The organism is Cohnella sp. SGD-V74 (genome assembly GCF_003001675.1).
GTDB lineage: Bacteria > Bacillota > Bacilli > Paenibacillales > Paenibacillaceae > Cohnella.
This window is the reverse complement of sequence record NZ_PVYW01000035.1, coordinates 1-47,250: the sequence shown is the minus strand read 5'-3', so window position 1 is coordinate 47,250 and position 47,250 is coordinate 1. Positions and strand designations below refer to the sequence as shown.

The following is a 47,250-nucleotide window of genomic DNA, read 5'->3' as shown; positions in this document are numbered from 1 at the left end:
CGGATCGCCGACAACATGCCCAGCGCGATTCCGACGCAACGGAGCGACCGATGCCGTTATCCGGCTGCTCGCTCTGCTGAGCATATCCATGCCTTCGTTCTGGACGGGGATTCTGTTGATTCTCGCCTTCTCCGTCCATTGGAGCTGGCTGCCGGCAACGGGTTCGGGAGGGTTGCGCGCTTTAATTCTGCCGGCGATTACGCTAGGGATCGCTGGCGCGGGATTCATCGCGCGCATGGTGCGCAACGGAATGCTTGAGGTGCTCAAGGAGCCCTACATCGCCGCTCTGCGGGCCAAAGGGCTGACGGAGAGGACCGTGCTCTACCGCCACGCCTTGCGCAATGCGCTGATTCCGGCCGTCACGCTGCTCGGCATGCTCGCGGGAGAGATGATGGCGGGGGCGGTCGTCATCGAGACCGTATTCGCCAGACAAGGAATCGGCCGCGTGCTGGCGGACGCGATTCTGGCCAAGGATATCCCCGTCGTTCAGGGGGTCGTGCTCTTCTCGGCCGTCGTCTACGTCGTCGTGAATTTGCTGGTCGATCTCTCCTACTCGCTAATCGACCCCCGAATCCGGCGAACCCAATAAACTCTAGGAGGAAAGCCATGACGAGCGCAGAGGTTATCGCGCCCAAAAAAAACCTGGAGCGGCTGCTGCTCGCCTTGTCCGGAGGGGTGCTGCTCTTCCTGATCGCTTGCTCGATCGCTCCGCAGTGGATGGCGACCGCATCTCCCACCGACATGCGGATGGATCGCGTGCTGCTGCCGCCGGGAGGCGACCATTGGTTCGGCACCGACAATCTCGGGCGGGACGTCTACAGCGTCGTCGTCCACGGCAGCCGTTATTCGCTTCTGATCGGCGTCGCCTCGGTGGTGCTCGGATGCTTCGCGGGAACGCTGCTGGGCCTGTTGGCCGGCTACTTCGGCGGAATATGGGACGCGATTATCATGCGGGTCGTCGATACGCTCATGACCATTCCCGGCATTTTGCTCGCGCTGGCGATCGCGGCGTCGCTCGGCCCCGGCATGCGCAACATCGTGCTGGCCGTCGCCATCTCCTCCGTTCCGGGGTACGCGCGGATCATGCGAGGCGGGCTGCTGTCGCTCCAGAACCGTCCGTTCGCCCTCGCCGCGCGTTCGCTCGGAGCCTCGCGGCCGCGCGTTTTCCTCCTTCACCTGCTTCCCCATTCCCTGCCTCCCGTCCTCTTGATGGCCGCGCTCGGAATCGGCTCCGCCATCCTCGCGGGCTCGGGGCTGAGCTTTCTCGGGTTGGGAGAGTGGAAGGAGGTTCCCGATTGGGGCGCCATTCTGTCCCAAGGAAGAAGCTATCTGACCGTAGCCTGGTGGATCAGCACGTTTCCCGGCATCGCCATTACGCTGTTCGTCCTGTCGATCAATCTGATCGGCGATCGGCTTCGCGATGTTTTCGATCCGGCCGGACCGCTGGAATAGAACGCGCTTCACGACCTAATTCCCGACGAACGACTAACGAAGGAGATGACAAGATGACTATCCAATTAAGCGTGCTGGATCATAGCTGGATTACATCCGGACAAGACGCCGCAGCGGCATTCGCCCGGACAATCGAGCTTGCGCAGCGGACCGAGGAGCTCGGCTATTCCCGCTTCTGGGTGTCGGAGCACCACGATACGCCCAATATCGCCGGCTCTTCGCCGGAAGTGCTGATCTCCCATCTGCTGGCCAAAACCGATCGCATCCGCGTCGGCTCCGGCGGGATCATGCTGCAGCATTACAGCCCGTACAAGGTGGCGGAGAACTTCAATGTCTTGGCTTCGCTCGCCCCCGGAAGAGTGGACTTGGGAATCGGACGCGCCCCCGGCGGACTGCCGAGGGCGACGGCGGCGCTGAGCCCCTATTCTCCCCATGCGCCTTCCGTCGACGAGAAGCTGGAGCAATTGGCCTCGCACCTTAAGGAGGCCGTTCCCGAAGATCCTTCCGTCGCCGGATTAAGGGCGATCCCGATCCCCCCTTCTCCGCCGGAGCTCTACGTGCTCGGCTCAAGCGAGAGCAGCGGACTGCTGGCCGCGAAGCTGGGACTGCCCTACGTCTTCGCGTTGATCATCAACGAAGATGTAGATGCCGCGGCTCGGGCATTCCGGCTCTATCGCTCGAACTTCCGCGAGAACGCGGCCGGACCGCGGGCTCTGCTCGCTCTCTCGGTCATCGTCGGGGAAACGGACGAGGAAGCGCAGCGGCTCGCGTCGGAGAATGCCCGGATCAAATTTATTTTCGAGAATGGGCAGACTTACACGGCATTGTCGCGACAGGAAGCGGCAAGCCTCCGATTCCAAGGCCGCTATACGACCCGATCGCAGCCGCAGCAGACGGTGTTCGGTTCGAAGGTTTCCGTTCGCCGGAAGCTGCTGGAGCTGCAACGAGACTTCGGCGTTGAAGAGTTTCTCGTTACGACCATTCTGGAGGACTTCGACGCGCGGGTTCGCTCCTACCGGCTTCTGATGGACGCGTTCCCCGAAGCTGCGGAGAGCCGGACCGCTTCCGCCAAAGCCGCTTATCCGAAAAACGTTTGATCCCGATTGAAACCTCGGATGCGGCCGCACGTATTATTTTTCTAAATGAGACTTGCCGCAACCGAATAGTCCGACTCCAAAGGGGAGTAGCTGTACAATAAAGTCGTCAATACGAGAGCCGCGGCTCTCCGGCTTTGTTGGCATTGCCTTAACGGTGCTGTTAGCGAGACCTTTGTCCAACAAGGCGAAGGTCTCTTCGCATTCTTGGGAAGAATAGACGGTAGGCTCATCTTACTTTGCGCTAGGGGGACTTCGCATGGATATCGGATTGCTGTTGGAGTATGGATGGGTGCTGCTCGTACTGATCGCTCTCGAGGGGCTGCTGGCAGCCGACAATGCGCTCGTGCTCGCCATTATGGTGAAACATTTGCCCGAGCAGCAGCGGAAAAAGGCTCTCTTCTACGGTTTGGCGGGAGCGTTCGTGTTCCGGTTCGCTTCTCTGTTCGCGATTTCGTTCCTGGTGGACGTGTGGCAGGTGCAGGCGCTCGGGGCGCTCTATCTCCTGTTCATCGCGCTGAATCACATTTTCCGCAAGGTACTCGTGAAGAAAGGCGAACAAAGCGCCGAGGAGAAAAAGGAGAAAAAGCAGTCTGGATTTTGGGCGACGGTGTTCAAGGTTGAGGTCGCGGACATCGCCTTCGCGATCGATTCGATCCTCGCAGCGGTCGCGCTGGCCGTGGCGCTGCCGGCGACGACTTTGCCGCGAATCGGGGGAATGGACGGCGGACACTTCATCGTCATTTTCCTGGGCGGCTTCATCGGGCTGTTGATCATGCGTTTCGCCGCGAATCTGTTCGTGAAGCTGCTCGAAAGCCGGCCGTCTCTTGAGATCGCCGCGTTCGTCATCGTCGGATGGGTCGGCGTAAAGCTGGCGGTCCATACGCTCGCGCATCCGTCCCTGCACGTCATTCCGCACTCGTTCGCGGAGTCGACCGGATGGAAGCTGACCTTCTACGCCGTACTGCTGATTATCGCGCTGAGCGGCTGGCTCCTGTCCGGCAGGAAGAACAAAGACAACGAATCCGTTCGGGCGGCGTGACTTGCGTGGGCCGGGCGCTGCCTCGGGCGGCGTCCGGGCCTTTCTTCATTCCGGCAGCGCATGCGCTTGAAGCGCGGCTTTCGCCGCTTCCATGTAGCCGACACAGGTGGTTATCGCGCCTCCGATCACCATCACATCGGGGTTGTACAAATGAACCGGATTAGCCGGCGTATAGCCGAAACACGTATCGGCCCGGTGAACCCGCTCAACCGTCTGCTCGTCTCCGTCCGCAAGCTGGCTGGTTAAAAAAATCCGCCCAAGGCTTCTGGCCTTAGACGGATTTCGAGACAGTTAAGCCTGTCACGCTCAGTGCTTCAAATAATGATACAACCTGACGAACAACGCAGCGGTCTCCGCGCGTGTCGCTGCAACCTGCGGAGAAAACAACTCGCTCGGCTTGCCGACAAGAATGCCTTCTTGCTGCGCCCGATACACGGCGAACCTCGCCCAGACCGGAATCGCAGAGTCGTCTCCGAATACGGTGAACGGCTTGTCCGATTCCGTCTTCCAGCCGGCGATCCTCGCCAGCACAACCAACAGCTCGGAACGCGTAATCGAAGCCTGCGGCCTGAAGGAACCGTCTGTGTATCCCCGCAACCATCCTTGTGCAGTTGCAACGGCAATCGCTTGTGTCTCCGATGCCGAGAAGTCGGATTGATCCTTATAGCGCAATATAGCCGAGGCGCTATTCTTCTCCTTCTCTTCTATCAGAGATAGGAACTGAACGAGTGCTTGCGCCAATTCTCCCCGAGTAATCGTCCCGGTCGGCGCAAACCGAGTTGTTGACAGTCCATCCAAAATATCGAGCGCAACCGCTTCGCAAATTTCTTCTTTCGCCCAACTGCTGTTAATATCCTCGAACGAACAAGCGCCAGGCTTGATCGGAGGTTCCGGCGATGGGCTTGGCGACGGCTCCGGTGACGGACTTGGCGATGGGCTCGACGTTGGACTTGGCGACGGCTCCGGAGAAGGGCTCGGCGTCGGGCTTGGTGTTGGGCTTGGCGATGGCTCAGGCTGCACGCCTATGAGAACGCCGCTGGTGTCGCCAACGCTGTTAAGCGTCAAGTCGGCCTGAACGCCATAGCCAGCCAAACTAATCAATTTCCCGTTATTGCCGTATAGAGCGCTGTCCAGCGCAATGCCGTCCGTATCGGAATCCGTAGGTTTGATCAGATACTGGAAGGTCATGGCGTCCGTCCCAACGCCGCTATAGTAAAGAGCGTACTGAGGGGAGCTTCCGATCGTGATCGGCACTCGTGGGTAAGCGGTCTGCACAGTGACCGCCTCCGAGAAATGCACGGTAAAATAGATCGTCGTTCCCGATGCATATGTGCCTGCGCTCGGCACATCGACCGAAGTAATCGTCGGCGTCGGAGCGTTCAAAATAACCAGAAAATAGCTCGTTGGAGCAGCAACTGTCGGGTCGCTCGGATTGCCTCCCAGATCGACAATGGCGCCATTGGCGCTGTCCAGAGATCCGATCTTAATTCCGTCCGTGTCCAGGTCGGAGCTTTGCACCGTATAACGGAAGATGAGCTTTCCCGTTCCGCTTCCGGACACATACTCGGCGTAGACCGCCTGTGTGACGGAACCGTTGCCCATTTCCAGCCTCAGACGGGGATGATCGACCACTTTCACCTTCTCGCTGAAATCCAGCCTGAAATCAAAGCTCTCCCCTGTCGTATAATTGCGATTGGCCGGAATCGATACACTCGTCACTTGCGGAATCGTCGCATCTACTTGCACGTCCGCAAGCGCAAGCTTATACACAGCGGTGGACAGCGGCGTACCCAAGCCATTATCGATCTGTCCGCCGTTCAGATTGATCGCACTGCCGGCAACGATGCCGTTCGCATCCTCGTCTCCGTTTTGTACCGTATACCGGAACGTCGCCTGATTGCCGGTCGCTTGCAGGAAATTCGCCTGTCGGGACGCACTGCCCACCGTAAGCGGAATAAACGGGATGCCCGTCACGACAACAGGCTCGTGATATTCAATTGTAAAATCGATAAACTCTCCCGCACGATAGACGGCTGAGGCAGGAATTTGCTGTTTGACCGGCGGCACGGGCGTGACGATAGACGGCTGAATCGCAATTCCTTCCAAAGATCGATCCATTGCTGCGGGAAGCGTACGATTAATCGGATTGCGAGCCGGGTTGTCCTGGATCGCGCCCCCATAGAACTTGATTTCGTCGCCAACTGTAATTCCGTTAGCCTCAAGTCCGGGTTCTATTGTATAGCGGAAGACAACCTTGTCATGACCGATCGTGTAAAACTCCTCCGCCCGAACCTGAGTGCCACCGATGTCAAGCGGCAAGTACGGTATACCCCCGCCTACATTGACAACGATATTTTCTGAAAAGTCTACAGTAAACAGCAGCTCGTCCCCAGGCCGATACACTCCGTCTGCCGGCACGGTAACCGATTCAATCATTGGTGCGGTTGTGTCTATGAGTACTGACGTATGCAGCACGGAAGCTCCGCCTGTCCCGAAACCGGTTCCAAGAACGGCATCTTCGCCCGAACCGTTGCGGATCGTCGCTCCGTTTAATTGAATCGGACCGACTACATCAATGCCGTCCGCATCGTTGTCTCCCGGTTGAACCGTATAAATAAAGCCGACATACTGGCCGGATCCGCCGGAATACAGCGCCTCCCGCTCCGTCCCTCCGACATCCAGCTTCAAGCTTGGCGTACCGCCGACAACTTGCACGTTCTGGTCGAACACAACTGTAAGATTAAAAAACTCCCCTTCCGTATACGGCTTCACAGGAAAAGTATTAAGTCCCGTAATTGTCGGAGAAGCGGCATAAACTTTAAGCGCTCCAAGCGGTAAGGTAATCAGCCCAAACACAAGCAGTACGGCAACAAACCTTTTCCACGCCATCTAGGCACCCCTTCCGATTTGTACAGCCTCTCTCGGATTATATCATTTTTTTCGGGACATGCCTCTATTGTTCGTGCCTTGCGCCTGCTTACGATGCGATCCCGGCGAGCGACCGCAGCCATTTACGCTCAGTTCGCCTCTAGCTTGCGAATCCACTCTCTTGCACCGTATGCGATGACCCGCTTCGCAACGGCGGGAGACGCGATCGTGCAGCAAGCGAGCAATTCCGGCAGCGCGCGCTCCCGCAGCGCGGCTTTCGCCGCTTCCATATACCCTTCGTAAGTCGGCGTTCTTCCGCCGACAACGATCACATCCGGATTGTACAAATGCACCAGATTCGTTAACGCATACCCGAAGTAAGTCCCCGCCTCGCGGACCCATCCGGCAACCCGTTCGTCTCCGGCTAAGAGCCGCTGCCGCAAAGCGGCATCGTCCAGACCCGCGCGATTCAAGATGGCGTAGCCGCTCGCCAGCGAATCCAGCAATTGCGGCTCGCCGTCCGTCGATACGATCATGTAGCCCAGCTCGCCGCCCCATCCTTTCGCCCCGCGCAGCAGCTCGCCCTTGACGACGACGCCCGCCGCGATAAAAGCGTCGACGAGAACGACGATCACCGTATCGCGATCCGAATACCGCACGGCTTCGGCCATCGCCGCCGCTTTGACGTCATTGATAAAGGCGACGGGTGCCCCGGCGACCGAGGCGAACGCTTCGGCCGTCGCGCCGGTCAGCGCCGGAACGACATGGCTCAGCTCCACTTTATCGTTGCCCGCAACAAGCCCCGGCATCCCCATGCCGATTCCGCTCGGCTTATACGGAAGCTTGCCGACGAAAGTCGCGACCGCCTGCTCAAGCTGCTCCAGCGTACACTCTCGGCCGGTCGGAGCCTCGTTCTCCAGCACCCCGTACGGAGTGTCGGCCATCAAATAGATACTGTCCCCGTCGATCTCCACGCCTACATAGCGATTCATCTTTTTTTCTCCCCGTTTCTTTATCGTTCCGCTGACCGGTAATGCGTGCCGAGCTGACCGGCGAACCGCTCAAGGCCGCGCTCAATGCTCGCCTTCATCCGTTCGTCTTCCGTGTCTATGCCGTCTTCCCACCACCAATTATGGAAGGAGAGCGGCGCGTTCTTGCGATGCTTGACCGGATCGAACCGGGCGACGATCCGATCTCCATAGACGACGGGCAGCACGTAGTAGCCGTACTGTCTCTCAGCCGCTGGCTTGTACACTTCCCAGCGATAATCGAAGTCGAATAGCTCTCGGATCAGATTCCTGTCCCACATGATGTTGTCCAATGGAGCAAGGACGCTGGTCCGTTCGTTCGGGCTGTCGTCGGACAGCGCCTCCTCCAGCAGGGGCACGTCTTCGCTGCGCACATATAGCGGATGCTGCACCCCTTTCACTTCGACGGGGACGATCTTCCCCTCTTCCGACAGCAAGGCGAAAGCATCGTTTCGCTCCCGGCTCTTCAGCCCGCGGATGCCGATCCAGGCGTCGCTCGGCCTGTTCCACAGCAGCCCGACGCTGCCGATTCGCCTCAGCACGAACCAGGCGTAATAACGCCCGTCCGTCTCGAACGGGTCGGATGCCGAGAGATGCTCTGACGGAATGAGACGCTCGATCAGATCGTAATACTTGCGGGTATGCGACTTATGATGAATGCCGAGCCGCCCGGCATGGTACATCGCTTCCAGCGCCGCACGGGACAATCTCGTCGGTCCCCATGCCCAGTCGACCTTCTCGTTGTCGTCCAGATCGCCGGAGCACAGAGGTCCCCTGCTCTCGATCTCGTTCCGGAACCGCTCCGCGACGTCTTCGTTCGCCCGGTACCAAGCCCCATGCTGCTCGCGAAGACGCGAGAAGTACGGCCAGTCCTCGACGGGCAGAATCGACATGCATTTGTCCCAGTAATCGACCAGCTTGCGATCCTGATACAGCAGCTCGGATAGCATGGCGGGCTCGAAATCCTCGACTTTGGAGCGCAGCACCAGCTCTGGATTGGGGCCGACGACGTTAAGCGGGTCGAACTGGATGCAGCCGACGCGCCTAATGTAAGCAAGTACGCCCTCTTTGCCGCGAAACCGAAACTGGCCGCTCAACCCGTGATAGAACAGCAAAAACTTTCTCGCCTGCGACTTGGTCATCGATATTGCGGTCATTTTCGCACCTCGGGGGTTATTTGTCGGCGTCTAGCGTTTGCGCAGCTTATTCCCTGCCAGTTCCCCGAACATCCGGGACAGCTCCTCCGGTTGGCCGGTTACGATATCCGCCTTGGGAATAATGAAAGCTTGCAGATTGCTTATGTAGATGTAAAAGCTCGTTTTCGACTCGTAGATGCGGTAGACGCTGTCCCACCCCGTCTCCAGCGTGGTCTTGAGATTGGGGTTGACGGTTTCACTGAACAATGTGTTGCGATCGAAGCGATAGTATACATTTTTCATGCTGGCGTACATTTTATTCGTTTTCAGATGCCGCTTGCCGGCCAGCGCCAACGTCAGCAGCATCAAGAGCGGAGTACCGGCCGCGACTGCCCACAGGGTGTATGCGGGAGCAGACTCTCCGTCCAGAAAAGCCAGCAAACCTAGAATCCCGAACAAAACAGGCGGCAAATAGGATAAATACCAGGTTCTGCGGAAGAGATGAAACCGATTGAACCTATGATACTCTTTCCCCCCGTTCTCCGTTCGCACTTCGAAAAAATCCGACAATTGTTCCACCTCGACGAATAGGATGACGACGACCGCGCTGAGCCGTCGATGATCATTCACTTATTCTACCAAATCCGACAAATCTCCTTTTTTATGTAATTTCGATAAGGTTCACGGAAACTTTGGGTATGCATCCACGCAAAAATGGGACAATTCGCATTAGCTATCTTACACTACCGAATCCGTAAAGGAGCTGCTTCGCGAATGGGGTGCAATTGCTCGTCTTCCGCTTTATCCTGCTGCCCGGAGAAGGAATATGTCCAAGATAAAGTATGCAGTCCGTGGGCCGGGGCCAACACGACGACCTTGACCGTGTACACGAACAATCTGAGTCAAAATATTGTCGGCACCGGTTTTCTGCGCTTCGATTCGGGTCCGGGCACCATTACGCTCAACATTCTCGACAGCGCGGGCGGAACGATCGCCACTTTCCCCACCATTGCCGCAGGAACCAGCATCTCTTTTACTTATCGCCGATTCGCTACGATTCAAGTCGTCACCGCCGCGACGGTCGGTCAGTATGAAGGAGAGTTCTGTATTACGACCCGATATCCCGTGAGCTGATCCATTATCATTCTCGACAAAGGTGTTGATTCGAATTGGCCTGTAACTGCGCGCCATCGGCGCTAGCCTGCTGTCCGGACCAGGAATACGTTCAGGATAAAGTGTGCAGCCCTTGGACGGGAACGGTAACGGATACGGACGAGGATCCCGTCACCATTGTCGTCTATGACAACAACATTGGCCAGAGTCTGTCCGCGACCGGCTACTTGCAGTATGCATCCGGCCCCGCGGACATTTCTCTCCAGCCCGTCGACTCGAGCGGGAACGACATCGGAGCCCCTATCGTCATCTCGCCGGGAACGACCACTTCATTCACGTTTCGCCGCTTCGCCCAGCTGCAGGTCATTCTTCCCGCATCCGACGAAGGAGCGAACGACGGTATTTACTCAGGCGAGCTCTGCATCACGGTCCGATACCCGCTGCCCTAAGTTTCGTTCTCCCAGCCTGAAGAAAGCGGTCACGCAGTATTTCCCTTCGATGACTCCCGCCTTGTTCTCTGTCGGGGCAATATGAATCGATCTGATGTTTCGGTCCGTGAATGTTCCGGTCGTTCCCGGATCGATCCGCAGGACGAACGATCCGTCGCCGGCAATGATCGCTTCAAGGCTGCCGCTGCTGGAAGCATCGTTAAATATAGACACTTGAGTCAGCTCCGCCTGTATGCCTGGGGACATCGTCCACAGTTGCTGCGGGCTTGTTTGGTTTTCCTGAACGAGAAAGTTGCCGCAGCATTCCTTCTCCGTCAGTTGAGCGGCTTTCTCGACAGGAGGACGGGGCGCGGCGGGGTCCCACAATACGGTCGAGTTGTCGGTCGAGCGCCATAGTTGAGGAAAAGGCGGAGGCAGCTTCCGCGCTCTGCGGATTTTCCCGCGGGACGGGCGCTTGCGGGAAGGGCAGCATTTTCGGCAGAGACGGCGCTTTCTCCGTATGCGGCAGCGTTGGCGTCGACTGGTCGTTTTCGAGGCTTTGGTCGGCTTCGAAGCTTTGGTCGGCTTGGCGGCTTTCGCGAGACAGAGAAGGGATCGCAGCAAAATTGCGTATAACCGCGCTTTGCCCGACTTGTATATTCTCCTCTTCAATTGCGATCGCCCTCCCTTGCTCCGAACGGTATTACACCTGCTTTCTTGTATTAGATGAAAGAGGCGGTCAATTGGTTAGCCCTTTCGGGGCGATAGGGTCAAAAGAAGGCGATTGCCCACCCTCCTTCGACATGCGGGTCAAGCAATCTGGTGGATGGACCAGAAGATGCCTTCGTTCTCGGTTCCGCCGAGAGATATGTTGATCCCCAGCGTATCGGACGCGTAGACCAGGACAACCGTGTCGCCCGCATTCAGTTCGACGTCGCCCGCCAGCGTAATCGAACCGCTGCCCAGAATAACCCTGAGGGTGAGCAGCAGCGCGATATTGACGTTCAGCACCGGGAAAATACCGGTTATCAGCTCGGTAACGACGGGGGACGTCCTGCGCACTCTGAAGGAGGGGAAGACGCCGGCGCCTAGTTGAATGGTCAGCGCGGCGAGAGTTGTATAATTGATCGTTGCTTTAACCGAATATCTTCCCGTTACCGGCACCGTAAAAACGCCGGTAGTCGCGTTAAAAGCCGGGTTTCCGTAGTAGGGGCTCGCAGTCGACCAGTTCGTCAGCGTAGCGTTGGCATTGACGGTAACGTTGTTGATTCTGGCGGAAAAGCCGTTGGTTGCGAAGTTGGGGCCGGTTGGGCCGGTGGGTCCTCTGGCTCCGGTCGCACCTGTTGGACCTGTTGGGCCTGTTGGACCTGTTGGGCCGGTTGGGCCGGTCGCGCCTGTCGGGCCGGTCGGTCCAGTCGCACCTGTTGGACCTGTTGGGCCTGTTGGACCGGTTGGGCCGGTTGGACCTGTTGGACCTGTCGCGCCGGTTGGGCCGGTCGCACCTGTTGGCCCGGTCGGACCTGTTGGGCCTGTCGGGCCCACGGGCTCCTCCGTTCCATCGCAAAATAAAGGGGCGCAGACATGGCAGTGCGTCCTCTTGGAAGATGATCCGTCAACAAACCCGACTCCGTTCGCACAATCCGAACTGCAGCCGAAGTCGTCTCCCGCCTTCCCGCAGCACGACCTCATTCCCCATCCCCCATCTCCGACAATCTGTACAGGCCTTACACACTATTCAATGATTTTCCCTTCTATTTTGCTTGCGCTCTTGCCTTCGTTTGCTTGAATGGTTTTTTCGCCGCCCCGACTAATGGACAGCGGCCATGGCCGGGCATGACGGCTTCCGAGCCGGTACTCGGCACGCACAAATTCCAGCGCATCCCCCGCCGTCATCTTTCATCCCCTTCTTTTATTTATGGTGAGAATCGTTATCAATATAATGAAGGAAAGAAAACCCGGTTCCGGACAGGAAGAGGGACGACGGAGATCCCGATGTACTGTATGGCAGCTCTCTATGGAAGAACCTTCCGGCGGTCAAAAACGGTCATGTGTTTTTCATCGATCCGAAAGGCTCTTACTACAACGACCGATCTCCCTGGATGCTCAGTTGGAGCTCATCGCGGAAAGCTTCCTCGGCAAGCAGCATTGACAGTCGCTCAAGACAGAGCGAAGCTGACGGCCGCTTCCGCGTGAATAAGCGTCGTATCGAACAAGGGGACGTCTACGTCCCCTTGCTTCAGCAGGAGCGGAATTTCCGTGCAGCCAAGAATGACTCCTTCCGCGCCCCGTTCCCGAAGCCGTTCGACGATTCGCATGAAATCCGACTTGGAATCCGGATTCAGCTCCCCTTTGCACAGCTCGTTGAAGATGACTTCGTGTACGCGAAGCCTGTCCACTTCGCCCGGCACGATCGCGTCGAGTCCTTGCTCCCGGAGACGGTCCGTGTAAAAGCCATGCTCCATCGTATACAGCGTCCCGAGCAGCCCCACTTTCCGCAATCCGTTCGTTTTCACCCGATCCGCGGTCGCGTCCACGATATTCAGCAGCGGAATGCCCACAGCTTGTTGAACCTCGCCGGCTACGACATGCATCGTATTCGTGCAGATGAGAATGGCGTCGCAGCCACCCGCTTCCAGCTTGCGGGCAGCGTCGGCGAGCAGCGCCGCGGCTTCTCCCCATGCGCCGGCCTTCTGCAAGCGCACGACCTCTTCGAAGTCGCAGGAATACAGCATGCACTTGGCCGAATGCAGCCCTCCCAAACGCCGATTCACCCCTTGGTTGATATAACGATAATAGTCGGCGGTCGATTCCCAGCTCATTCCGCCGATAAGTCCGATCGTCTTCATGCAGCGTCGCGCTCCTCTCTATGCAGACAGCATAACATGATATACTGGTATCAATAAGATCCAGATCATCACGATATCGATAGTACCAGTTGCCGTACGGCAAAAAGGAGAATGGCGCAATGCTGTGGTTTCCGGTGGATCGAACGCTTCCAACCTCTCTGACCGTGCAAGTGTACGAGCAGATGCGCATAAGGATTTTGCGCAAGGAGCTGCACGAAGGGGAGCGGCTCCCTTCCAGCCGCGAGCTTGCTTCACAGATCGGTGTGTCCCGCAACGTCGTTCTGGAAGCGTACGAGCGGCTGTTGGCGGAAGGTTATCTGGAGGTTCGGCCGCAATCCGGGACCTATGTGGCGGCAGGTTCTTTCTTGCGCTCTTCCGAGCCGGAGCGTACCGATGCGCCCGTCTCCCCGGCCCGCTCTCCGGTTGTTGGCGAGGACGGCATCGACTTCCGGGCCGCCCATCCGGCGACCGACTATTTCCCTCGCGCGGTCTGGGCAAGAATTGCGCGGGAAGTCTGCTTGGACACGCCCGAGCGGGCGTTCGGATATGCCAGCGCCGAAGGAACGCCCGAGCTGAGAGGCGTGCTGGCCCGCTATCTGCTGCAAGCGCGCGGCGTACGCTGCCATCCCGAGCAGATCGTCGTCACGTCGGGAGCGACGCAGGCGCTGCACTTGATTACCGAGCTATTATCCGAAGGCAAGCAAGCCCGAATCGCCGTCGAAGATCCCGTCACAGACGAGATGCGCACCATCTTCACGTACGCCGGCGCTTCTCTGCAGCCCATTCCGGTGGACGACAAAGGCATCTTGCCCGAGAAGCTGGACGAATTCGCAGCGCCGGACTTTATTTTCGTTATCCCCTCCCATCAGTTTCCGCTTGGCGGCACTTTGCCGATTCAGCGGCGCATCCAATTGATCGAATACGCGCGGCGCACCGGCTGCTGTATCGTCGAGGACGATTACGACAGCGAATTCACCTACGAAGGCGTGCCCGTTCACTCCGTTCAGGGACTCGATCCCGAGCGCGTCATCTATGTCGGAACGTTCAGCAAAATTTTGTCCCCCGCGCTCCGTATCGGCTACACCGTCCTGCCCGCCCGTTACGTCGAGACCTATCGCCGCTTGAAATGGTTCGCCGACCGGCACACCTCCACGCTTGAGCAACTGATTCTTGCCCGCTTCATGGAGCAGGGCTACTTCGACAGGCATATTCGCCGAATGAGGAAAATTTACCGCAAGCGCCGCGAAGCGCTCGTCACCAGCCTGCGCCGGCACCTGCCTGAGGCGCAGATATTGGGCGAATCCGCCGGCATGCACCTGGTCGTGGAGCTGCCGGATCAGCGGTTCACCGAACGGACGATGCGCCGAATACACGAGGCGGGCGTGCAAGTGTACGCGGTCGAGCATTATGCCTTGCTGAAAGGAAAGCACGAGCATCAGATCGTCATGGGCTACGGGGGGCTTACGGCGGATGCCATTCAGGAGGGCGTGGTCCGGCTGGCGAAGGCGCTCCGGGGAGCCGCGCATCAGGGCTGAGGAGGGGACCGGCACTGCTCGGCGTGTAGCTCGGGGCACTTTCTTGGCCTTCGCGCGCTCCCCCGGTGTCCATCGACGCTGTAGCACGGAGGCTCGGGGCACTTTTTGAGCCTTGAAGCCCTTCCCCGGTCCTCGTCGACGCTGTGACACAGAGACTCGGGGCACTTTTTTGGCCTTGGCGCTCTCCCTCGATGCCCATCGACGCTGTAGCACAGAGGCTCGGGGCACTTTCTTGGCCTTGGCGCTCCCCCTCCCCCCAATTCTTGCTGAGACACCATAGTCTTTCTGTTGCAATGTTCCGCCGGCCTTGATACACTGGCAATAGATTTTTTGGGGGTGGCAAAATTGACTCATTCCATGCGTTTACGGTAGTGCCAAAATGAATCGGGCAAGCTCGGCTGTTTTTTCGCGAGGACGGCGGAGGGTTATTTGTGTTTCATTTATGGCATGATCTATAAACGAAGGGATGATTTTTTTAATGTCTGCCAATTGGAAAAAAACGTTTGCTATTCTGTTCTCGGGACAGATCTTCTCTATATTGACGAGCTCCATGGTGCAATTCTCGATCATCTGGCATTTGACGGCCACGACGCAATCGGCGGTCGTGCTGACGATGGCCGGACTGGTCGGTTTTCTGCCGCAAGCGATTCTCGGGCCTTTCATCGGCGTGTGGCTGGACCGCTGGAACCGCAAAATCACGATGATCGCGGCCGACAGCTCAATCGCCTTGTTCAGTCTCATCCTTGGCTTGTACTATTATTTCGGCGATCCCAGTCTGGGATTCGTCTATTTGATTTTGCTGATCCGTTCCGTCGCTTCGGCATTCCATGCTCCCGCCTTGCAGGCGGCCATCCCGCTGCTCGCTCCCGAAGACCAGCTGACCCGGGTGGCGGGTTGGCACCAGATGGTTTTCTCGGTCTCGACGGTCGTCGGCCCCGCGCTCGGCATCGCCGTGTACTCGGCCACCTCTCTGGGCGTCGTATTGTTCCTGGATGTCGTCGGAGCGCTGATCGCCAATCTGATGCTTCTGTTCATCCCCATCCGTCAGCCGAAGCCGGCAGCTCAGGGAGCTCCTCATTTTCTTAACGAGTTCAAGCTGGGATGGCAGACTTTCGTTCAAGCACGTCCGATCGTCATCATTACTGCGGCTACCGCGGTATTCAGCATCGTATTTATGCCTCTGGCCACGCTGTTCCCGTTCATGACGCTGTCCCACTTCGGCCGCGGCGGATACAGCGCCAGCCTGATCGAAGCGGTATTCAGCGTCGGAATGATCCTCGGCGGCTTGTTGCTGGCCGTCCTGGCTTCCAAGTGGAAGGATATTACGTATATTTGCTGGAGCTTGATCGTTATCGGCCTCACCTGCCTGGCGAGCGGGGTTATCGGGCCCGGCGCGTTCTTCGTCTTCGCCGTTCTGTCGTTCCTGATGGGAGCGGCTTCTCCGTTCTTCAACGGTCCTTATATGGCGATGATTCAGAAGGCTTACGCGCCGGAAATGCTGGGACGCGTCATCTCGCTGGTAACCAGCGTCATGCTGCTCGCCTCCCCGATCGGATTGCTGCTCGCCGGACCGCTCGTCGACAGATACGGCATTCAGTCGTGGTTTTTCTGGTCGGGCGTCGTCACGGTGCTGACCGGCGTTCTGCTCATGGCCGGCTTCAAGAAACTGCAGATTGCCGATCCCGCTACCCAACCGTAAGTCCGCAAACGCTCTGCCCTAGCAAAAAGCGCCGATCGAATCTTCCGATTCGATCGGCGCTCTTTTATCCCCGTACGGATAGATCTACCCTTTCGGCCAACGGTGAGGCGCCGCATGCCGGAGCATCGCATGATAGAGCGACGCCCATTGGTCCAGTGTTAACGAAGCAACCGCCTGCTCCGGAGCTACCTTTGCGTTCTTGCACGCCGTACTTAACTGAGCCGGAGTAAAAATCCCCTTAAACGCATCCGACGCCACCCGCCTCGGTTCGCTTAAAGCGTATGCCGCAAATGCGATGAATCTCTTCCCCTCTGTAACGGATATTAACGGACAAGGTCTGCGGGCAATTCGCACGATCGCCGCATCGACACGCGGAGGCGGGGCGAAATGCGTCCGAGGCACTGCCGTTCCCATTTCAAATTCGAAAATCATTCTCCACATCAACAGACGCGGGTCCAACGTAACGGGTTGCGTGAACCTTCGTGCCGCTCCATGCTCCAAAATGAAGGCGCCTCTTTGAAAGGCTCTTCCTTCGCTGCCCAGCAGCTTTGCAAGAATGGCCGTCGTGATGGAAAACGGAAGGTTCGCCACTACGGAAAACGGCCTGGCGGGCAACCGCACTTCCCTGATGTCGCCTTGGATAACCGTGATTTGGGGATACGGCTTCGCTTTGGCGCGCAGGGTGTTGGCGAAATCCGCGTCTACTTCCACCGCCAGCACTTTGCCGGCTATTTCGGCAACCGGGAAGGTGAGAACTCCCCGGCCGGCGCCGATCTCCAGAACGGTGTCGGTCGGCTGAAGGCTCGCCGCCTCAATCAGCCGTTGGATCGTTTTCGGATTGTGCAGCAGATGCTGCCCTGTAAAATTGGGGCCCGATTTGCATTTTCTTATCGTCCGATGCTTCTTGTTATGTCTGCGCATAGACAGATTCCTCCCTAGGTTGAATGACAAAAAACCGCAGGCGTATGCCTGCGGCGGAACTACGGTACCAGGGAGGAGCTATTGCGCGCATTCGAATAAACCATATCCTCGAAACGACAAGGAAAATAGTTGGACGGATTTCAATTGCATAGACGAATAAACGCCTCTTCTTGAGCACGCAAAAAAGAGACAGACGCGCTGTCCCCACATGATCCACCTATGCAGCAGGATATCCTAAAATGGGCAGTCCGATTCCGTTTTGCTCCGCACGCAGGCAGAGCCTTTGTTCACTATTTAGTTAGTGGCACAAAGCGACAAAACGCAATCTGACAAAATTAATAACACCCATAGCAGGACAACCCTCCGTTCCTCGAATTGAAGCTATTGTAGCATAGTATTTATTCCGTTTACAATGTTTGGTCTTTGGGTTCGAGTATGTCATGGCGTCCCGTACGAAGGACAGCGGTCCGAACGCGCGGAACGCTACGTAGCCCAACGCGATTTTCTCATTGCAAAGCTTCAGAATCGGGAACAAAGCGATGGCAATCCCGACGACGGCGGCGGAATTCAGGAGCTCGAGCAGCACCCCAAGGATGACTCGATCCCGGTTGTCAGCCGCATGCGCGAGATAATCGGAAGTGCCCGCAGCGGATTCGGTCAGAGCATTTCCCGGCATGTACGCGGCCGTAGCCGCCAAAAACAATGCGCCCGCTACGGCCGCCGATTTTCTATACGTCTTCATGATTTCCCTCCCGGCAATGTGCGGACGGAGCCGCATTCGATCATCCGCATTGTAGCCGAGGACGGCTTGATCTTGTAGCTGCGAAAGTATCGACGTGGAAGAAACTCGCTGTTACGCCCCCCCCCATGTTGTCAGGTTAAGCGCCGGGAGGCCCCGAGGCCAATAAAGTGCCTTGGCAGTACATTCCTGGGGCAGTTCCTGACAACATTGCCCCCCTCCCCCGTCTTTTCCGTGCAAAAAGTCGCAACTTTCATCCATTGCCGCTTCCGAAGAGCTCGGTGTAATCTAAATTGGCGAAAAAAAAGATAATGATAATCATTATCACATGTTGTAAAGTACAGATAGAACAGGAGAATGGAACCCCATGAACCAGACTGCCGTCGCTCATATCGAAGAACGCTTTATTTCTCGCGCTGATTATTTTGCTTGCCGCTTGCAGCCCATCGGCCGCGCAATCGCCCGCCGAAGCCTGGAATTTGGACGACGCGTTAACGAGCCGATTGACGCTGGAGCATTTTCCCGACCTATGGTGCTAGAGATTATCCGATAGAGGAGTGCAATACGCTATGACGCACAGTCCTTCAGCCCCTTCTCCGACATCGCATGCGCCGCATCCCTTCGCCATCCCTTTGCGAATCGCCGGGCTGACCGAGTATGCGGAGTCTGGATGCGCAGTGCCCGTGCCGGGCCGCTCGCAGCTCCTGATCGTATGGGGAGGCAAGGGAAACGTGCATCTCTACGAGCAGCCGCACCCGGCGGCTCGCGGCTTTGCGTTGCTTGGCCGTTCCTCCTCGCAGGCCATTGGTCTCAATCCCGCCGACTCCCTCCAGGGAGTTCACATCGAATTCGCTCACTATCCGTTAGGCAGCGCAGCCGATCAAGAGTTCGACCCGGAATTTGAAAAGCTGTCGCCCTGCTCGACCGTGTGCATGAGATTGGCTGCCGAGCTGTACGCCGCATGGAAGGAGCAGCCCAGCGAGGCCGAGCCTTACCGGGCGCAGCTGCTGTTCAGCCGATTGATGTCCGAGCTTCATCAGGAGCTGGCGACGGCTCGGGACGCGTCCGACGATTGGCTGTCCCAGGCCGTGCAGTTCATCGAAGCCAATTACAACGAGGATCTGACGAGGGAGCAATTGGCGGAGCGCGCGAACGTCAGCCCCGAGCATTTCTCCCGCGCGTTCCGCAAGCATACCGGCCGAACCTTCATCGATTATTTGACGATGCTGCGGATACGCAATGCCCAAAGCCGCATTCTCGTGGAAAATACCGCAATGAACGCGCTGGCGCCTCAAGTCGGATTCAAAGAAGGTCTGTACTTGAGCCGCAAATTCAAGGATGTCGTCGGCATGTCCCCGACCGCCTTCAGGCGCAAGCCCAAGCGGATCGCTGCGCTGAATCTGAATCATACCGGCATTCTGCTGGCGCTCGGTCAAACTCCGGAGCTTGGCGTCTATACCTCCTGGCTGGAGCAAAACAAAGCGCATGCGAAACCCGGCGTCTCGCTGAACCCTTACGGGCATACTTCCTCCACCTTGTACGAGGCGGTGGCCGAAGCGAATCCGGATATGATTATCCATTACAGCACCGCTGCGGAAAACAGGAGCCTGCTTCCTCTCGCCCCTGTCATCGAGCTGCCGTTTCGCACGATGAGCTGGCGGGAACAGTTGCTGACAATCGCCGGTATGCTGGACAAATTGCAGGAAGCTCAGCAATGGCTGGCCCGTTATGACGAACAGGTCGACCGGATCAATCGGGCTTTGGACGAGAGACTGGGCCGAAGAGGCACCGCTATCGTATGGGAGATCGCAGGGGACAAAGCGTACGCGTGCAGCGGGAGCTACGGAAGAGGCGCGCACATCTTGTACGGCGACCTTGGCTTCCGCCCTCCCGAACGGGACTGGTTGTCCCATGGCTATGTAGAGACCAAGGTCGAGGAGCTATACTCGCACAAGGCCGACCATATTTTCATCACGGGAACGCCCTCCTGTCCGGAATCTCGCCCGTATCTTCAGCGCTTGTTGCGATCCTCGCAGTGGTCGGGTCTGGAGGCCGTTCGCGGCAAGCGACTCCATTGGCTGCATGATTCCATTCTCTTCTGCGGCTACGATCCGCTCTCTACGCAAGCCCAGCTGAACCTATTGGCGCGCCGGCTGCTGCCTGATCACAAATTTGCATGAACGAATGTCATTTCCGCTCGTAGTCGAACGGACGGATACCTTGTATAGTTTCATTGAGAATCATTATCGATTGAATACTGGAGGGTATCCGCATTGCTGTACCGTTATGTAACCTCGTCTAAAGTCGCTTTTGTTGCAGCCGCACTGTGTCTCTTGCTTCTCGCCGCCTGCAGCTCGAACAACGCAGCCCCCGCAGCGTCCTCGCCGACAGCTTCCGAGTCCGCCAAGCTGCCTGCTTCGGAAAGCCCGTCCGCAGAGCCGGAATATAAGACGATCGACACCGTGAACGGAGCCATTCAAATTCCGCTTCATCCCAAGCGTATCGTCGCCGAGGAATACTTGGGCAGCCTGATCGCCTTGAACGTGATTCCTGTCGGAGCTCCGGGCCTGACGCTGCAAAATTACTACTTCAAGGAGGCGCTCTCCGGCGTAGCCGATTCGGGAACGTATGGCTCTCCTTCCCCCGAAGTGATCGCCAGCCTGAACCCGGATCTCATCATTATCGGCAACAAGGATCAGTACGAGGCATTAAGCAAAATCGCTCCGACTCTGACGGTTCCCTACGGCGAATTAAAGAATGCCCACGAGGAGCTGGTCTTCTTCGGCAAGGTGCTGGGCAAGGAAAAGGAAGCGGAAGCATGGCTGGAGGAATACGACCGCCGAATCGCGGAAGCCAAAGCCAAGGTAGACGCGGTTATTCCGGCCGATGCCTCCTTCTCAATCATCGAGAGCACCGCCAAGTCGATCTACGTCTATGGAGACAACTTCGGCAGAGGCGGACAGCCCGTCTATCAAGCCTTGGGACGCAAGCCTCCCGCTGCGGTCGCCGAGCAGATCATGGAGAAGCAGTGGGCGGAGATCTCTCCCGAGATGATTGACGAGTATGCGGGGGACTACATCGTGCTGACGGCCAACGGCCGCACCGTCGAAGATTTCAAGAATGATCCGGTCTGGAGCAGCATTCCGGCGGTGAAGAACGATCGCCTGTATGTCTGGCCGGAAGAGCGTTCGTGGTACTACGATCCGATAGCGGTGCTCACCCAGACAGAAGAGCTTGTGTCCTGGCTGACGAAAGAAAAATAGAAGATGCCGCTTCGACTTTTAATCCGCCGCTTGTAATTCTTATAATTCCGAGTATAATAGTATGTATAAGAGATGCAAACGAAAGAAGGCGCTTCTTATGCGTACTAGCCAGCAACGCGAGATTTGGTTAAACGACCATCTGGACCTGTACAATTATGCTTGCGAGATCGGAGACTCCGATTGGCAAGAGGAACTGATGGCCACGATTCGCAACGGTCCTCCCTCCGAGAGCGACGAGACCGATCGCGAAGAACGCCAACGGAAATTATGGCAGGAGTATCACGTTCTTAATAACAAATTGCTGGAATTATTCTCGCTGCTTAAGACGAGCAAATCGGACTTCGAAGCGCAGGGCATTCTTCGGTTAATGTGGGCTTTAAAGAGCAGGAGGCTGGAAGTCGGCCGCCGTCTGGTATTATAGAGGATGGGCTTGGAATGGCATGCAGGAGACTGCTCTGCCATGGATAAGTAGGGGATAACCGGGAGCATACACGCGAGTGTTCTGCCGTAAAGCTATCGCCGATCGAATCTGGGAAATTCGGTCTGCGAGCGGGAGCCAGGCTTGTCTTACATCGCCGCTTGCTTGGCTTCCGTCATCATCCTCATCATCTTGGTCATCATCTCGTCGCATTGCTGCATGCATTTCATCATCATGTCCATATCCATGCAAGCCATCATGTCCTCGGATTTCATGCCTTCCATCATCGTCATCATGCCGTCCATACGCGTCATCACGTCCTGCATGCACATCGTCATCATCATGTTCATCGCCATTTTCTCCATTTTCTGCTCACCGCCTCTTCTCCATAATTTACCTACTTTTCGAAGATACTATAATCTAGCAACGGGGTCAAGATTTTTCTTGATTTTTCCATCGGCTTATGTTATCATACTAAACTTACTAGATTGGTAGGTTTACTCGCGATGTTATCCTCCTCTGGCTGCCCCTCTCCGTTCTATGCCCTCTCCCCATCCGGAAAAAACCACTATCGGCTTCAAAAGGATTAAATCCCGATTGACTAAGTTGGATTGTGCTGGTAACATCATTTTTAACGGTGAATGAATATTCACGTTGTGAACGATCGACCGGATAACCGGAGACTTCCTCTTCAATTTTCGCCGGCCAACGCGGCGAAGGGGTTTCTCGCGTCTAATATTCATATTTTACCCATGTGTTTACTGAGAATGGAGGGGTGTCCGAGTTATGTTCACGCGTCACTGGCGACTGTCCGTCGCCGCGATCGCGGCCGCCCTCGCCTTGTGGTGGGGAGTAACGAAGCTCGAATGGGTCAATCCGCTGTTCGTGCCCTCGCCGGCTTCCGTATGGAACGCTTTTGTGGAAATCTGCCGGGAAGGGTATAAGGGCAGCTCCCTGCTGGTCCATGCCGGAGCCAGCTTGAAGCGGCTCGGAACGGCATTCCTGATTATTCTGGCCACGGCCATTCCGCTCGGATTAATCAGCGGTTTCTTCATCCGGGTACGCGCGCTGGTCGAACCGTTCATCGAGTTTTATCGGCCGCTTCCTCCGCTAGCGTACTATACGCTGCTGGTGCTGTGGCTGGGGATCGGCGACTCGTCGAAGATCGCCCTTCTGACGCTGGCCGGATTCGCGCCCCTGTACATCGCCGTCGCCTCCGGCGTCGTCAGAATCCCCCAAGACCGTATCAACGGAGCTCGATCGCTGGGCGCTTCGCGAGCCCGACTGTTCACGCGCGTCATCTTCCCTTCCTGCCTGCCCGATATTTTCACAGGTGTCCGCACCGCGCTGGGGATGACGTACACGACGCTCGTCGCCGCCGAGATGGTGGCCGCGGAATCCGGGCTCGGCTGGATGGTGTTGGACGCCAGCAAGTTTCTGCGCAGCGACGTTATTTTCGTAGGAATCATTCTGATGGGCGTCATCGCCGTTCTGATCGACTTATCAATTCGCTGGCTGGAACGCTCCCAAGTCCCGTGGATCGGCAAAGATTCTTAATGCACACTCGAAACGAAGGAGAGAAGAACTCATGTCCAAATGGAAAAAATGGCCCGCTCTCGCCGCAGGCGTCCTTGCGATCGCGCTAGTTCTCGGAGGCTGCAGCAGTTCAAGCGGAGGCAAGCTGCCTAAAGAAGTGACGATCGGCTACCAGATCATCCCCAACGCGGAGCTGCTCGTCAAGACGAAAGGGCTCGCGGAGAAGCAATTTCCGGATACGCGGATCAACTGGAAGGCGTTCGATTCCGGACGCGACGTGAACACCGCCATCGCCTCCGGCAGCATCGATCTCGGGCTGGCAGGCTCCGTTCCCGTCTCTATCGGAGTCGCCAACAAGCTGCCGTACAAAGTCTACTTCCTGCACGATATTATCGGCGATGCCGAATCGCTCGCCGTTCGCAACGAGTCCAACATCGCCAGCGTGAAGGACCTGCAAGGCAAGAAGGTAGCTACGCCGTTCGGCTCCACCGCGCACTTCAGCCTGTTGTCCGCGCTTAAGCTGGAAGGCGTCGATCCGAAGACGGTCACGATCCTCGACTTGCAGCCGCAGGACATTCTCGCCGCCTGGCAGCGCAAGGACATCGACGCCGCATTCGTCTGGAATCCCGTACTGGCGAAGCTCACGGCCGAAGGCGGAAGCGTCGTCGTCTCCGCCCAGCAGTTGGCCGACCAGGGAGCCATTACCGCGGATGTCGGCATCGTCCGCGCCAAGTTCGCGGAGGACTACCCGGAATTCGTCAAGCAGTACGTGTCGGTGCTGGACAGCGCCGTGCAGGCTTACCGGGATAATCCGGACGATGTCGCCGCGACGCTGGCCCCGATTCTCAGCACCGACAAAGACGACGCGCTCGCTCAGACCAAGCAGCTCGTCTGGCTGACCTCGGCGGAGCAGGCCGATGCGAAGTACCTTGGCACCGAGAAAGATAAGAGCGGCTTTGCCGACGTATTGAGGCAGACGGGGGAGTTTCTCGTCGAGCAGAAGCAGATCCCCGCCGCTCCGGAGCTGTCCGTCTATCAGGAAGCGATACTCCGCTAAGAGGAGGCGAACCCCATGACGTTATCCGGCATCGCGATTACGATGACCGATCGGGGAGAGGCTCTCGCCTCTCCCTCTTCTCCGGCATCTCCGCCCGTCGTATCCGTTCAAGGCGTCGACTTGACGTACGGTCGCGGCAAGAGCGCCAAGCAAGTGCTGTCCGATATCTCCCTCGACATCGGAGAAGGAGAGTTCGTGGTTGCGCTTGGCGCGTCGGGCAGCGGTAAAACATCGCTTCTCCGGCTGCTGGCCGGATACGAGCGCGCGAGTGCGGGCCGCATCGATATTCTGGACGCGGCCGCCGGAGCGCCGCGGCCCGAGGTCGGCGTCGTCTTCCAGCACGCCAATCTGTTTCCCTGGCTCACGATCCGACGCAACGCGGAATTCGGACTTCTGATGCAGCGCGTCGGCAAGCGGGAGAGAGAGCGAATCGCTGCCGAGACGATCGCGCAGGTCGGTCTGGGCGACTACGGCCACTACCTCCCTTACCAGTTGTCCGGAGGCATGAAGCAGCGGGCCGCCATCGCCCGAACCCTCGCTGCCGATCCGCGAATCGTGCTGATGGATGAGCCTTTCGGAGCGCTCGACGCGATCACCCGCGAGCATCTGCAATCTCTCGTCAAGTCGCTGTGGCAGCAGAAGCGGCGTACCTTCTTCTTCATCACGCACGACGTCGACGAAGCTCTCTATCTCGGTACCCGCATCATCGTCCTGAACGGCTCGCCCGCCCGAATCGGCACGGACAGGCCGAACCCGCTGTCCGGCGAGGCGGACAGCGTAACCCGCCTCAGACAAATCCCGGGTTACGCGGCCGAACGAGAATTTCTGCTGGCGTCCTTGGAGAGCCCGTGACGTGAACGTACAAAGCCCCTTCTTGCCCCGCGCAGCGTCGCGGAGCCCGGAAGGGGCTTTGTTGCGGATCAATGGCTGCCGGCGTTTCGTTCTCCCGGCTTGTAGTGATAGGCGACAATCTCTCCCCGCGCAGCGACGGCGGAATTACCGTCCCCCGCGGCAGGACGCAGCAGCGGGAATAACAGCTCGGAGACACGGTAGGCTTCCTCCAGGTGGGGATACCCGGACAGAATGAACATCTCGATACCCAGGGCGGCGTATTCCCGTATTCGTTCCGCCACGTTGTCCGGTGAACCGACGAGCGCCGTTCCCGCTCCGCCGCGGACCAGACCGATGCCCGCCCACAGATTCGGCCCGACCATCAGACGCGACCGGTCCCCGCCGTGCAGCTCCGCCATGCGCTGCTGCCCGTGCGAATCCATCCGCGCGTAGATCTCCTGCGCCTGCTTGATCGTCTCGTCATCGACGTGCCGGATCAGTTCGTCCGCCGCTTGCCACGCTTCGTCTTCCGTCTCTCTCACGATCACGTGCAGGCGCATGCCGAACTTGATCTCGCGCCCCGCTGCAGCAGCCCGTTCACGGACGCGTTCGATTTTCTCCTTCGCCTGCTCGAGCGGCTCTCCCCACGTTAAATACAGATCGGCATGATTAATCGCCGTCTCGATCGCGGCGGGAGACGAACCTCCGAAGTAGACCGGCGGATGAGGCCGTTGATAAGGCGGATAGAAGTTGTAGGACTTCTTCAGCCGAATGTGCTCGCCTTCAAGATCGACTTGTTCCTGCTGCAGCAGCTTCCTCCAAGCGGTCATGAATTCGTCCGTCAGAGCGTACCTCTCATCATGGCCCAGGAACACCCCGTCGGCCTCCAGTTCCTCCGGGTCGCCGCCCGCGACGACATTGATCAGAAGCCGCCCGCGCGAATGCCGGTCGAAGCTCGATGCCATTCTCGCGGCCAGTGCCGGAGACATGAGGCCCGGACGAACGGCAATGAGAAACTTCAGCCTCTCCGTAGCCGGAACCAGCATCGACGCCAGCACCCACGAGTCTTCGCAAGATCTCCCCGTAGGCAAGAGCACGCCTTCGTAACCCAGATCGTCCGCCGCCATCGCCACTTGCCTGTAATAGGAGATCGTCGCATTTCTCGCCCCCGTATCCGTGCCGACGTAACGCCCGTCTCCATAGGTCGGAATAAACCAGAAAAAGTTCATGCAGCTCACCTGCCCTCCACATAGCGAATATTTATTCACTATGTGGTTTAGCTTAAAATAATTTTTCCTATAAGTCAACTATGAATTGACAAGGCGCAGGAGAATGCAACGTACACGTAAACGCGAAAAAAGGCTGTCCCCTAAGTAGGGACGTACAAAATTATCGATGAAAAAGAAGGGCATCTATCTCCTGGAGACTGCCTCAGATGCCCATTACCATTCACCTATCGATAATTGTTCAGTACGTCTCTTTTACTTTCGGGACAGCTCGCAACGTCCGGGCCGGTCTCTATTCCGTTTTGCGAAGCAGCAAGCGCATCGAATTTTCCGCGATTCCCGCCGTCAGTTCGGGGGTATCCGGAATATCGTGCAGGGTCAACCCCTCCATCAAGGAGACATAGATCAGCGCCAGCTCCATCGCGTCTCCGGATACGAACTCACCGGCAAGCTGCCCCTCCTCGATGATCGCGGCGATCGGTCTCAGGTTGTCGATAAACTTGGCGCTGACCGCCTTCTTCAGCCGTTCCGGAACCGCTTCGGACGTGCGGGCGTACTGCAGCAGAATGGTGATCGCCCATTCCCGCATGGCAATCCAGCGCTCGGTATACCACATCAGCTTGTCCGACGGCGTGCCCGGCTGTCGCAACGCTTCCTCGGCGAATTCCCGATACTCCTTCTGCCCTCTATGCACAAGCGCTTCGAAAATCTCTTCTTTGGACACGAAGTATTTGTAGACGTTGCCGACGCTGACGCCCGCCGTCTGCGCGATGTCCGACACCTTCGTCCCGGCAAGGCCCCGGCGGGCGATGACCGTCAGCGCCGAATCGAGAATTTGCCGGCTTCGTTCCTCTCTCAATTGCTGATCTCTGACCCGATTTCTAGGCGACACGTCCGATCCGAACCTCCTCGACTTGCTCCCTCTCCGACTGCGGACGGCTTCGCGCGTTTATTTATTTCGCGAGTCCTGCCTGGAGATTTCTCCATACCGTCTTGTTGCTGTACTGCTTCGTCGAGCTGATATCGGGACCGAACCAACCGGGCGCCCGGAAGCTCTCGGCCTCTTCCTCCGATTCGAATTCGACCTCCAGCACTCTAAGCTCGACTTGGTCGTACGTATCGATCTCGACGGTCGTGCCGCTCCAATCCGCCGTCGTTCTTATCTTCGTCAACGGAATCGCTCCCGAAGCCTGAATGAGCTGCTCGTACAGGCTTTCCGAGATCGAATATTCGATCTCTTCACGCACGAGGCCGTTGCCCCTCTTGAACGTATGCGTAAACTCGTGCTCTCCCGAAGCCAAGTCTTTGATCTTCCGGACTCTCAGCTCCTGGGTGTCGTCCATCGCAAGGTAGGTTTGCTCGATTCGCTGCTCCTTGATCAGAACAAGCTCGCCTTCTCTTACAAGGGTGTCGGGGAACTCCGTCATCAGAAACTTTCTTTCGATTTCCTTGGCCATCTGCAAGTGCCTCCATTACTGCAAAGATGCGTAATCCGTTCCGAATGCTCGCGCCGCTTCTTCCTTCCATTATAGCACATCCCTTAACGCGTTCCCCTGAGGGAGCCTTCGAATCGGGAATCGGGCAATTAGATAAAAAGCTTGATAATAATTATCATTATTGTTAAAATAAAAAGGCAAGAGAGCTCGGCAAAGCCCTCTCGCCTTAAAGCAGGATGAACAACGATTATTTCACTTCGAAGGTGACGCAATCCGTTTCAGCAGAGCGATCCGCTTCCTTAACGCTGTTGCTTACGATCTTGATCGAAGCGGCGTTGCAGCGATTCTGTTCTGCCCAGAACCGGCAGGAATTCACTTCGCAAAGCACGTCTTTAGCCATGGAGATTCACCTCCTTGTTCAAGTTAAACGACCGTGCGCATCGAAGCCGATTTCGAGCAAGGTGACGCTTGTCCGAAATGAATTCGCCCCTAATCTCTAACCGTAGAGAGTAGGGTTATTTTGCGTTTCAGCCGTTATATACCCCTATATTAACAAAACGACGCTTAAGAGGCAACTGGAGTCTGCTCCGGAAGACGCGACGCTTCCCACGCGGAGCGCCCCGTAATCCATTCGCATCCGACGTCGACCGACATCACGAATCCCGGATGCGGCCGACATTGCGGTTCATCAGATGCCGGACGATTCGCCGGTAGATCGCCCTTCGGACCGGACTCAGCTTCTGCCGATGAACCGAGAAGAAGGCGTCCGGACTGTCGAAGATACCGAAATCCCGCACGATTCCTCCCTTCTGCACGTACGTATCGTTGCCGTCCCAATAGATTTGCGGATTCCGGAAGTTGAGAAATCGGATCACCTCTCCGACTCTGGGATCGGCAGCGTCGGGCAGAGCATATTCGACTTCGAATCGCTCCATGAGTCCCGCAAAGAAAGTCTCATAGCTTTCACAGTCCGCGACCGACCGATATTCGCTCTGTACGAAGGACGCGACGGACCGCTGCGCTTCCCCGGAAAGCTCGGCATACCCGCTCCCGGCGATCATTCGCTTAAAGCTCGCGGCCAAAGCGGAAGTGCCGTCCATGAGCAGCAGCAGGAGCGGCCGCCCCAACCCGTCCAATCGGTGCCCGACGTTAGAATCGACAACGATTCCAACCGTCTCCAGGCTCTGCCCCCCGATCTGAATCTCGAACGCCCCCTCCAGCGCTACCGTCACCTGAACGAAAGAATGCCGATGCTCGTCGGCCTCGATCGCATCGCTCAGCACCAGCAGATGATGATCGGCTCCGTACAGATTCATCAAGTTCGAGTACCTCCGTGCTCCGCCCCCTCTTGGACATACACGAAGCGAACGTCGTCGTACTCCTCCGCGGCTTCCCGGAATACGTCCAGAATGGCGGAATAGCGCTCCCCTTCGTCGGAGTCGGAGTCGGCCACCCACCGGATCTCGACAGGACGCGACAGGTACCCGGTTACGCAATCCCATAGCGCATCAAGGTTGCGACCGTAGGTCTCGGGCAGCTCCAGCTCCCGCTTCAACCATTCGTGCACGTCTTCATGACGATCCGCTTCCGACTGTCTCAGTTCGATCGTTGTGCTCATCAAGGGTCCGGACCTCCTTCCGTAATATCGGTGAACGACCGGTAATGGTCGGTCGTCATATAGATCAATCCGTCATTCGAGAATACGATCCGATCCGCACCCCTCGTTCCGCCTTCATAGTTGATATCCGCCTCGTACCAGATCCGGTTTTTCTCCTTGGGCAGCAGCCCCTCCCGATTGCCGAAGCGATCGCCTCCGATGCTCTTGCCCGGCGCCACCTTGCCCAGGTTGCCCTCGGAGGGTACCCATCCCAGCCGTTCCGCTTCCTTCTTCGTTATGAAATTGTCCGGAAGCGTTCCGTAACTTCGGATGTAATCGGCGACTTCCTTAAAACCGGTGAGCGGAGCTTGCCGGGAAACGTCTCGCGTCCCGGGAGCCTCCGCCGAATGAGACGCGATTCCTTGCGGCGAATCGACGCCGATCTGCCCGCAGCCTGCCAGCAGCATCGTAATCGCCGCCACGATCGCGGCTAACGCCGGAACCGCGAAGCGCCTCCATGCTTTCCTGATTCGTTCGCTCATCTTATCTCCTTGTCTATGCCTCTCGAGCTATTTTCAGGAATCCGACCGGATCCCTGTTCTTATCATAGACATAACTTTCTTCGGGGGAAAGAGAGAACAATCGCAGAACAACGGCCAGGCCCCGATCGAATCGTCTTCGATCAGGACCTGGCCGTTAGGGGGTGTTCGTCGTCATTCCTCCGACTTTCCGTGCAGACGATTGAGAAATTGTACGGCTCGCGGAGTCTTCGGATGATGAAGCACCTCTTGAGGAGATCCTTGCTCGATGATCTGCCCGTCGTCCATGAGAAGAACGTGATCGGCCACATCCGCGGCAAATTTCATTTCGTGCGTCACGATGGCCATCGTCATCCCTTCAGCGGCCAGCTGCTTCATCACCTTCAGCACCTCCCCGACTAATTCGGGGTCCAGCGCCGAGGTCGGCTCATCGAACAACAGCACCTGCGGGTCGACCGCCATGGCGCGCGCGATGGCCACCCGCTGCTGTTGTCCTCCGGACAGCTTATGCGGGTAGGAATCGGCTTTGTCCGCCAGCCCCACCTTCGCCAGTTGCGCCTTCGCCCGCGCTCTGGCCTCGCTTTTGCTCCTCTTCTGCACGGTCACTTGCGCTTCGATTACATTTTCGAGAGCGGTCATGTGCGGAAACAAATTCAGAGACTGGAATACCATCCCCGTAGCTTTGCGCAGCGCGATAACGTCCTTCCCGGATATTCGGGCGCCCTCGCGAAACTCGAAGGCGTGATCTCCAAGTTTAATCGAACCCCGGTCGGGCATCTCCAGCAGGTTGAAGCAGCGAAGCAGAGTCGACTTGCCGGAGCCGGAAGGACCGATGATCACGAGCACCTTGCCCTTCGGGAGACTGACGTCGATCCCCTTCAACACCTCGTGAGAACCGAAAGACTTATGCAATCCGCGAATTTCGATCATCGCGCCGCCTCCTCTACACAGCGGAGAAACGTTCCAACCGCTTCTCCAGACGATGCTGCAGCACCGACAGAACAGTGCTGAACGCCAAGTAAATGACCGCCGCTTCGCTGTACAAGATTAACGGCTCGTAGTACAAAGCGACATACTCCTGCGACTTGCGGAACATCTCCGAGAAAGTAATGACGGACACGAGCGACGTGTCCTTCACCAGAGCGATAAAGGAGTTCCCGAACGGAGGCACGGACACGCGCGCCGCTTGCGGAAGAATAATCCGCCTTAAGGCTTGCGTGCGCGACATGCCAAGCGAATATGCCGCCTCCCACTGTCCCCTCTGAATCGACAATACCGCCGCTCGCGCGATTTCCGAGCCATAGGCGCCCACGCTGAGCGACAGTCCGATAACGGCGGATACATATGGACTTAGAATGATACCCGCGCTGGGCAAGCCATAAAAAATAATAAACAGCTGGACCAGAAGGGGCGTTCCCCGGATGACCCACACGTAGAAGCTTGCGATAAACTTGGGGACCATCCAGTCGGACAGCCGGACCAGCGCTGTGATTACGGCGATAATCAAGCCCAGCGCGAAAGTAATCAGAGTGAGCGGGAGAGTGTAAATAACCCCTGCTTCCAACAGGGGCCAGAAAGTATCCTTGATAATCTGAATCTGACGATCGTCCATCGTTCCCTGCACCCTTTGTAATGCCATTTTTATTTGGACACGTCCGCCCCGAAGTATTTCTCGGAGATCGTCATGTAGGTTCCGTCGCTCTTGATCGCGGCCAGCGCTTCATTTACCGCTTGGACCAAGTCGTCATTGCCCTTCCGGAACAACGCGGCGCTGGAGGAAGCTTCGTCCGTCTCGTCTACCGCTTTGATTTTCACGTCCGGCCTTTGCTTCTTCAGATCGAGGAAAGACAAGTTGTCGTTGATGGTCGCGTCCGCCCGCTTCGACAGCAGCAGATCGACCGCCTGGTTGAAGCCTTCCGTGCCTACGATCTCGGCTCCGTTCGCCTGGGCGATGTCCTTCAGATTGCTCGTCAGCGATTGGGCGGACTTCTTCCCCTTCAAATCCGCCAGCTTCTTGATCTCCTTGTTGTCTTCATGAACGAGGAGCACCGCTTTGGAGACGATGTACGGATCGGAGAAATCGTATTTCTCCTTGCGGTCGTCCCGGATGGCGACTTCGTTAAACACCGCGTCGAATCTCTTGGAATCCAGTCCGGCAAAAATACCGTCCCACGGCGTCTCGATAAAATCGGCCTCGACTCCGAGGCGTTCGCAGATCGCTCGCGCGATCTCCACGTCGAATCCGACCAACCGTCCGTCTTTGTCGTGATAGGTGAAAGGCGCATAGGTGCCTTCCGTGCCGATCTTCAGCTTTCCGCTCGCCTTGATCGCTCCGAGAACGCCTTGCGTGGAAGGACTTGAAGGAGCGGACGAATCGGCGGGCGCCGGGGACGCGGAATCCGGCTTGTTGCCGCATGCCCCCAGCAATAGAGCGATCAGCGCGAGCAAGCAGACTAACGGATACGTTCTTCTCACCGCGAAAAATCTCCTTTCCGTGAAAAAACCGGCATTTTGAATTGATTAAAGTATGCGCTAAACGAGGCAATCTTATTGCACGGTTGCGTGTTGAAGGCGGGTTTTTGCCGAGCTCCGTGTCCGTTGCATATTGGAGCGCAGATCGCACATATGTTTTACGAGAAACGGAGGGAGACGATGACTCCAAACTTGGGCCTGAACCTTGCCAAATTCGCGGATAGGCTTCCCGTACCGCCTGTGTTAAAGCCGCTTTACAAGGATCGCTTCCATACTTATTACGAGGTACGCATGACGCAATTCCCGATGTCGCTGCATCGGGATCTGGGGCCTGCAACCGTATGGGGATACGAAGGAAATTATCCCGGACCTACTATTGAAATAGAATCCGGAGAGCGGGTATTCGTCAAATGGATGAACCGGCTGCCGGACAAACATCTTTTTCCCGTGGATCATACCGTGCACGGAGCGCACAAGGACGTGCCGGATGTGCGGACCGTTACCCATGTTCACGGCGCCGTCGTCGAATCGCAAAGCGACGGTTATCCGGAAGCTTGGTTTACGAGAGATTTCGCTCAAACCGGGCCTTATTTTTCCCAAGAAATCTACCGCTATGACAACCCCATGCAAGCGTGCGCCCTATGGTATCATGACCATACGCTAGGCATTACAAGACTTAATGTATACGCCGGCCTGGCCGGAATGTATATCATCAGAGACCGGCGCGAGCGCTCTCTCAACCTGCCCGCCGGCCCTTATGAAATTCCGCTTGTCATTCAGGACAAATCGCTCAACTCCGACGGATCACTCTATTATCCGAGACAGCCCGATCCGCCCGTCCCCGGACTCGAGACGTCGATCGTCCCGGAGTTTTTTGGCGACATCAACCTTGTAAACGGCAAAGCCTGGCCTTATCTGCAGGTAGAGCCGCGCAAGTATCGCTTCAGATTGTTGAACGCGGCCAATGCCCGCTTCTATAACCTGTCGTTGAGCTCCGGGCAGTCGATGTACCAGATCGGCACGGACGGCGGACTGATGGAATATCCCCTCGCTCCCCGGCAACTGCTGCTCGCCCCGGGCGAAAGAGCCGATGTGATCATCGACTTCGCGAACATGGAAGGGCGACGAATCCTTGTAATGAACGACGCACCGGCCCCCTTTCCTGCGGGCGCTCCTCCCGAGCCTCGCACGACAGGAACCGTTATGGAATTTAGAGTAGAGCTGCCGCTTGCAGGCATGGATACGAGCGCTATTCCAGCTTCCATGGGTTGCATCCCCTGGCTCGATCCTGCTTACGCAACCCATTGCAGAAACCTGACCCTGGATTCGACCAAGGACCGCTTCAACAGACACCTGATGCTGCTGGACAAGAAGACGTGGGACGACCCGATATCGGAAAAGCCGGTGTGGGGCTCGACCGAGGTATGGTCCATTATGAATTTGACGGAACAGACGCATCCCATCCATATCCATCTGGGCTTCTTTCAGATCGTGGACCGCACTCCTTTTGACGCCGAGCAGTACAAGAAGGACGGCAAGATCCGGCTAACCCGGCCTAGTCTGCCTCCAGAGCCGCAAGAAAGGGGCTGGAAGGACACCGTCCGTTCCAACCCCGGGGAAATCACGCGCATCATTCGAAGATTCGTCACCTACACCGGCCTGTATGTCTGGCATTGCCACATGCTGGAACACGAGGATTACGAGATGATGCGTCCTCTTCTCGTTGTGCCGCGCGACCGATTCTAGCAGTTGCGGAACCTCGGATACGATTATCCGTACTATATTTATACAACGTATCCGAGGAGGTAATTATGAAAAGCAGAAAACCGTTTCGTTTTTTATCCCTGACGTTGATCCTTGCCATGCTGGCTCCTGGGGGCGCCTTGGCAGCCTCCGCAAGCGAAGAAAACCCGACGACTTACGAAGCTACGCAGAAAGCGGCATCCGATGCGGCGGATCTCCTGACGGGACAATACGGCACGACAAGCGTGCAATACGCGCTGATCGATCAAGGCCGGATCATCGTCTCCGGGCAATCGGGCATTAACGACCAGGAAGGCAAGAAGCCGCTCTCCGCGGATACGATGTACGGTATCGGCTCTGTGAGCAAAGCATTCACTGCGGCAGCCGTGATGAAGCTCGCGGACGAAGGCAAGGTCGATCTGGATGCGCCCGTCACTCAGTACGTTCCGGACTTCAAAATGGAAGACGAGCGGTACAAGAACATTACGCCGCGCATGCTGCTGAACCATTCCGCCGGATTTAACGGATCGTCGCTGACAAACGCTTTTTTACTCGAGGATAATGATACATACGCACACGATACGCTGCTGGAGCAGTTGGCCGGACAGAAGTTGAAAGCCGATCCGGGGGCTTATTCGGTCTATTGCAACGATTGCTTTACTCTAGCGGAAATTTTAGTAGAGAAAGTCGGCGGCACGGATTTCACGTCCTACATCCATCGTAATTTTACGGAGCCGCTGAACATGAAGAATACGATGACGCCGCTGGATCATCCGAGCGTGTCGGCGATGGCGGGACTTTATCTTCCCCACTTCGCCAATCAGCTGCCGAACGAGACGGTGAACGTCATCGGAACGGGAGGAATCTACTCCACGGCGGAGGACCTCGTGCGATTCTCGCAAATTTTCACGGGGCAGGTTGAAGGTATCCTGTCGTCCGAATCGGCGGCAGAGACGGCGCAAGCGGAGTATGCGAGAGGATTCTGGCCCGAGGACGCCGACAACTGGGTCAACTACGGACTAGGTTGGGACAGCGTGGACCTGTTCCCGTTCGGGGATTACGGCATTCAGGCTCTGGCCAAGGGCGGAGACACCATTCTGTATCATGCGGCGCTGGTCGTTCTTCCCGAGAAGAACATGGCGGCGGCCGTGCTCTCGTCCGGAGGCTCCAGCACGACGAACCAGCTTCTGGCGAGCCAAATCCTGCTTCATGCTCTGAAGGAAAAAGGCGAGATCGGCGAGTTCATAGCGGATAAGTCGTACGGCAAACCTTTTAAAACCGATATGCCTTCGGAATGGTTGGAGTTCTCAGGAATCTACGGCTCTACCAATCAATTGATCAAGGTAGACATCTCCGGGGACGGAGAAATGTCGATCTCCCTTCCTCAAGTGCCGTTCTACCCGGCCGAGATCTACGCCTATGCGGCAGACGGCTCGTTCAGAAGCGCGGACGGAAGCGTAAGGATCGACTTGGTGAAGGAAAGCAACGGGCGCACCTATCTATGGACCCGTCAATACGTCTCTCTCCCGGGACTCGGACAGTTGGCTTTGTCGCAGTATTCCGCCGAGAAGCTCGAGCCTAACTCCGTCTCCGAGGAGACGTTGGCGGCTTGGACGAAACGCGACGGCAAACGTTATTATCCGCTCGACGAGAAGTATACTTCTCTCTCATACTTGCTGGCCTCGTCCGTGCAGCTTCAGTTGATTGAAGAAGCCTCGGGGTACGTACTGGATAAAAAAATAACAGGACCGAATACGGCAGCGGCCGACCTGTACCTCCCGGCAATGGGTGGAAGGGATGCCAATGAACTCAACTTTTACGAGGAAAACGGCATCGAATATTTGAAGCTTGGCGGCAGTCTGCTCGTCGGCGAAGAGGCCTTGAAGCCGATCTATTCGGGCGGCAGCTCCTCGCTCACGATACTGGACAACGGGTACGCCAAATGGTTCTCGATCCCGGAAGGCGCCGCTGGTAAAACGATGAAGGTCGCCCCTTCGTCCACGGGCTCTTATGCCGTATACGACGAGAACGGGATTTGCGTGGATTTCGGCGTCGTCAGTCCGGACCATACAACCGTGCTGCCCGAGAACGGCATCATCGTATTCGCCGGCGATGCCGGAACGAAGTTCGACATCCGTTTAACCAAATAGCATTGGACGGGTAGCTCTCCGGTCTCCGGCTCCCTCGACGCCTTTGCATGCGGAGCGTGATAAGTAAAACGCCCTTTCGTTTCCCTACAGGAAGCGGAAGGGCGTTTTTATGCTTGAATAGGCGAACAGTTGATCGTGTTTTCTGTTGCTGATAAACTACAAGAGAAAGTAAAAACCCACCCCAAGGTTCCCAGGCCAAAGGTGGGTCTGTACCATTCATTAACTTGAAGGGGCATCCCATCCAAGCCAATTGTATAGGCCGAGTGCTCGCGCACTCGGTCTTTCTGATGCCATTTTAACATATGCACACCAAATAAAACAATTGCCAAGTACCGACTTCACTATGCCTGAACGCAAGTAACTGCAAAGAAAGTAGAAACTCCCTCGGTTATAAGAAGTACAATCGGAGCAGTTCTCAGTATCCCTTGAAAGCTATCTGAATTGCGCATTGGGAATATTGGTTGAGTTCTATGGATTTTCAGGCTTATTGACGTCCCTCGCAGCTACAGAATGGGACTATACTCGCCGCTAAAATGAAATGCATAGTTGTTGTCGATTCGGATATATCCGAGGATGCAGCGCCCCCGATCTCTGTTCACAACGCTTGAATAATTCCGATTATCCCTATTCCCCTCAGCGACTGTTATTTCTTTCTCATCGCAAGCTAGAACAATCCCAATATGGTCATGCGGATCGTTCGAAAGCAGCTTGTCATAAATCACGATATCCCCGCGCCGCGGAGCAAACCCGTCGTGTTCATCATGATACAGAAAACCCGTTTCGGACAGTTGAGCCCACTCTAACCAAGCGCCCACACCAGCTAACCTGTATATCCCGTTCGGGTATCGAATCGGCAACTGAAATCCAGCTTGCCAACAACAATAATATACAAAAGCGGCGCACCAACCGTTTTGCAATTCTTGATATACGGCCGGGCCGGGCCAATATTTGCAGATTTCCCGGTATCGTCGATCCCCTGGCACCCCAGCTATGTTCAGTCCCGCCAACGTCTCCGCAATATCAGCCAGCTTACTGCGTCTATCCATGTCTTGACGATCCTCTACGCCACCAGGGCTATATTCTTCTCCTGGCAAATCTATTATTGGAATCGTTAATTCATGAAGCACCTTTCGCAGTCTGGCGGAATCCTGCGGTGCAGCACTGCGCCCCGTATTCTGAAAGTAACCCTGCAATAGGCCGGCATCCTTGACGATCTCCTCATATGGACCATGAATTCCGCTTCTATCCCCCTGGTAGAAGATCGCCCGCAAGATTGTCGTCTGCTCTTTTTCGGATAAGATGTTCATGTCCCTTAGCAGCGGTCTCACGGCCTCGGAACTACTGATACCAGGAAAATCGTCAATGCCGGTCTTATAAAAGTAATAGTTGTGAAGCAGCCCCGCAATCGCCGCCAGTTCCTGATTCAGCCCGCGTTTCATAGCGAGCATCGCAGCAAAAGCAGACACCCCGTACAACCGAATGCATGACTCTTGTTTCTGGATCTCGCAAGGAATGGACATTATCATATCCTCAACAACGAAACGAACGCTATCAAGTCTCGTACTCGTTTTTTCGCCTATCACCCTTTTCTCCCCCTCGCTCAGAGCCTCAACACGGTTATAGACTCGTCATTGAAGATTTCGCCGTTGTCACGGAAGCCGAAGCTTTCATAGAGCTTTTTGGCGGCAACGTTATCGGGTTTATAAGGGATCCAGCAATACTGAACAAAACCGACCGGCAGCTCATCCGCATAAATAGCAAACGGAAACGGATGTCCCCCATTTACAGCCAGAACATAACACGAGGCCACGCTTGACAGATTGGACGCAACAAAACGCCGTTGATCCTCGGAAACCTCCAGATTAAATATAGCGCGTCGGTTCTCCAGAGTGATTTTTCTGAGCGTAATCATGCAGAACTTCTCCCTTCATGGATCGTTTTGCGCCGCGGTCGCTTATATAACATATAGCCTACGCTCAAAAAGAAATAGACTTATGTTGATTTTTTTTATAAGCTAGTATGTATCCATGACTTTTTTAGGGTTCTTCCCTTGGCTTCCGAAGATGACCAGAGTGACGATAAAGCTGTCTGCTAAATAAAAGGCCCGTGTCGGTTATGAACCAACACGAGCCTTTTAATTTATTCAAACAACGCGGGGTATATCTCCTTGGCCAATTGCTCCATTCCATCAATCGTATTGTAGCTATACCCGAACAAGTAGTTATAATCCACAATATAAATTTGCTTATTTTTAATGGCTTTCATACTGGATAACTTCGGATTGACGTAGATTTCTTCTCTCACTTTGTCGAGATCCGTATCGTCCCATTTAGGCAAGATGAGGATATCCGGATCTTGAGCAATCAGCGTTTCGACGCTGACCTCTCCCTTTTCGTTCACAAATACATTATCCAGCTTGATCATGCTGAAAGCATCGTTGAAGAACGATTCGTCGCTGGCCGGGTATACGTATAACTCTTTCGGATCGTTGGTGTGCAGGTAGGCGAACGTTTTGTGGTCTTTAATGCTTTCCAATTTGGAAGAAATAGAAGCTTGCTTATCTTTCAGCTCTTTGGTGAAGCGATCCGCCTGATCTTTAACGTCAAATATTTTGCCGATATTTTCGATATCTTTATAAATCGAATCATAGGTTCCGCCGGTAATCGATGACTCCAGCACATATGTTTTGATTTTCATGCTATTGAGCGCATCTACCGTCCCTACTCCCCATTCCGCATCTGCAAATAGCCCGCTTCGACCAAAGACCAAATCCGGATTTGTGCCCAGGGTGACTTCTTTCCCGACATACTCATCGCTCAGGATGTTCAATTTCGCATATTGTTCCGCTACGGACGGGTCAGGCACCCCGAAATTGGCTCCCACTCCAACGATCTTGTCACCGAGGCCCAGATGCAGCAACAGTTCTGCCGCCGGGCGTGTATTCGCCATAATTCTTTCGGGCGCACGATCGAATACTTGATCCTTCTTCTCCCAGCTTGCTCCTTCCTCTGTTCTGGAATAGTTTTGAATCGTCAGAGGATAGTGCGCTTGTGTCTCGGATTTCTCCGCGGTCTTGGTATCCGAACTTCCACAACCGGTTAAGAGCAGCGCTGCAGACAAAACCGTACCGAACAATAACGTCTTTTTCATCCTGTTCTCCTTATAGGCCATAAGCAAAACCAATTCCATTCGTAACCGGATTGGTGTAGGTTTGGCATTTGATTTGGTATAGGGTTTCAATGGTCGTCGAAGTCAACACTTCTTCAGGCGTCCCGTGTGCATAGACTTCTCCGTCTTTCATCGCATACACGTAATCGCAATATTGGGCTGCCATCTCCAAATCATGGAGCGCGGCCAAGACGCCGATGTTCAACTGTTTGACAATCGATAAAATCTCAATCTGGTAACGGATATCCAGATGGTTGGTCGGTTCATCCAAGATCATGAACTTCGGCTGCTGCGCAATGGTTCTGGCGAGAATAACCCTTTGTTTCTCCCCGCCGGATAACGATAAATAGCCGCGATGTTTATACTCAAGTAAATTTGTTCTAGCCAATGCTTCCTCCACAATGGCCAAATCCTCTCGATTATCGGCCTCCAACAGTTTCTTGTGCGGAGTTCTTCCTAACATCACCATTTGCTGCACCGACAAATTAAAGCTGATTTCATTAAATTGCCCGACCACACCCAAGTTTTGCGAAACCTTTTTTTCCGAGCTTTTCAGCACATCTATGTCATCTAGAAATACGGCTCCTCTCTGCGGGGGCAGACTTTTATAAATGCTCTTTAGCAAAGTTGATTTTCCGCAGCCATTCGGGCCTATCAACCCGACAAACTGCTTGTTTTTCACGTAGACCGACACATCTTTCACAATTTCCTTTTTGCCGATCCGCACTCCTATTCCCTTGGCAGTCAGCTCCATTTTCTACCCCCCAAAATTGTAACCTCTCTTGACAATCATATAGATAAACAAAGGAGATCCGATAACAGAGGTAATGATTCCGATCGGCAGTTCGACGTTGTGGATGATCGTTCTGGACAGAATGTCCGCCCAGATCATGAACAGCGCTCCCAGCAGCAACGTCCCCGGCATCAATCTCTTATGATCGGTGCCAAAAATCCCTCTCGTAATGTGCGGGACAACCAAGCCGACAAATCCAATCATTCCCGAATAGGCAACCATCGTTCCTGTAACCAGCGCAACAACAATCATGTAAAATTTACGGTATGCGCTTAAGTTAATGCCCAGTGTAACTGCCGACTCGTCGCCCAGCAGCATCGTATTCAAGATGCGATGTTGAAAAAGAAACAGCACTGCCCCAAGCACAACGACCACAGCCATAATCGGCACTCTATCCCAACTCGAAGAGGCCAGACTGCCCATCGACCAGAAGGTAACCGTCTTGATGCCTTCCGCATTATTGGCAAAATAAATGATCAGACTGGAGAATGATCCGCATAACGCGCCGATAACAACGCCGGATAAAACAAGCTTCACGGACGTTGCTTTGCCCCCGATGCTTGATAAAAGCAGGACGGCGATCGAGGTTAACATGGCTCCGGCAAAAGCGCCAAAAGCGACGCCCATCTGCAATAAGAATGCACCGCTGCCGAATCCCACCAATATGGCAAAGGTTGCACCCAACGATGCGCCGGAAGAAATCCCGAGGATGTAAGGGTCCGCCAGCGGGTTCTGCACCACTGCCTGCATAACCGTTCCGCATAGCGAAAGTCCGATGCCGATCAGCAACGCATAGACCACCCGAGGCATCCTTACCTGCAAAATAATGTTTATAAAGGAGTCGTTCTGAACTTTATCCAGCGACCCCAGCATACCATTGGTCAAAGCGTGCAATACGATCTCCTTCGATTGCGCAAAGGGAATGTTCACTTGTCCAATGGACACCGAATACACGACAGATAACACAATCAAACCGAGTAGAAGGAAAATAAACACATAGTAACGCTTGCCCATCCCGAGGTTGTCCAGGTCATCTTTACTCAACATTTCACGCTCTTCCCTAAATCTCCGTTATATATGATAATGATTATCATTATCACGTTGATAGTATAAGACGAGATCCGTAAAAATGCAACAAAATAATGATTCGGAGATCGGTTTACGCGGATATGCCAATAAACCGCCATGAAGCCCAAGGGCTTTGGCGGTTTATTGGTCGTTCGGGATATGGCTATTCTTCTTCCCGTAAGGTACTGAAACGAAAAGGTCGGGTTACGATCAGCGCAGCGGGAATGTTTAGTTCCAGTATGGGAACAGTTACAGGACGGAAATCTCGAATTGTGTACCGGCATCTCCGATGAAAACAATGGAGCCTCCCGCGGGCAGCACAACCTGATCCTTGTCTCCGGTGATGCTGAAGTGGATACATGTTCCACTCCCGTCATAAACGGCGAAGGAAGCGTTCGAGGGCATGCTCACCTTAACGTTCTTCCCCCCGTCGTTGTCGCTTATCGTATACCACTCCGCGTATCCGCTCGATGGAATCATAACGATTGATTTCTTAGCGACATTCATGGGCTTCACGCCATCCTCGCCCCCCCATATTCTTCCGTCTTGTTCCAGGTACTCAACGCCATCCTCCGTAAAGAACGTTAAACTTGAGAGGTCCCGCCCATTTATTCCCGGAATTTGCAATTCGGAGACTGCCGTATTCGGGCCTGTTATTCGCTTATCCGCCACGTACCCCGGCAATGGTTTCGACAAATTCAATGAAGTGTGCGGCATCACCAAATAAACAAGCGATGTATACTTCTCATTCAGCAGATAATATTTCTTACCGTCGCGCTGAATCCATGCCTTCATGGTCTCTGGCGGAAGATCTTGGGGCTCGAGCTTCTCGGCGGAGTACGTAGATAAAGCCGTCTGTCCCAGTCCTGGAAACGAAAAATATTCCCTAACCCAGAAGTAGGTGCGACCGTTCTCCTCCGTCACGAAGCTGACCATCCCATTCCCATCCATGCTCCGGAACGTGCCGTCCTCCGAATATTTGTAAGTATCATTCGTATTATGGAACAACCGCTCCGAAGTGACGGACATGATGCCACCTTCGGTAATATCGATGTTAATCGTTCCATCGAACAAGCCATAGATTCCCGAATACTGTAGCATGGACTTCGGCATATCGGCCTTTACCGGCACGCCGTACGACTTCTCAGGCTTGAATTCGGCAATTGTCCCTTTCTCCTTCAGCGCTTGAAGCAAGATTTCGGTTGCCAGAAGCTGGCCGTTCAGGCCGTTGCCGCCGGAAGTGACGACAGCGGCCGCCATGCCCTGCTCGGGAAGCACAACGAGCGATGAGCAATAGAATATCGTGCCTCCGCTTTTGGTCAGCGCCTTTATCCCATATTCGCTGAAGGGGTACAGATTGACGAGGTCCCAGCCCAGACCGTATTCAATCGAGCCGTCCGCATCGTCAGGCCATAAAGGCGTCCGGTACTCGCCTTGCGCCATGGCCGAAGCCGTTTTGCCGGACAAGACTTGTTCCGCTTCCCCCGTAAAAATTTGCGAGAATCGAGCCAAATCTTCCGCCGTGGAATAAATGCCTCCCGCTCCGATTACGTTGACCGTTTCATTGGGAAATTGTCTTGTATAAGCAGGATAATAGAGTCCCGCCATCTTCGCTGCGTTCGGTGAATCTAGCGGTGTCTCCGTATTGGTCATCCCTAGAGGTCCCGTAATATATTGATGAATATAAGAGGTAAAGTCCATGCCGCTGACATACTCGACCAGAATCTCGGCCAGCGTAAATCCGTCATTGCAATAAACCGAGTAAGCACCCGGATCCGCCTTCAAGGTCTGTCCGGCCAGTTGCTTCAGCAGGGTGTCGTGGGCGTAAGTATCGTTATCTTCGAATAAAAAGGCGTTCTTGAACGATGATCCGTTCAGGCCGGAAGAATGATTCAGCAGCATGCGCGGCGTAATCTGCTTGTAGCGTTCATCCTTCATCGTAAACTCCGGGATATACTGGACGACCGGCGTATCGAGATTGATCTTCCCTTGGTCGACCAACTGCATGACGGCAACTGCGGTAAACACTTTACTCGTTGATCCAATCCCGTACATTGTGTCTTTCGAGAGCGGCTTCTGTCCCTGCTCATCATTTTTGCCGGAATGACCGGTTACAATGATGTTGCCATGATCGATAAGGGCGTATTGCACGCTGTTCGCACCGTATCTTCTCGTGAGGAGATCGGCCTTCTCCCTTGCCACGTTCCCGGTGGTTTCGTAGGTGATCGCGACCTCGTTAGACGGCAAGTCCGTAGCTGCCGCCGGCTCGATCGTCTCCGTACTCGGCGTTATTGCCGTACTGTGCGTCGCTATCGGTGTATGCTCCTCATCACAGGAGGTTAACAGCAGACACAAAGCCAGCACAGCTCCTGTTAGAAAGGTCAGCCGAGTCATCTTTAACAGCTGTCGCAAAAGGTTCATCAATCGTATCCCCCTTATTAAATATATAGAGAGTATAATAAATGAACCTTTGATTTTCCTTTGAGAAACGTCCGCATCTTGACAAACCTGCCGCCAAGTTGATCACACTAACTCTGAAATAAACATAGGCGTAGCTCCGTCTTCCATGGAAAAGCCGCATTTCCGATAGAAATCTATCGCACTTCCATAGGAAATTAACACTTTTGTTTTACATCCGCTGTATCTATCAAGCATCATCTTCATCATGTTCTTGCCTATACCTTCACCCTGATAGCTCGGATCGACCAGCATGTAGTGAAAATATACGGTTAAAATTCCGTCAGACAAAGCATTGATCAGACCGACAAGCTTGTCTCCATCCCACGCTGCAACAATCGAATGAGACCCGCGGATAGATTGCAACAGCTCGCCCGGATAGTTTCCGGATTCCCATTTTACCGAAAGAAATAGCTCTTGGAGCGTATCTTTACTAATAGCCTCAATGTTGGAATCATAACGAATGCCCATCGCAGTACCCGCTTTCGAGAAATGGATTATAGCGTTGTAATGCTTCCAGCCTCTTTGCTTGTTCAAACGCTTTATGTAGAAACTCTTTAGCTGATAAATCTCCATAATCCCAATTCATGGCCTCTATCGCAATTGCGCCTGAATAGCTCGTTGCCGCAATTTGTTTCATGGCTGCAGACCAGTCAATCGTCCCGTCAAGGGGTAACCCGTGTTGGGCGTAGCTACCGTTATTATCATGCAAATGCAGGGCCATCAGCCGAGAACCGTACAGGGATAATAAGTCAGTGTCCGGATAATGGCGGTAGTGATGCCCGCTGTCATAGCAGAATCCGATACGCAGGGAGTCCACTTGCTCCAGCACACAGGTCAGATTGGAAAAGTTCCATAAGTTCTCCAGCGCGACATTGACGCCAAGTTGTTCCGCTTTATCAGCAATTCTCTTCATTCTATCCAGACCCAATGCGTTGCATGGATTGTTTTCGTTAGGAAGGTGCACAACCATAGTCGGAATCTCGAATTCGGCGCAATCTGCAATACATTGCAGGTAGCAATTCGTTACGGCTTCTCCGTCCAGATTGTCAAGCCAGAGGCTGTTTTCGTTTTCGATTGGCGCGTGGATATTTTCTATAAAAAGACCCGCCTCCCGCGCAATTTGCGGCCCATTGCGGTAATCGCCCCGGCCAAAGCAGTCACGACCAAAGCCATCGCTCCACCACAACAAGACGCCATCAAATCCAGCTTCTTTTATTAACCGATATCGCTCCTTATTCTGCAATTCATAGCCAAACCAATCATAAACCGTAATCATGGGCATCTTCCTTTCTTGTTTTTTCCATTATAGCTTTAAATTCTGCATGGCCACCATGCGATCCGGTCTTGTACAACACGGGTAAAAACCCACCCCAAGGTTTCGCGGCCAAGGGTGGGCTTATGTCTTTTTCAACTTGAAGCGGTCTTACGCCTTATCTTCCTATCTTGCAGTGCCGGGTCCAAATACCGGAGCCAATCGCGACTCGGAAAGCTGATCGCTTAAGCCAAAATATTCACAGAAATTCATGATCATCGGATTCCATTTGGACGGGTCAATATAGTTAGGATGATCCCCCATCGTCAAAGCTTGCTCCACGTGAATTTTCTCAATATGGACCTCCAATGCGACTAAGGAACTCGGCTCTTCGAATGGGTGTACCTTTACGAGCTTTGCCTCTAAGTGAACCGGACATTGTTGCACGCGGGGCGCCCTGACATCCCGGGAAGGCAGCGGGGTCAACTTGGATACGCCGAACTTATCCGGTTCGAATCGATAACCCCTGGCTTCCTTCGATTCCGGGACCGGATTGCGGCCGGTCAATAAAGTGAGACTTTCGATCGCAGGAATCAAGTCGACGGACGGCAAGTTCAGCACGCATTCGCCCTCTCTGATCAGGTTCAAGACGGTCTGCGATTTGCTGCTTAGCCCAAGCATGCAAGAACGATTCAGCCACCAGGCCGAAGACATCGGAGCCAAGTTCGGAGTGCCATCCTCGTTCACAGTGCTGATAAGCACGACCGAAGTGCCAAAATACAAGATTTTCGGTTCAATTTCGACATGCATTTTCTCGCTTACAACTCCTTCCAAGGGGTCACTGTGCATTTACTATAGCACGAGTCGGCAGACGACTATGCGGATTTGGAATGAGACAGCAAGATATCGAAAGATCGAACGGACAGTTTTCAGTACACCGTCTTGTTTGCAATCTGTTCAGCCCAAAGAGGGCCCGCAACAGGTCAAACGCTCATAACCTGTCACAGCCCTCATACCCGTGTCCGATAGTGCAATTACCTTTCAACTTCCGGGACAAAAATCGTATATCCCATATAGCCTAAAAATAATGCGGCTTGAACGATTAAACGATTGGGCATCCTTCTCGTTTCTTGACGCAACAAGCCGTTCGTCCGTTTCTTGTATTACTCTGCTTTTAATCGTTTCACTGGAGTTTATCGGTTTGGAAAACCTCGTGAAATAAACAAGGGCAACGCTTAACGGGATGAGCGAAAGAGCAATCAGCCCCTTGTTGCTCGATACGGGATTGATTCCTGCCATACTAAACGCTGTACCCGCAGCTAGAAGAATAACACCGACGATCAGTGCGGTTCTCATAATACATCTCGTTTCCTTCGCAGCATTCTTCGTATCCATCCTTCATTCCTCCCAGAATAAATCGTTTAAATTCTTGTTCAGCGCTTTGTATCTGACGATGCACACAGTTTAAGACTCAGATTTTAGTTGCCCGTTTCGTTCAAATTGATCGTTTGCCTGGTTACGCCTATGGTCTCGGCCAATTGTTCCTGCGACAAGTCGGCTTCCGTTCGAGCTGTTTTCATTTTGATGTTTTTCAATCACTTCAAACTCCTTTCGCTCTCATTGTAAATAAACACGACAAGAGTAAAATATATATTACATTAGGCTGTTTGCGCGCTGTTGAGCGTGAACGCCAAAAAGAGCTGTAGGAGGTCGTTTGCTCACGACCTCTTACAGCCCCATACCCTCATCTCTAGCAAAGTCTAAAGGTTGTTAGGTTCCCCTGGCATTTTGATGAAATGTTCTTAAGCATGCGATAACATAGGGGCACAAAATGCAAAGCTTAAGTTCAACTTGTTCTTCGACTTAATAAATAATAAATCACCTTGACTCTTAAGTTCATAATTCACATTTTCAGTAAAACGATCAGGTGTGAAGTAAAATTGAATTATTTCAGTATCCCTGTTACTAATATGAGAAAGTAACCTTACTAAATCGATCTTGGACTTACTCACCACATCATACAGGTGAAGTACATTCCCTTCAGATTGATAAACGATGATAGCCCCTTCGTCTTCAAAAAGATAAATCGAATCTTGAAAAACATTCAATGCATAGAACATAAAAATCCCCTGATTATCGCTAATACCAAATTGATTTGAAACAGGAGTGCGCGTTTGAAGAATTTTATTGATCATTTTTAAATCTTCTTCATTGGCGCAATCTATTTTTCGTAATCCGTTATTAAGTAAGCGTCAAATAGCCCCCACCTAGCGGCGGGAGCGGAGTAAGACTAAACTAATGTTACTTTTTACTTATGCGGCAGTCAGCCGGCAGCGCCTG

At 54.9% G+C, this 47,250-nt stretch carries 49 protein-coding genes and 1 pseudogene; 17 read left to right on the top strand and 33 right to left on the bottom strand.

What is annotated here, in order from left to right:
- From B0G52_RS36410 to B0G52_RS34090, 4 genes are all read left to right on the top strand, one after another.
- Window positions 1-589: ABC transporter permease (locus B0G52_RS36410; protein ID WP_233163328.1), on the top strand; the 589-nt coding region annotated here is incomplete at its 5' end.
- Window positions 590-606: 17 nt separating this feature from the next.
- Window positions 607-1,452: an ABC transporter permease gene (locus tag B0G52_RS34100; protein ID WP_094050902.1), complete on the top strand. Its 846-nt coding sequence runs from the start codon at window positions 607-609 to the stop codon at window positions 1,450-1,452.
- A gap of 53 nt (window positions 1,453-1,505) precedes the next feature.
- Entirely contained in the window at window positions 1,506-2,549 is a 1,044-nt protein-coding gene (locus B0G52_RS34095) for an LLM class flavin-dependent oxidoreductase (protein ID WP_094050901.1), read from the top strand.
- Window positions 2,550-2,805: 256 nt separating this feature from the next.
- Complete coding sequence (locus B0G52_RS34090; protein WP_094050900.1) at window positions 2,806-3,588, top strand: TerC family protein; 783 nt, start codon at window positions 2,806-2,808, stop codon at window positions 3,586-3,588.
- Window positions 3,589-3,894: 306 nt separating this feature from the next.
- On the opposite strand, the gene B0G52_RS34085 is transcribed toward B0G52_RS34090, so the two are convergent.
- The 4 genes from B0G52_RS34085 to B0G52_RS34070 all read right to left on the bottom strand — a co-directional run bounded on the left by B0G52_RS34085 (window position 3,895) and on the right by B0G52_RS34070 (window position 9,250).
- Entirely contained in the window at window positions 3,895-6,477 is a 2,583-nt protein-coding gene (locus B0G52_RS34085; RefSeq protein ID WP_094050899.1) for an S-layer homology domain-containing protein, read from the bottom strand.
- A 128-nt stretch (window positions 6,478-6,605) separates the two neighbouring features.
- On the bottom strand, window positions 6,606-7,448 hold the full coding sequence (locus tag B0G52_RS34080; protein WP_094050898.1) for an ROK family protein: 843 nt from the start codon (window positions 7,446-7,448) through the stop codon (window positions 6,606-6,608).
- Window positions 7,449-7,468: 20 nt separating this feature from the next.
- The gene (locus B0G52_RS34075) at window positions 7,469-8,641 is read right to left on the bottom strand and encodes a winged helix-turn-helix domain-containing protein (protein WP_094050897.1); all 1,173 of its coding nucleotides are present in this window, start codon (window positions 8,639-8,641) and stop codon (window positions 7,469-7,471) included.
- A gap of 30 nt (window positions 8,642-8,671) precedes the next feature.
- Window positions 8,672-9,250, bottom strand: coding sequence for a YcxB family protein (locus B0G52_RS34070; protein WP_094050896.1), 579 nt, complete (start codon window positions 9,248-9,250; stop codon window positions 8,672-8,674).
- A gap of 144 nt (window positions 9,251-9,394) precedes the next feature.
- On the opposite strand from B0G52_RS34070, the gene B0G52_RS34065 reads away from it, so the two are divergent.
- The gene (locus tag B0G52_RS34065) at window positions 9,395-9,754 is read left to right on the top strand and encodes a DUF3992 domain-containing protein (RefSeq protein ID WP_094050895.1); all 360 of its coding nucleotides are present in this window, start codon (window positions 9,395-9,397) and stop codon (window positions 9,752-9,754) included.
- A 35-nt stretch (window positions 9,755-9,789) separates the two neighbouring features.
- Window positions 9,790-10,182 (top strand): DUF3992 domain-containing protein, encoded by a 393-nt coding sequence (locus tag B0G52_RS34060; RefSeq protein WP_094050894.1) that lies wholly within the window; start codon window positions 9,790-9,792, stop codon window positions 10,180-10,182.
- On the opposite strand, the gene B0G52_RS34055 is transcribed toward B0G52_RS34060, so the two are convergent.
- The 4 genes from B0G52_RS34055 to B0G52_RS34045 form a co-directional block, all read right to left on the bottom strand.
- Window positions 10,141-10,833: an S-Ena type endospore appendage gene (locus tag B0G52_RS34055; RefSeq protein ID WP_094050893.1), complete on the bottom strand. Its 693-nt coding sequence runs from the start codon at window positions 10,831-10,833 to the stop codon at window positions 10,141-10,143. The genes B0G52_RS34060 and B0G52_RS34055 overlap by 42 nt on opposite strands.
- Before the next feature lie 138 nt (window positions 10,834-10,971).
- On the bottom strand, window positions 10,972-11,325 hold the full coding sequence (locus tag B0G52_RS36405; RefSeq protein WP_233163326.1) for a hypothetical protein: 354 nt from the start codon (window positions 11,323-11,325) through the stop codon (window positions 10,972-10,974).
- Between the two features lie 567 nt (window positions 11,326-11,892).
- Window positions 11,893-12,054 carry a hypothetical protein gene (locus tag B0G52_RS35790; protein ID WP_158223993.1) on the bottom strand — a complete coding sequence of 54 codons (162 nt, stop codon included), beginning with the start codon at window positions 12,052-12,054 and terminating at the stop codon, window positions 11,893-11,895.
- 263 nt (window positions 12,055-12,317) lie between these two features.
- The gene (locus tag B0G52_RS34045; RefSeq protein WP_094050892.1) at window positions 12,318-13,007 is read right to left on the bottom strand and encodes an aspartate/glutamate racemase family protein; all 690 of its coding nucleotides are present in this window, start codon (window positions 13,005-13,007) and stop codon (window positions 12,318-12,320) included.
- 119 nt (window positions 13,008-13,126) lie between these two features.
- Here B0G52_RS34045 and pdxR point away from each other — a divergent pair, with 119 nt between their 5' ends.
- Both pdxR and B0G52_RS34035 read left to right on the top strand, forming a co-directional pair.
- Entirely contained in the window at window positions 13,127-14,542 is a 1,416-nt protein-coding gene (pdxR, locus tag B0G52_RS34040; RefSeq protein ID WP_094050891.1) for a MocR-like pyridoxine biosynthesis transcription factor PdxR, read from the top strand.
- Window positions 14,543-15,020: 478 nt separating this feature from the next.
- Window positions 15,021-16,241: an MFS transporter gene (locus B0G52_RS34035; RefSeq protein ID WP_094050890.1), complete on the top strand. Its 1,221-nt coding sequence runs from the start codon at window positions 15,021-15,023 to the stop codon at window positions 16,239-16,241.
- A gap of 84 nt (window positions 16,242-16,325) precedes the next feature.
- Here the strand turns inward: B0G52_RS34035 and erm are convergent, their stop codons facing one another.
- Both erm and B0G52_RS34025 read right to left on the bottom strand, forming a co-directional pair.
- Window positions 16,326-17,162 (bottom strand): 23S ribosomal RNA methyltransferase Erm, encoded by an 837-nt coding sequence (gene erm, locus B0G52_RS34030; RefSeq protein ID WP_094050889.1) that lies wholly within the window; start codon window positions 17,160-17,162, stop codon window positions 16,326-16,328.
- 298 nt (window positions 17,163-17,460) lie between these two features.
- On the bottom strand, window positions 17,461-17,904 hold the full coding sequence (locus tag B0G52_RS34025; RefSeq protein ID WP_158223992.1) for a DUF4386 domain-containing protein: 444 nt from the start codon (window positions 17,902-17,904) through the stop codon (window positions 17,461-17,463).
- 364 nt (window positions 17,905-18,268) lie between these two features.
- Between B0G52_RS34025 and B0G52_RS34020 the strand changes: the two genes are divergently transcribed.
- The 4 genes from B0G52_RS34020 (at window position 18,269) to B0G52_RS34005 (ending at window position 21,585) form a co-directional block, all read left to right on the top strand.
- Entirely contained in the window at window positions 18,269-18,454 is a 186-nt protein-coding gene (locus tag B0G52_RS34020; RefSeq protein ID WP_094050887.1) for a hypothetical protein, read from the top strand.
- Window positions 18,455-18,470: 16 nt separating this feature from the next.
- Window positions 18,471-20,081 (top strand): ABC transporter substrate-binding protein, encoded by a 1,611-nt coding sequence (locus tag B0G52_RS34015; protein ID WP_094050886.1) that lies wholly within the window; start codon window positions 18,471-18,473, stop codon window positions 20,079-20,081.
- 93 nt (window positions 20,082-20,174) lie between these two features.
- Window positions 20,175-21,164 (top strand): ABC transporter substrate-binding protein, encoded by a 990-nt coding sequence (locus B0G52_RS34010; RefSeq protein WP_233163324.1) that lies wholly within the window; start codon window positions 20,175-20,177, stop codon window positions 21,162-21,164.
- A 97-nt stretch (window positions 21,165-21,261) separates the two neighbouring features.
- Window positions 21,262-21,585, top strand: coding sequence for a hypothetical protein (locus tag B0G52_RS34005; protein ID WP_094050884.1), 324 nt, complete (start codon window positions 21,262-21,264; stop codon window positions 21,583-21,585).
- A 146-nt stretch (window positions 21,586-21,731) separates the two neighbouring features.
- On the opposite strand, the gene B0G52_RS34000 is transcribed toward B0G52_RS34005, so the two are convergent.
- Window positions 21,732-21,947: a hypothetical protein gene (locus B0G52_RS34000; RefSeq protein ID WP_094050883.1), complete on the bottom strand. Its 216-nt coding sequence runs from the start codon at window positions 21,945-21,947 to the stop codon at window positions 21,732-21,734.
- Between the two features lie 421 nt (window positions 21,948-22,368).
- Between B0G52_RS34000 and B0G52_RS33995 the strand changes: the two genes are divergently transcribed.
- The 3 genes from B0G52_RS33995 to B0G52_RS33985 are packed head-to-tail and all read left to right on the top strand — an operon-like array spanning window position 22,369 to window position 25,027.
- Window positions 22,369-23,139 (top strand): ABC transporter permease, encoded by a 771-nt coding sequence (locus B0G52_RS33995; protein WP_094050882.1) that lies wholly within the window; start codon window positions 22,369-22,371, stop codon window positions 23,137-23,139.
- A 31-nt stretch (window positions 23,140-23,170) separates the two neighbouring features.
- Window positions 23,171-24,175, top strand: coding sequence for a taurine ABC transporter substrate-binding protein (locus tag B0G52_RS33990; RefSeq protein WP_094050881.1), 1,005 nt, complete (start codon window positions 23,171-23,173; stop codon window positions 24,173-24,175).
- Between the two features lie 15 nt (window positions 24,176-24,190).
- Entirely contained in the window at window positions 24,191-25,027 is an 837-nt protein-coding gene (locus B0G52_RS33985) for an ABC transporter ATP-binding protein (RefSeq protein WP_094050880.1), read from the top strand.
- A 68-nt stretch (window positions 25,028-25,095) separates the two neighbouring features.
- Here the strand turns inward: B0G52_RS33985 and ssuD are convergent, their stop codons facing one another.
- The 10 genes from ssuD to B0G52_RS33935 all read right to left on the bottom strand — a co-directional run bounded on the left by ssuD (window position 25,096) and on the right by B0G52_RS33935 (window position 32,279).
- On the bottom strand, window positions 25,096-26,235 hold the full coding sequence (gene ssuD, locus B0G52_RS33980; RefSeq protein ID WP_094050879.1) for an FMNH2-dependent alkanesulfonate monooxygenase: 1,140 nt from the start codon (window positions 26,233-26,235) through the stop codon (window positions 25,096-25,098).
- 289 nt (window positions 26,236-26,524) lie between these two features.
- Window positions 26,525-27,124, bottom strand: coding sequence for a TetR/AcrR family transcriptional regulator (locus tag B0G52_RS33975; RefSeq protein ID WP_094050878.1), 600 nt, complete (start codon window positions 27,122-27,124; stop codon window positions 26,525-26,527).
- Window positions 27,125-27,185: 61 nt separating this feature from the next.
- Window positions 27,186-27,689 carry a CYTH domain-containing protein gene (locus tag B0G52_RS33970; RefSeq protein WP_094050877.1) on the bottom strand — a complete coding sequence of 168 codons (504 nt, stop codon included), beginning with the start codon at window positions 27,687-27,689 and terminating at the stop codon, window positions 27,186-27,188.
- Between the two features lie 226 nt (window positions 27,690-27,915).
- A complete protein-coding gene (locus B0G52_RS33965) occupies window positions 27,916-28,068 on the bottom strand; it encodes a DUF1540 domain-containing protein (RefSeq protein ID WP_094050876.1) in 153 nt (50 codons plus the stop codon).
- A 253-nt stretch (window positions 28,069-28,321) separates the two neighbouring features.
- Window positions 28,322-28,984, bottom strand: coding sequence for a hypothetical protein (locus tag B0G52_RS33960; protein WP_094050875.1), 663 nt, complete (start codon window positions 28,982-28,984; stop codon window positions 28,322-28,324).
- Window positions 28,984-29,286, bottom strand: a complete 303-nt coding sequence (locus tag B0G52_RS33955; RefSeq protein WP_094050874.1) for a barstar family protein — start codon at window positions 29,284-29,286, stop codon at window positions 28,984-28,986. Before B0G52_RS33955 ends, B0G52_RS33960 begins: the two co-directional genes overlap by 1 nt.
- Window positions 29,286-29,807, bottom strand: a complete 522-nt coding sequence (locus B0G52_RS33950; protein ID WP_233163322.1) for a ribonuclease domain-containing protein — start codon at window positions 29,805-29,807, stop codon at window positions 29,286-29,288. The genes B0G52_RS33955 and B0G52_RS33950 overlap by 1 nt, the downstream gene beginning before the upstream one ends.
- Window positions 29,808-29,978: 171 nt before the next feature.
- Window positions 29,979-30,734 (bottom strand): amino acid ABC transporter ATP-binding protein, encoded by a 756-nt coding sequence (locus tag B0G52_RS33945; protein ID WP_094050873.1) that lies wholly within the window; start codon window positions 30,732-30,734, stop codon window positions 29,979-29,981.
- Window positions 30,735-30,747: 13 nt separating this feature from the next.
- On the bottom strand, window positions 30,748-31,416 hold the full coding sequence (locus B0G52_RS33940) for an amino acid ABC transporter permease (protein WP_094050872.1): 669 nt from the start codon (window positions 31,414-31,416) through the stop codon (window positions 30,748-30,750).
- Window positions 31,417-31,445: 29 nt separating this feature from the next.
- Window positions 31,446-32,279, bottom strand: coding sequence for an amino acid ABC transporter substrate-binding protein (locus B0G52_RS33935; RefSeq protein ID WP_094050871.1), 834 nt, complete (start codon window positions 32,277-32,279; stop codon window positions 31,446-31,448).
- Between the two features lie 177 nt (window positions 32,280-32,456).
- Between B0G52_RS33935 and B0G52_RS33930 the strand changes: the two genes are divergently transcribed.
- Both B0G52_RS33930 and B0G52_RS33925 read left to right on the top strand, forming a co-directional pair.
- A complete protein-coding gene (locus B0G52_RS33930) occupies window positions 32,457-34,022 on the top strand; it encodes a multicopper oxidase family protein (protein ID WP_304441904.1) in 1,566 nt (521 codons plus the stop codon).
- 65 nt (window positions 34,023-34,087) lie between these two features.
- Window positions 34,088-36,169: a serine hydrolase domain-containing protein gene (locus B0G52_RS33925; RefSeq protein WP_094050870.1), complete on the top strand. Its 2,082-nt coding sequence runs from the start codon at window positions 34,088-34,090 to the stop codon at window positions 36,167-36,169.
- Between the two features lie 503 nt (window positions 36,170-36,672).
- Here B0G52_RS33925 and B0G52_RS33920 read toward each other — a convergent pair.
- The 12 genes and pseudogenes from B0G52_RS33920 to B0G52_RS33865 all read right to left on the bottom strand — a co-directional run bounded on the left by B0G52_RS33920 (window position 36,673) and on the right by B0G52_RS33865 (window position 47,105).
- Window positions 36,673-37,752: a CHAP domain-containing protein gene (locus B0G52_RS33920; RefSeq protein WP_233163320.1), complete on the bottom strand. Its 1,080-nt coding sequence runs from the start codon at window positions 37,750-37,752 to the stop codon at window positions 36,673-36,675.
- A 17-nt stretch (window positions 37,753-37,769) separates the two neighbouring features.
- Window positions 37,770-38,081 (bottom strand): GNAT family protein, encoded by a 312-nt coding sequence (locus B0G52_RS33915; RefSeq protein ID WP_094050869.1) that lies wholly within the window; start codon window positions 38,079-38,081, stop codon window positions 37,770-37,772.
- 227 nt (window positions 38,082-38,308) lie between these two features.
- Window positions 38,309-39,319 carry an ABC transporter substrate-binding protein gene (locus B0G52_RS33910; protein WP_094050868.1) on the bottom strand — a complete coding sequence of 337 codons (1,011 nt, stop codon included), beginning with the start codon at window positions 39,317-39,319 and terminating at the stop codon, window positions 38,309-38,311.
- A 10-nt stretch (window positions 39,320-39,329) separates the two neighbouring features.
- Window positions 39,330-40,091: an ABC transporter ATP-binding protein gene (locus B0G52_RS33905; RefSeq protein WP_094050867.1), complete on the bottom strand. Its 762-nt coding sequence runs from the start codon at window positions 40,089-40,091 to the stop codon at window positions 39,330-39,332.
- Between the two features lie 3 nt (window positions 40,092-40,094).
- Window positions 40,095-41,177, bottom strand: coding sequence for a FecCD family ABC transporter permease (locus B0G52_RS33900; RefSeq protein ID WP_198960781.1), 1,083 nt, complete (start codon window positions 41,175-41,177; stop codon window positions 40,095-40,097).
- Window positions 41,178-41,447: 270 nt separating this feature from the next.
- Window positions 41,448-43,619, bottom strand: coding sequence for a serine hydrolase domain-containing protein (locus B0G52_RS33895; protein ID WP_369827187.1), 2,172 nt, complete (start codon window positions 43,617-43,619; stop codon window positions 41,448-41,450).
- 102 nt (window positions 43,620-43,721) lie between these two features.
- Entirely contained in the window at window positions 43,722-44,126 is a 405-nt protein-coding gene (locus tag B0G52_RS33890; RefSeq protein ID WP_094050866.1) for a GNAT family N-acetyltransferase, read from the bottom strand.
- Complete coding sequence (locus B0G52_RS33885; protein ID WP_094050865.1) at window positions 44,110-44,934, bottom strand: sugar phosphate isomerase/epimerase family protein; 825 nt, start codon at window positions 44,932-44,934, stop codon at window positions 44,110-44,112. Before B0G52_RS33885 ends, B0G52_RS33890 begins: the two co-directional genes overlap by 17 nt.
- 162 nt (window positions 44,935-45,096) lie before the next feature.
- Entirely contained in the window at window positions 45,097-45,720 is a 624-nt protein-coding gene (locus B0G52_RS33880; protein ID WP_094050864.1) for a flavin reductase family protein, read from the bottom strand.
- Between the two features lie 231 nt (window positions 45,721-45,951).
- Complete coding sequence (locus B0G52_RS33875; RefSeq protein ID WP_094050863.1) at window positions 45,952-46,305, bottom strand: hypothetical protein; 354 nt, start codon at window positions 46,303-46,305, stop codon at window positions 45,952-45,954.
- A gap of 3 nt (window positions 46,306-46,308) precedes the next feature.
- Window positions 46,309-46,505, bottom strand: a pseudogene (locus tag B0G52_RS33870) (helix-turn-helix transcriptional regulator).
- A 207-nt stretch (window positions 46,506-46,712) separates the two neighbouring features.
- Window positions 46,713-47,105, bottom strand: coding sequence for a hypothetical protein (locus B0G52_RS33865; RefSeq protein WP_094050862.1), 393 nt, complete (start codon window positions 47,103-47,105; stop codon window positions 46,713-46,715).
- Window positions 47,106-47,250 lie beyond the last annotated feature (145 nt).

Excerpts from the sequence above, each read along its gene's own strand:
- B0G52_RS34100 (WP_094050902.1), top strand. The coding sequence starts at position 607 with ATGACGAGCGCAGAGGTTATCGCGCCCAAAAAAAACCTGGAGCGGCTG.
- B0G52_RS34095 (WP_094050901.1), top strand. The coding sequence starts at position 1,506 with ATGACTATCCAATTAAGCGTGCTGGATCATAGCTGGATTACATCCGGA.
- B0G52_RS34090 (WP_094050900.1), top strand. The coding sequence starts at position 2,806 with ATGGATATCGGATTGCTGTTGGAGTATGGATGGGTGCTGCTCGTACTG.
- B0G52_RS34085 (WP_094050899.1), bottom strand. The coding sequence starts at position 6,477 with ATGGCGTGGAAAAGGTTTGTTGCCGTACTGCTTGTGTTTGGGCTGATT.
- B0G52_RS34080 (WP_094050898.1), bottom strand. The coding sequence starts at position 7,448 with ATGAATCGCTATGTAGGCGTGGAGATCGACGGGGACAGTATCTATTTG.
- B0G52_RS34075 (WP_094050897.1), bottom strand. The coding sequence starts at position 8,641 with ATGACCGCAATATCGATGACCAAGTCGCAGGCGAGAAAGTTTTTGCTG.
- B0G52_RS34065 (WP_094050895.1), top strand. The coding sequence starts at position 9,395 with ATGGGGTGCAATTGCTCGTCTTCCGCTTTATCCTGCTGCCCGGAGAAG.
- B0G52_RS35790 (WP_158223993.1), bottom strand. The coding sequence starts at position 12,054 with ATGACGGCGGGGGATGCGCTGGAATTTGTGCGTGCCGAGTACCGGCTC.
- B0G52_RS34045 (WP_094050892.1), bottom strand. The coding sequence starts at position 13,007 with ATGAAGACGATCGGACTTATCGGCGGAATGAGCTGGGAATCGACCGCC.
- pdxR (WP_094050891.1), top strand. The coding sequence starts at position 13,127 with ATGCTGTGGTTTCCGGTGGATCGAACGCTTCCAACCTCTCTGACCGTG.
- B0G52_RS34035 (WP_094050890.1), top strand. The coding sequence starts at position 15,021 with ATGTCTGCCAATTGGAAAAAAACGTTTGCTATTCTGTTCTCGGGACAG.
- erm (WP_094050889.1), bottom strand. The coding sequence starts at position 17,162 with ATGCGCAGACATAACAAGAAGCATCGGACGATAAGAAAATGCAAATCG.
- B0G52_RS34025 (WP_158223992.1), bottom strand. The coding sequence starts at position 17,904 with ATGAAGACGTATAGAAAATCGGCGGCCGTAGCGGGCGCATTGTTTTTG.
- B0G52_RS34020 (WP_094050887.1), top strand. The coding sequence starts at position 18,269 with ATGAACCAGACTGCCGTCGCTCATATCGAAGAACGCTTTATTTCTCGC.
- B0G52_RS34015 (WP_094050886.1), top strand. The coding sequence starts at position 18,471 with ATGACGCACAGTCCTTCAGCCCCTTCTCCGACATCGCATGCGCCGCAT.
- B0G52_RS34005 (WP_094050884.1), top strand. The coding sequence starts at position 21,262 with ATGCGTACTAGCCAGCAACGCGAGATTTGGTTAAACGACCATCTGGAC.
- B0G52_RS34000 (WP_094050883.1), bottom strand. The coding sequence starts at position 21,947 with ATGGAGAAAATGGCGATGAACATGATGATGACGATGTGCATGCAGGAC.
- B0G52_RS33995 (WP_094050882.1), top strand. The coding sequence starts at position 22,369 with ATGTTCACGCGTCACTGGCGACTGTCCGTCGCCGCGATCGCGGCCGCC.
- B0G52_RS33990 (WP_094050881.1), top strand. The coding sequence starts at position 23,171 with ATGTCCAAATGGAAAAAATGGCCCGCTCTCGCCGCAGGCGTCCTTGCG.
- B0G52_RS33985 (WP_094050880.1), top strand. The coding sequence starts at position 24,191 with ATGACGTTATCCGGCATCGCGATTACGATGACCGATCGGGGAGAGGCT.
- ssuD (WP_094050879.1), bottom strand. The coding sequence starts at position 26,235 with ATGAACTTTTTCTGGTTTATTCCGACCTATGGAGACGGGCGTTACGTC.
- B0G52_RS33970 (WP_094050877.1), bottom strand. The coding sequence starts at position 27,689 with ATGGCCAAGGAAATCGAAAGAAAGTTTCTGATGACGGAGTTCCCCGAC.
- B0G52_RS33965 (WP_094050876.1), bottom strand. The coding sequence starts at position 28,068 with ATGGCTAAAGACGTGCTTTGCGAAGTGAATTCCTGCCGGTTCTGGGCA.
- B0G52_RS33960 (WP_094050875.1), bottom strand. The coding sequence starts at position 28,984 with ATGAATCTGTACGGAGCCGATCATCATCTGCTGGTGCTGAGCGATGCG.
- B0G52_RS33955 (WP_094050874.1), bottom strand. The coding sequence starts at position 29,286 with ATGAGCACAACGATCGAACTGAGACAGTCGGAAGCGGATCGTCATGAA.
- B0G52_RS33950 (WP_233163322.1), bottom strand. The coding sequence starts at position 29,807 with ATGAGCGAACGAATCAGGAAAGCATGGAGGCGCTTCGCGGTTCCGGCG.
- B0G52_RS33945 (WP_094050873.1), bottom strand. The coding sequence starts at position 30,734 with ATGATCGAAATTCGCGGATTGCATAAGTCTTTCGGTTCTCACGAGGTG.
- B0G52_RS33940 (WP_094050872.1), bottom strand. The coding sequence starts at position 31,416 with ATGGACGATCGTCAGATTCAGATTATCAAGGATACTTTCTGGCCCCTG.
- B0G52_RS33930 (WP_304441904.1), top strand. The coding sequence starts at position 32,457 with ATGACTCCAAACTTGGGCCTGAACCTTGCCAAATTCGCGGATAGGCTT.
- B0G52_RS33925 (WP_094050870.1), top strand. The coding sequence starts at position 34,088 with ATGAAAAGCAGAAAACCGTTTCGTTTTTTATCCCTGACGTTGATCCTT.
- B0G52_RS33915 (WP_094050869.1), bottom strand. The coding sequence starts at position 38,081 with ATGATTACGCTCAGAAAAATCACTCTGGAGAACCGACGCGCTATATTT.
- B0G52_RS33910 (WP_094050868.1), bottom strand. The coding sequence starts at position 39,319 with ATGAAAAAGACGTTATTGTTCGGTACGGTTTTGTCTGCAGCGCTGCTC.
- B0G52_RS33905 (WP_094050867.1), bottom strand. The coding sequence starts at position 40,091 with ATGGAGCTGACTGCCAAGGGAATAGGAGTGCGGATCGGCAAAAAGGAA.
- B0G52_RS33900 (WP_198960781.1), bottom strand. The coding sequence starts at position 41,177 with ATGTTGAGTAAAGATGACCTGGACAACCTCGGGATGGGCAAGCGTTAC.
- B0G52_RS33895 (WP_369827187.1), bottom strand. The coding sequence starts at position 43,619 with ATGAACCTTTTGCGACAGCTGTTAAAGATGACTCGGCTGACCTTTCTA.
- B0G52_RS33890 (WP_094050866.1), bottom strand. The coding sequence starts at position 44,126 with ATGGGCATTCGTTATGATTCCAACATTGAGGCTATTAGTAAAGATACG.
- B0G52_RS33885 (WP_094050865.1), bottom strand. The coding sequence starts at position 44,934 with ATGATTACGGTTTATGATTGGTTTGGCTATGAATTGCAGAATAAGGAG.
- B0G52_RS33880 (WP_094050864.1), bottom strand. The coding sequence starts at position 45,720 with ATGCATGTCGAAATTGAACCGAAAATCTTGTATTTTGGCACTTCGGTC.
- B0G52_RS33875 (WP_094050863.1), bottom strand. The coding sequence starts at position 46,305 with ATGGATACGAAGAATGCTGCGAAGGAAACGAGATGTATTATGAGAACC.
- B0G52_RS33865 (WP_094050862.1), bottom strand. The coding sequence starts at position 47,105 with ATGATCAATAAAATTCTTCAAACGCGCACTCCTGTTTCAAATCAATTT.